The 57,671-nt window shown below is 73.0% G+C and carries 50 protein-coding genes, 1 tRNA gene and 1 pseudogene (2 of these 52 only partly in view); 28 read left to right on the forward strand and 24 right to left on the reverse strand.

Annotated elements, in window-relative coordinates:
* The 5 genes in view from T328_RS18170 to T328_RS18190 are tightly spaced (at most 29 nt apart) and all read left to right on the forward strand, a layout consistent with a single transcriptional unit that may run on beyond the window.
* Window positions 1-629, forward strand: partial view of a serine/threonine-protein kinase gene (locus T328_RS18170; RefSeq protein WP_496497124.1) — the 3' portion only. Its footprint begins 505 nt before the window's first position; 629 of the gene's 1,134 nt are visible here — the last part of the coding sequence; the start codon falls outside the window, past its left edge; it ends in the stop codon at window positions 627-629.
* Window positions 626-1,843, forward strand: coding sequence for a hypothetical protein (locus T328_RS18175; protein WP_496497125.1), 1,218 nt, complete (start codon window positions 626-628; stop codon window positions 1,841-1,843). Before T328_RS18170 ends, T328_RS18175 begins: the two co-directional genes overlap by 4 nt.
* A 29-nt stretch (window positions 1,844-1,872) precedes the next feature.
* Window positions 1,873-2,544 carry a hypothetical protein gene (locus T328_RS18180; protein WP_496497126.1) on the forward strand — a complete coding sequence of 224 codons (672 nt, stop codon included), beginning with the start codon at window positions 1,873-1,875 and terminating at the stop codon, window positions 2,542-2,544.
* The gene (locus T328_RS18185) at window positions 2,541-5,039 is read left to right on the forward strand and encodes an Hsp70 family protein (protein ID WP_496497127.1); all 2,499 of its coding nucleotides are present in this window, start codon (window positions 2,541-2,543) and stop codon (window positions 5,037-5,039) included. Before T328_RS18180 ends, T328_RS18185 begins: the two co-directional genes overlap by 4 nt.
* Entirely contained in the window at window positions 5,036-6,127 is a 1,092-nt protein-coding gene (locus T328_RS18190; RefSeq protein WP_496497128.1) for a hypothetical protein, read from the forward strand. Before T328_RS18185 ends, T328_RS18190 begins: the two co-directional genes overlap by 4 nt.
* Before the next feature lie 98 nt (window positions 6,128-6,225).
* On the opposite strand, the gene T328_RS18195 is transcribed toward T328_RS18190, so the two are convergent.
* The 3 genes from T328_RS18195 to T328_RS18205 form a co-directional block, all read right to left on the reverse strand.
* The gene (locus tag T328_RS18195) at window positions 6,226-6,696 is read right to left on the reverse strand and encodes an NUDIX domain-containing protein (RefSeq protein WP_496497129.1); all 471 of its coding nucleotides are present in this window, start codon (window positions 6,694-6,696) and stop codon (window positions 6,226-6,228) included.
* Between the two features lie 155 nt (window positions 6,697-6,851).
* Entirely contained in the window at window positions 6,852-7,694 is an 843-nt protein-coding gene (locus tag T328_RS18200; RefSeq protein ID WP_496497130.1) for a hypothetical protein, read from the reverse strand.
* Window positions 7,695-8,551: 857 nt separating this feature from the next.
* Window positions 8,552-9,073 carry a nuclear transport factor 2 family protein gene (locus T328_RS18205; protein ID WP_496497131.1) on the reverse strand — a complete coding sequence of 174 codons (522 nt, stop codon included), beginning with the start codon at window positions 9,071-9,073 and terminating at the stop codon, window positions 8,552-8,554.
* Between the two features lie 259 nt (window positions 9,074-9,332).
* Here T328_RS18205 and T328_RS18210 point away from each other — a divergent pair, with 259 nt between their 5' ends.
* Window positions 9,333-9,923 (forward strand): TetR/AcrR family transcriptional regulator, encoded by a 591-nt coding sequence (locus T328_RS18210; protein WP_496497132.1) that lies wholly within the window; start codon window positions 9,333-9,335, stop codon window positions 9,921-9,923.
* Window positions 9,924-9,967: 44 nt separating this feature from the next.
* Here T328_RS18210 and T328_RS18215 read toward each other — a convergent pair whose 3' ends face one another.
* From T328_RS18215 to T328_RS18235, 5 genes are all read right to left on the reverse strand, one after another.
* Complete coding sequence (locus T328_RS18215) at window positions 9,968-11,302, reverse strand: SWIM zinc finger family protein (protein ID WP_496497133.1); 1,335 nt, start codon at window positions 11,300-11,302, stop codon at window positions 9,968-9,970.
* Window positions 11,299-14,250 carry an SCO1167/SCO6262 family helicase gene (locus T328_RS18220; protein ID WP_496497134.1) on the reverse strand — a complete coding sequence of 984 codons (2,952 nt, stop codon included), beginning with the start codon at window positions 14,248-14,250 and terminating at the stop codon, window positions 11,299-11,301. The genes T328_RS18215 and T328_RS18220 overlap by 4 nt, the downstream gene beginning before the upstream one ends.
* 240 nt (window positions 14,251-14,490) lie before the next feature.
* The gene (locus T328_RS18225) at window positions 14,491-15,663 is read right to left on the reverse strand and encodes a cysteine--tRNA ligase (RefSeq protein ID WP_496497135.1); all 1,173 of its coding nucleotides are present in this window, start codon (window positions 15,661-15,663) and stop codon (window positions 14,491-14,493) included.
* A 77-nt stretch (window positions 15,664-15,740) separates the two neighbouring features.
* On the reverse strand, window positions 15,741-15,914 hold the full coding sequence (locus T328_RS18230) for a hypothetical protein (protein ID WP_496497136.1): 174 nt from the start codon (window positions 15,912-15,914) through the stop codon (window positions 15,741-15,743).
* Between the two features lie 401 nt (window positions 15,915-16,315).
* On the reverse strand, window positions 16,316-17,044 hold the full coding sequence (locus T328_RS18235; protein WP_496497137.1) for a PIG-L deacetylase family protein: 729 nt from the start codon (window positions 17,042-17,044) through the stop codon (window positions 16,316-16,318).
* Between the two features lie 78 nt (window positions 17,045-17,122).
* Between T328_RS18235 and T328_RS18240 the strand changes: the two genes are divergently transcribed.
* The 11 genes from T328_RS18240 (at window position 17,123) to T328_RS18290 (ending at window position 26,818) form a co-directional block, all read left to right on the forward strand.
* The gene (locus T328_RS18240) at window positions 17,123-18,346 is read left to right on the forward strand and encodes a trans-sulfuration enzyme family protein (protein WP_496497138.1); all 1,224 of its coding nucleotides are present in this window, start codon (window positions 17,123-17,125) and stop codon (window positions 18,344-18,346) included.
* A 6-nt stretch (window positions 18,347-18,352) separates the two neighbouring features.
* The gene (locus T328_RS18245; protein WP_496497287.1) at window positions 18,353-18,841 is read left to right on the forward strand and encodes a MaoC family dehydratase; all 489 of its coding nucleotides are present in this window, start codon (window positions 18,353-18,355) and stop codon (window positions 18,839-18,841) included.
* Window positions 18,842-18,890: 49 nt separating this feature from the next.
* Window positions 18,891-19,715 carry a class I SAM-dependent methyltransferase gene (locus T328_RS18250; RefSeq protein ID WP_496497139.1) on the forward strand — a complete coding sequence of 275 codons (825 nt, stop codon included), beginning with the start codon at window positions 18,891-18,893 and terminating at the stop codon, window positions 19,713-19,715.
* A 316-nt stretch (window positions 19,716-20,031) separates the two neighbouring features.
* Window positions 20,032-21,087, forward strand: coding sequence for a methyltransferase domain-containing protein (locus tag T328_RS18255; RefSeq protein ID WP_496497140.1), 1,056 nt, complete (start codon window positions 20,032-20,034; stop codon window positions 21,085-21,087).
* 148 nt (window positions 21,088-21,235) lie between these two features.
* A complete protein-coding gene (locus T328_RS18260; protein WP_496497141.1) occupies window positions 21,236-22,132 on the forward strand; it encodes a diiron oxygenase in 897 nt (298 codons plus the stop codon).
* 32 nt (window positions 22,133-22,164) lie between these two features.
* Window positions 22,165-23,019 (forward strand): class-II aminoacyl-tRNA synthetase family protein, encoded by an 855-nt coding sequence (locus T328_RS18265; protein ID WP_496497142.1) that lies wholly within the window; start codon window positions 22,165-22,167, stop codon window positions 23,017-23,019.
* On the forward strand, window positions 23,006-23,473 hold the full coding sequence (gene acpS, locus T328_RS18270; RefSeq protein WP_496497143.1) for a holo-ACP synthase: 468 nt from the start codon (window positions 23,006-23,008) through the stop codon (window positions 23,471-23,473). The genes T328_RS18265 and acpS overlap by 14 nt, the downstream gene beginning before the upstream one ends.
* An 8-nt stretch (window positions 23,474-23,481) precedes the next feature.
* The gene (locus tag T328_RS18275; RefSeq protein WP_496497144.1) at window positions 23,482-23,721 is read left to right on the forward strand and encodes an acyl carrier protein; all 240 of its coding nucleotides are present in this window, start codon (window positions 23,482-23,484) and stop codon (window positions 23,719-23,721) included.
* Window positions 23,722-23,868: 147 nt separating this feature from the next.
* Window positions 23,869-24,525, forward strand: coding sequence for a maleylpyruvate isomerase family mycothiol-dependent enzyme (locus tag T328_RS18280; RefSeq protein WP_496497288.1), 657 nt, complete (start codon window positions 23,869-23,871; stop codon window positions 24,523-24,525).
* Window positions 24,526-24,715: 190 nt separating this feature from the next.
* Window positions 24,716-24,997, forward strand: coding sequence for a metal-sensitive transcriptional regulator (locus T328_RS18285; protein WP_496497145.1), 282 nt, complete (start codon window positions 24,716-24,718; stop codon window positions 24,995-24,997).
* A gap of 372 nt (window positions 24,998-25,369) precedes the next feature.
* On the forward strand, window positions 25,370-26,818 hold the full coding sequence (locus tag T328_RS18290; protein ID WP_496497146.1) for an MFS transporter: 1,449 nt from the start codon (window positions 25,370-25,372) through the stop codon (window positions 26,816-26,818).
* Between the two features lie 330 nt (window positions 26,819-27,148).
* Here the strand turns inward: T328_RS18290 and T328_RS18295 are convergent, their stop codons facing one another.
* On the reverse strand, window positions 27,149-28,720 hold the full coding sequence (locus tag T328_RS18295; RefSeq protein ID WP_496497147.1) for a DHA2 family efflux MFS transporter permease subunit: 1,572 nt from the start codon (window positions 28,718-28,720) through the stop codon (window positions 27,149-27,151).
* A 182-nt stretch (window positions 28,721-28,902) separates the two neighbouring features.
* Here T328_RS18295 and T328_RS18300 point away from each other — a divergent pair, with 182 nt between their 5' ends.
* Together T328_RS18300 and T328_RS18305 are read left to right on the forward strand one after the other, a co-directional pair.
* Entirely contained in the window at window positions 28,903-29,190 is a 288-nt protein-coding gene (locus T328_RS18300; protein WP_496497148.1) for a heavy-metal-associated domain-containing protein, read from the forward strand.
* Window positions 29,191-29,252: 62 nt separating this feature from the next.
* On the forward strand, window positions 29,253-31,007 hold the full coding sequence (locus tag T328_RS18305) for a fatty acyl-AMP ligase (RefSeq protein ID WP_496497149.1): 1,755 nt from the start codon (window positions 29,253-29,255) through the stop codon (window positions 31,005-31,007).
* 219 nt (window positions 31,008-31,226) lie between these two features.
* Here the strand turns inward: T328_RS18305 and T328_RS18310 are convergent, their stop codons facing one another.
* The 5 genes from T328_RS18310 to T328_RS18330 are packed head-to-tail and all read right to left on the reverse strand — an operon-like array spanning window position 31,227 to window position 36,761.
* Window positions 31,227-33,623: an acyl-CoA dehydrogenase family protein gene (locus T328_RS18310; RefSeq protein ID WP_496497150.1), complete on the reverse strand. Its 2,397-nt coding sequence runs from the start codon at window positions 33,621-33,623 to the stop codon at window positions 31,227-31,229.
* Window positions 33,620-33,901 carry an acyl carrier protein gene (locus T328_RS18315; RefSeq protein ID WP_496497289.1) on the reverse strand — a complete coding sequence of 94 codons (282 nt, stop codon included), beginning with the start codon at window positions 33,899-33,901 and terminating at the stop codon, window positions 33,620-33,622. The genes T328_RS18310 and T328_RS18315 overlap by 4 nt, the downstream gene beginning before the upstream one ends.
* Window positions 33,902-33,910: 9 nt before the next feature.
* Window positions 33,911-35,641, reverse strand: coding sequence for an acyl-CoA dehydrogenase family protein (locus T328_RS18320; RefSeq protein WP_496497151.1), 1,731 nt, complete (start codon window positions 35,639-35,641; stop codon window positions 33,911-33,913).
* On the reverse strand, window positions 35,638-36,489 hold the full coding sequence (locus T328_RS18325; protein ID WP_496497152.1) for an acyl-CoA thioesterase family protein: 852 nt from the start codon (window positions 36,487-36,489) through the stop codon (window positions 35,638-35,640). Before T328_RS18325 ends, T328_RS18320 begins: the two co-directional genes overlap by 4 nt.
* Before the next feature lie 5 nt (window positions 36,490-36,494).
* Complete coding sequence (locus T328_RS18330) at window positions 36,495-36,761, reverse strand: MoaD/ThiS family protein (RefSeq protein ID WP_496497153.1); 267 nt, start codon at window positions 36,759-36,761, stop codon at window positions 36,495-36,497.
* A gap of 615 nt (window positions 36,762-37,376) precedes the next feature.
* Between T328_RS18330 and T328_RS18335 the strand changes: the two are divergent.
* The 3 genes and pseudogenes from T328_RS18335 to T328_RS18345 all read left to right on the forward strand — a co-directional run.
* Window positions 37,377-37,718: pseudogene (locus tag T328_RS18335) on the forward strand (DUF6879 family protein); the annotation flags it as partial.
* Between the two features lie 48 nt (window positions 37,719-37,766).
* A complete protein-coding gene (locus T328_RS18340) occupies window positions 37,767-38,573 on the forward strand; it encodes a helix-turn-helix domain-containing protein (RefSeq protein WP_496497154.1) in 807 nt (268 codons plus the stop codon).
* A gap of 250 nt (window positions 38,574-38,823) precedes the next feature.
* Window positions 38,824-39,021 carry a hypothetical protein gene (locus tag T328_RS18345; RefSeq protein WP_496497155.1) on the forward strand — a complete coding sequence of 66 codons (198 nt, stop codon included), beginning with the start codon at window positions 38,824-38,826 and terminating at the stop codon, window positions 39,019-39,021.
* A 543-nt stretch (window positions 39,022-39,564) separates the two neighbouring features.
* Here T328_RS18345 and T328_RS18350 read toward each other — a convergent pair.
* Window positions 39,565-39,637, reverse strand: a tRNA-Lys gene (locus T328_RS18350).
* A 134-nt stretch (window positions 39,638-39,771) separates the two neighbouring features.
* Window positions 39,772-41,850: a DEAD/DEAH box helicase gene (locus T328_RS18355; RefSeq protein WP_496497156.1), complete on the reverse strand. Its 2,079-nt coding sequence runs from the start codon at window positions 41,848-41,850 to the stop codon at window positions 39,772-39,774.
* 347 nt (window positions 41,851-42,197) lie between these two features.
* Between T328_RS18355 and T328_RS18360 the strand changes: the two genes are divergently transcribed.
* Window positions 42,198-42,773 (forward strand): hypothetical protein, encoded by a 576-nt coding sequence (locus T328_RS18360; protein WP_496497157.1) that lies wholly within the window; start codon window positions 42,198-42,200, stop codon window positions 42,771-42,773.
* 46 nt (window positions 42,774-42,819) lie between these two features.
* Here T328_RS18360 and T328_RS18365 read toward each other — a convergent pair whose 3' ends face one another.
* Window positions 42,820-43,170 (reverse strand): metallopeptidase family protein, encoded by a 351-nt coding sequence (locus T328_RS18365; protein WP_496497158.1) that lies wholly within the window; start codon window positions 43,168-43,170, stop codon window positions 42,820-42,822.
* Between the two features lie 60 nt (window positions 43,171-43,230).
* Between T328_RS18365 and T328_RS18370 the strand changes: the two genes are divergently transcribed.
* Window positions 43,231-44,859 (forward strand): metallophosphoesterase family protein, encoded by a 1,629-nt coding sequence (locus tag T328_RS18370; protein WP_496497159.1) that lies wholly within the window; start codon window positions 43,231-43,233, stop codon window positions 44,857-44,859.
* Between the two features lie 104 nt (window positions 44,860-44,963).
* Window positions 44,964-46,949 (forward strand): glycoside hydrolase family 97 protein, encoded by a 1,986-nt coding sequence (locus T328_RS18375; protein WP_496497160.1) that lies wholly within the window; start codon window positions 44,964-44,966, stop codon window positions 46,947-46,949.
* A gap of 61 nt (window positions 46,950-47,010) precedes the next feature.
* Here the strand turns inward: T328_RS18375 and T328_RS18380 are convergent, their stop codons facing one another.
* Window positions 47,011-48,018: an NAD-dependent epimerase/dehydratase family protein gene (locus T328_RS18380; protein WP_496497161.1), complete on the reverse strand. Its 1,008-nt coding sequence runs from the start codon at window positions 48,016-48,018 to the stop codon at window positions 47,011-47,013.
* 95 nt (window positions 48,019-48,113) lie between these two features.
* A complete protein-coding gene (locus T328_RS18385; protein WP_496497162.1) occupies window positions 48,114-48,872 on the reverse strand; it encodes a TetR/AcrR family transcriptional regulator C-terminal domain-containing protein in 759 nt (252 codons plus the stop codon).
* 80 nt (window positions 48,873-48,952) lie between these two features.
* On the opposite strand from T328_RS18385, the gene T328_RS18390 reads away from it, so the two are divergent.
* Window positions 48,953-50,458 (forward strand): MFS transporter, encoded by a 1,506-nt coding sequence (locus tag T328_RS18390; RefSeq protein WP_496497163.1) that lies wholly within the window; start codon window positions 48,953-48,955, stop codon window positions 50,456-50,458.
* On the opposite strand, the gene T328_RS18395 is transcribed toward T328_RS18390, so the two are convergent.
* Window positions 50,437-51,252, reverse strand: a complete 816-nt coding sequence (locus tag T328_RS18395; RefSeq protein ID WP_496497164.1) for an endo alpha-1,4 polygalactosaminidase — start codon at window positions 51,250-51,252, stop codon at window positions 50,437-50,439. The genes T328_RS18390 and T328_RS18395 overlap by 22 nt on opposite strands.
* 7 nt (window positions 51,253-51,259) lie before the next feature.
* On the reverse strand, window positions 51,260-52,138 hold the full coding sequence (locus tag T328_RS18400) for a class I SAM-dependent methyltransferase (RefSeq protein ID WP_496497165.1): 879 nt from the start codon (window positions 52,136-52,138) through the stop codon (window positions 51,260-51,262).
* A gap of 219 nt (window positions 52,139-52,357) precedes the next feature.
* On the opposite strand from T328_RS18400, the gene T328_RS18405 reads away from it, so the two are divergent.
* Entirely contained in the window at window positions 52,358-53,398 is a 1,041-nt protein-coding gene (locus tag T328_RS18405; RefSeq protein WP_496497290.1) for a LacI family DNA-binding transcriptional regulator, read from the forward strand.
* Window positions 53,399-53,429: 31 nt separating this feature from the next.
* On the opposite strand, the gene T328_RS18410 is transcribed toward T328_RS18405, so the two are convergent.
* The 3 genes from T328_RS18410 to T328_RS18420 all read right to left on the reverse strand — a co-directional run bounded on the left by T328_RS18410 (window position 53,430) and on the right by T328_RS18420 (window position 55,663).
* The gene (locus T328_RS18410; RefSeq protein WP_496497166.1) at window positions 53,430-54,170 is read right to left on the reverse strand and encodes a hypothetical protein; all 741 of its coding nucleotides are present in this window, start codon (window positions 54,168-54,170) and stop codon (window positions 53,430-53,432) included.
* Window positions 54,171-54,236: 66 nt separating this feature from the next.
* A complete protein-coding gene (locus T328_RS18415; RefSeq protein WP_496497167.1) occupies window positions 54,237-54,623 on the reverse strand; it encodes a peptidase inhibitor family I36 protein in 387 nt (128 codons plus the stop codon).
* A 125-nt stretch (window positions 54,624-54,748) separates the two neighbouring features.
* Window positions 54,749-55,663, reverse strand: coding sequence for an aromatic prenyltransferase (locus T328_RS18420; RefSeq protein ID WP_496497168.1), 915 nt, complete (start codon window positions 55,661-55,663; stop codon window positions 54,749-54,751).
* A gap of 851 nt (window positions 55,664-56,514) precedes the next feature.
* On the opposite strand from T328_RS18420, the gene T328_RS18425 reads away from it, so the two are divergent.
* Window positions 56,515-57,671, forward strand: partial view of a 4-hydroxy-3-methylbut-2-enyl diphosphate reductase gene (locus T328_RS18425; protein ID WP_496497169.1) — the 5' portion only. The gene runs 892 nt beyond the window's last position; the window shows 1,157 of its 2,049 coding nt (coding positions 1-1,157); its start codon is at window positions 56,515-56,517; the stop codon falls past the right edge of the window.

The following is a 57,671-nucleotide window of genomic DNA, read 5'->3' on the forward strand; positions in this document are numbered from 1 at the left end:
AGTCCGGGCCGTGCGTGAAGGTGAGCGACTTCGGGCTGGCGAAGGAGACGGACCCGGCGACGCGGGCGGCCAGCGCGCAGGGCACGGTCGCGTACATGCCGCCGGAGGTGCTCATCCGCGGGCGCGGCTACTCCTGCGCCGGCGACGTGTGGGCCCTGGGCACGATCGTCTACTACCTGCTCACCAACACCTTCCCGTACGGCGCCGGCGACCCGATCCGCTCCTTCTCCGCGGCGCGTTTCGAGGAGACGCTGCGGCCCCCGGGCGACTTCAACGACGACGTCGGCCCGGAGCTGGACCGGCTCGTCGCGGACATGCTGCGCGTCGACCCGGACGCCCGGCCGCCCATGCGCGAGGTCGCCGAACGCGCCCTGCCCGAGGGGCGGTCGCCGGCGGGCCCGCCCCCGCGGACGGCAGCACCCCCGCCCCCGGACGCGACCCCGGACGCGACCCCGGCCCCCGCCCCGCCCCCGGACGAACTCGTCCGCGCCGCCATCGCCCTCTCCCGCGTCCCGGGCCGGCTGGCGGACGCGGCGAACCAACTCGAAGAAGCCCTCGGCCGCCACCCCCGCCTGCGGGAGCGGCACCTGACCCGGCTCATGACCTGGCGTAGAGGAGTCGTGCAGTGAAGGAATCCCCGGCCCGCTTCGCGGACCTGGCGGGGCTGCGGCTGTACCGCAGGAACATCTTCGCCGTCACCGGACTGCCCGTGGACGCCCAGGGCCGTGCGGTACGGCGGCAGCGAGCGCGCCTCGACGCCCGGCTGGCGGTCGAGGAGACCTGGCCGGGGGACGCCGACGCGCCCGCGCCCGGCGGGTACCGCAAGGACGAGGTCCGCCTGGCCTTCGAGGAGTTCCAGGACCCGCGGAGCCGGCTCGTGGACGAGCTGATGTGGTACTGGCGGGACGCCGACCTCGGCTGCGGCTGCGGCCCCGTGACGCACCGGCGGCACGACGAGGCCGTACAGCTGCACAGCAGCGCGATCGAGGCGGAGACGGGCCGCGCCGACGTATCGGCGGCCGAACGCGACCGGCTCTGGGACGCCGCCGCCGACTGCTGGGCGAAGCTGATCAGCTCCCCCGACCTGCGCGGCCACATCGCCCACCGCATGACCGCCCTGGCCGACCCGCGGCTCGACGGCCACTCCCCCGACGACTTCCTGCCCGGCGTCCCCCGGCTGCTGCTCTCCCCGTTCACCGAACTCGCCGGCGACCGGTCCGCCCGGCCGCGGCTGGCGGACGCCTGCGACGGCTGGGTCGCGCAACCCGCCTTCGCGACCCTGCTCCGCGACGCGTTCGAGGAGCCCGTGACGGAGGCGGTCGAGCGGGTCGGCGAGGGGCTGCGGCTGGCCGGCGAGCAGCATCACGCGGACCGGCACTGGGACGCCCTGCAACTCCTCGGGGACCGGGTGCTGCCCGACTTCGAGGAGCTGGCGCCCCTCAAGCCGTTCGCCCCGGAGTCGCAGTACGAGGAGCTGGCGCACATGGTCGCCGTGGCGGTGAACAACGTCACGCTCGCCATCTACACCGACCGCGGGCACTCGCGGTTCCAGAAGAAGAAGGCGGTCGAGCTGATGGAGGCCGCCTACGAGATCGCCCCGGAGCGCGACGAGGACCTGATCCACGAGAACCTGAAGGCTCTGTACGACCAGCGCGTCGGCCCGGGCGGCGGCGCGCAGTCGGGGGCGGCGGCCCAGCAGATGAAGCCCAGCGAGTGCCTGGGGTGCGTGCTGGCGCTGCTGGCGATCGTCGGCGGGGTCGTCGCGGGGCTGACCGCGGGACCCGGCGCGGCGATCGGCATCGTCGTCGGCGGGCTCGTATTCGCCGGGATGTTCGCGTCATGAAGCCGTACGCCACCCGAGAAAGGGCTCCGATGGCACAGCACGCCCGCCGCTCGACGAGGGGGCGCGTCCGCGCCGCGCTCGGACAGTGGCGCCAGCCGCCCGAGTTCCGCGTTCCGCCGCCGCCGCTCGACCCGGCCCAGGCGGCGTGGGTCGCGGGTGTGCTGGCGGAGGTCGAGGCGGCGGAGGCGCTGGCGGACCGGGCCCTCGCGGAAGCCGCGGCCACATCCGAAACCGCCGACAGCACCGCAACCGCCGAAGCGGCCGGGACGACCGAGACCGCCGCAACCGCCGCAACCGCCGAAGCGGCCGGGACCGCCGCAGCCGGCGCCGGCTCCGGCGCCCTCGTGGGCGCGGCCACCGGCCTCTGGCGGGCGCTGCGCAAGCTCGACCAGGACGCCGGCTCGCTGTCGGCGGCCGACCTGCGGCAGGTCCGTATCCAGGTCCGCGCGAGCCGCCAGGCGCTCGCCGACGACGGGCTGGAGATCCAGGAGCACGACGGCGAGCCGTTCGACTCCGGGCTCTCCCTGGAGGTGCTGGTCTTCCAGGACGAGCCGGAGCTGACCCGCGAGGTCGTGCTGGAGACCGTGCGGCCGACGGTCTACTTCCGCGGCCGGCGCATCCAGATGGGCCAGGTCATCGTCGGCAGGCCCGTATCCCCGCAGACTCCCGGCGCAGAGACGATCAAGGAGACCCCGGCGTGAGCGAGACCATCGACTACGGCATCGACCTCGGCACCACCAACAGCGCGATCGCGGTGGCCGAGGACGGCGGCGTGCGCGTCGTGAAGAACAACGACGGCTGGGACACCACCCCCTCGGCGGTGTGGATCCCCAAGAGCGGCGTGGTCCACGTGGGCAGGCGCGCCAGGGACCGCACGCAGACCGACCCGGCCAACGCGCACGCCGAGTTCAAGCTGGAGATGGGGGTGGCGGGGGCCACGCGCCGGTTCGAACGCGCCGGACTGGCGCTGACACCCGAGCAGTTGTCCGCCGAAGTGCTGAAGTCGCTGCGGCAGGACGCCGCGCACGAACTCGGGTTCCAGCCGGAGGCCGCGGTGATCACCGTGCCCGCGGCCTTCGCCCTCAACCAGAACAACGCCACGTCCGACGCCGCCGCCCTGGCCGGGCTCAGCGAGCATTGCCCGCTGGTGCAGGAGCCGACCGCCGCGGCCATCGCGTACGGCGTGCAGGACTCCTCGGACTCCGCCCACTGGATGGTCTTCGACCTCGGCGGCGGCACGTTCGACGCCGCCGTGATGAGCAAGCGCGACGGCGAGCTGCAGCTGATCCAGCACGCGGGCGACCCGTACCTCGGCGGGAAACTCATCGACTGGGCCCTCGTCAACGACCTGCTGGCGCCCGCGGCCCGGCGGGATCTCGGGCTGCCGGACTTCACCCGGGGCAACCCCCGGTGGCGGAAGAACTTCGCCCTGCTCAAGCGGGAGGCCGAGAACGCGAAGATCGAGCTGTCCCGGGCCGACACGTTCGACATCAACGTCGACCTCTGGAACGCCGACGACGACGCCGAGCCCTTCGAGTACACCCTGACCCGGGGCGCGCTCGACGACCTCGCGCTCCCCTTCTACACCCGGGCGGTCAAGCTCTGCCGGGACGCGCTGGCCGACAGCGCGCTGCGCCCCGACCACATCGACCGGCTGCTCCTGGCCGGCGGCTCGACGCTCAGCCCCGGGCTGCGCGAACTGCTCGCCGACCCGGACACAGGGCTCGGCATCGCCGTGGACCACAGCCAGGACCCCACCACTGTGGTGGCCCGCGGCGCCGCGGCGTTCGCCCGTACCGTACGGCGACCGCGGAAGGCGGTGGCCGCGGCGCCGGGGGAGTTCGCGATCGAGCTGAACTACCCCGTCCAGACCGTCGACACCACCGAGATCCCGGTGTCCGGCACGCTGCGCAGCGGCAGCACGGTGGACTGGACCCAGTACGCCGTCGTGCTGGCCAACCCCGACGGGCAGCCGCCGTTCCGCGGACCGCGTACCGCGCTCACCCAGGACGGCACCTTCTACACCGAGGTCGCCATCACCGCCGACACCACGTCGCGCTTCACCGTGGAGCTGACCGACGCCGCCGGCACCCGGCAGCGGCTCGCCGGCGACACCCTGTCGATCACGCACGCGAAGGTCGTCCCCGGCGAGGCCGTGCTGACCGGCACCCTCGGCATCGGCCGGGCCGACGGCACGTTCGACCCGCTGCTCCGCAAGGGCGCGACCCTGCCGGCCATGGTGACGAAGATCTACCGCACCACCATCGCGCTGCACCGCTCGGAGCCGGACGCGGTGATCCGTATCCCGCTGCTGGAGGGCGAACGGGGGCGCGCCGAGCGCAACACGCGGGTGGGGCTGCTGGAGATCCGGCCGCGCGACGTCCGTATCGACCTGCCGGCGGAGAGCGAGGTGGAGGTGACGTTCGAGATCGAGGCGAGCAGCCGGGAGGCCCTGGTGACCGCCCACATCCCGCTGGTCCAGCAGCAGTTCGAGGCGACGATCAACCGCGCCGAGCTGCTCGCGCCGGAACACCCGGAGCTGGTCGACCGGCTGCAGGGTCTTGAACAGCGCGTACGCAACCTCCAGGAGCAGGCGGACGACGCGTACGCGGAGCAGGCCCGGGCGAAGCTGGAGAACCTGGCGGAGCACAAGCCGCTCGCCCAGCTGCGCCGGGAGGTGGACGCCGCGGCCGTCGACACGGGGGCGGCGGTGACCAGCGACCGCCGCATCCGCGACCTGGAGGCCCAGCTCGACGACATCGAGGACGCCATCGAGATCCCCGGTCTCGAACGCCGGCTGTGGGATCTGCTCGGCGCCTGCGAGGACATCATCCAGCAGGTCGGCGGCAACCCCTCCGACCGGCGGGAGCTGGAGAGCCTGCGGGCCCGCGCGAGCGCGCTCGGCAAGGACGCGACGCCGGCGGACCTGCGGCGGCTGGCGAAGCGGGCCGGGGAATTCCAGGTGGAGCTGCTGCGGCGCACGGACCAGTGGGTGTATCTGGTGTTCAACGCGCTGGTCGAGATGCGCGACCAGATGTATCCGCGGCAGCAGGCGGACGCCGCGATCCGCGACGGCAGGCTGGCGGTGGCCGCGGGCGACGCGGATGCCCTGGTGGGGGTGAACGAGCGGCTGCGCCGGCTGCTGCCGCCGGATGCCGCGGACGCGGCCGAGAAGAAGACGGGCGGAGTGAAGTGAGCACGCACGACGACCCCGTGCGGGTCCGCCCCGAACCGGCCCCCGTGTCGCTGCCGGGCTCCCCGCCCGGCGGGAACGCCCGCGGGAACTCCCGCGGGAACTCCGCCGTGGAGCCCGCCGCCGGGTCCGGCGCCGAGCCCGCCGTCGAGCCCGGCGCCTCCGGCGCGGCGGCGTCGCGCACGCTGCGCACGGCCCTGCTGCTCGCGCGCGTCCGCACGGCGGCGCGCGCCGGTGACCTGGACGAGGCGCTGCGGCTGCTGCGCGCGGCGGAGGCCCGGGACGCCCGGTCGGTGGACGAACACCGGGACGTACTGGACCTGTTCGCCCGCGTCCACGCCCAGCGCGGCGAACTGGACGCGGCGGCGGTGTACTGGCGCCGCGTCCGGGCCCGCCACCCGGACGACCCGGCCGCGGCAGCGGGCCTGGCGCGCATCGCGCGCCTGCGCCGCCACGGCCCGCGGGCGTCGCTGGCCCGCCACCGGACCCGTACGGCGGTGGTGGCGGCGGTGTGCGCGGTGGCGGTGGTGGCGACGGGAGCGGTGGCGCTGACCGGAGACGAGCCGTCGCGGCCGTCGCGTACGGATACGGAGACGGCGGCGGCGACGGAGCGGCAGATCGAGGAGAGCGTACGAAAGAAACTGGCGGCAGCCGAGGAAACGACCCGCACCCGAGAGGCAACACGCCGCGAAGAAGCAGCCCGGGACCTGGCGAGGACACTCCGCTCCCCGGGCGTACGGCCGCACGTACAGGGCACGTCGGTGGAGGTGGCCTTCGCGGAAGGAGTCTTCTCCGAAGGCGCAGAGCTGACCGAAGAGGGCGCCGACCGCCTTGCGGCCCTGGGCGGGAACCTCACACCGGTCAAGGCCCGCATCGCCATCCACGGCCACGCCGCCACGGTCCCCGACGCCCCGCGCCGCGGCGGCTCGGTGGTCGCGCTCTGGCGCGCGCTGATCGCGGCCCGCGAACTGAGCACGGCCAGCGGCAAGCCGCTGACGGCGTTCACCACGGCGAGCGCGGACCAGCGGGAAGCGCCGTACACGCAGGACGCGAGGAACCGCACGGTGACGGTGGTGATCACCCCGGAGTGACGCCGGGCACGGCGGGGGCCCGAGCCGCCGCGCCGTTCGTGCACGGCGGCCCCCGCAACCGGCCCCGCAAGCGCCGGCGCCGGTTGCGGGGACCGCCGCTACCCCAGGTACGGCGTGGCCCGGTGTTCGAGGAAGTGCCGCAGCCGGAGGCGCTGCGTGTGGTGCATCGGCAGCTCGTCGAGGTCAACCGGGTCGACGAACCGCAGCTCCGTCGACTCCTCCGAGATCGCCAGCGTCCCGCCGACGACGCGCGCCGTGAAGCACACGTTGAACTGCCGGCGCACCTCCCCGTCGCTGTACGCGACGATGTGCCGCGGATCGGTGTACGTACCGACCAGCCCCGTCACCTCAACATCGAGCCCCGTCTCCTCCTTCACCTCCCGCACCGCACAGCCCGGCAACGAGTCCCCCAGGTCCATGCCGCCACCGGGCAGCGCCCACAGGCCGCTGTCCCGGCGGCGCTGCAGCAGGATGCGCCCCGCGCCGTCGGTCACCACGGCGGAGGCCGCCGCGACGAGGCTGTTGGGCTCGGGCGCGGCGGGGTCGTCGTAGTACTCGGTACGCGCCATGGGCGGCTCCTCGCCTTCTCCGCGGATGCTACGCGAGGTGACCGGGCCGGGCCGGGTTCCACCTCGACCGAGACGATCCGGTCCGCCACGACCCGGATGCGGGCGCGGCCGGTGCGCCCTGCGTGACGTTGCCAGGAGGGCGCCGAGGGCCGCCGCTAGGCGAACTCCCGCAGTGCCTCGGCGATGTTGGCCCGGTTCGTCTGCAGCGCCTCCAGCCCGGCGGCATAGCGGTCACGGTGCCCTGCGATGTCGGCGGTCTGTTTCTCAGCCCGCACTGCGTGCCAGATCTCGACCGTACGGTGGCGGCGCTTGCAGGTGACGTCGGCGACGGCGGTGGCCCGTTCCTGCCGCGTGTGCCGGGTGTTGCCGTCGCTGCCCCGCCGCCAGGCGTCGTCCGTGTACGCCGCGACGGGTGAGCGGTAGCGCGTGAATCCCTGGTCTGCCATGCAGCCGGACCACTCGTCCCAGGCCGCGCGAATCCGCTTGTCGCGCTTGACCGCCTTGTCGACCACGACCGCCCGCCGGCTCGCGTAGAGCCAGTCCCGTTCGAGGTCGATCCCGCGCGTCAGCCGGCTGTTGGCCTCGGCGCTGCAGGCGGGGTGGTCCGCGTACTCGGCGGAGGTCATGCGGCGGCCCTGCGGCCGGGTGGTCGGGGATGCCGCCGGGTCCCAGCCGTAACCCCAGCGCTGGGCGTCATCGAGGTCGGCGGCGCCGTAGTCGGTACTCACCGCAGTGGCGACGACGGGGTCGCTGGGATAACGCGGGTCGAGCGGGAAGTCCGGGTGGCCGCGGTCCGCCATGCACTGCCGGACCAGCAACGCCGTCGCCCGCTGGCTTCGCCGGTAGTCCTCCGGCGTGGAGTCGTAGCGGTCGGCCGGGAGCGACCCGGGGTCCGACGCCGTGGGTACGGCGCCCGGGAGTTCGGCGCCGGAAGCGCAGATCGCCGCCAACGCCGCCACTGCCGTCACGGCCGCCGGCCGCCACCCCTGTCTCCCCATGCGGAGGGATGTTAGCGAACGGCTGTACGCGATCGTCCGGCCGCGTTGCCCGCCGTAGGCGCCCAGCTGAAGGTCACCACCAACCCGGCCGCGGGCACCGAACTGCTCACCGCCACCGGCGACCTCTTCGCCGTCGAACTCCGCGCCCACCGCTCCGCCGGCGCGAGACCGGCGAGACCATGGCCGAGAGCGAGAAGTGGATCACTCTCGACCCTGTCTCCGACACGTCTCCCCCCGGCCCAGCCGCACGCGCTTCCGGCACGAGCAGGTTCAGGGCCGCACCGTTCCTGTGGACTGAGCGGGAGTGACTCCGCTCGGCCGCACGCCCCGAACGGTCTTGGGCTCCCCCACTGCCTTAAGGGCGTGGGTGGTACCCCCAGGTCCCCGGCGTACTCGGCCCCGGGGCAGCGACACGGATCCTGTCCGTGGTCCGGTCCCGGGAGGCCGGTTCCCTCACGACCCGGCCATGTGGGCACGGCCAGAGGGCGACGGGGAAGCCCCGGGACCATCACTCCGGTGGAGCGGGGGCCCCGCACGCTGGCACCGCACCCGGCGTCCCAGATCGCACGATCAACGTAGCCCGAACGGCCCGGGCCACCGCAAGCCCACAAGCCCACCACCACACGAACGAGTCACACCACCCTCGTGCACACTCCCCGGCCAGCAGTTGGCTACCCCTACGGGTGCAGGACCGGACCGCGTGGCCGGCGCCAACGACTACGGCCGCGCCGCCGTGGCTCGCCGGCGCCGCGACGGCCACATCCCGACACGATCCGGCGGGTCTTCCTCATCCTGATCGCCGGGAGATCTTTCGATGGCGTGAAGGGCGGCGACGGTGTTGCCGGCCATGCAGGGCATTAGCACGATGGGTTCTCGGGGAAGTTCTTGCAGACGGTGACCGGGTTGTAGTAATCGTCGGCGCGCAGGAGCTTCCCGTCGGGTGTCCATTCGAGACGGAACACGTACACGTTGGGGTAGGGGCGGCCGTCGGCGGCGGTGAAGTCGCCGTCGGTCTCGACGAACGAGACCTTTCCCCCGTTCGTCACCGAGACCCGGGTGTCGACGAAGTCGATCGCGGACATGTCGGCGAACATTCCGCGAAAGTAGCCGAGTGCCTCTTCGCGGCCGGTGAAGACGAAGTCCGGCTCCTGGTTGCCGGAGAACGTCATCGGCTGGGTCAGCACGATGTCCGCGTGCTGGAACTCGGCGACCGCCGCCAGGTCCTCGCGTTCGACCGCGCTGAGGAAGGCCAGCGTCCGCTTCTCGGTCTCCCCTTCCGGCGGGCTCGCCTCGCCCTGGTCGGCGGTGAGCAGGAGTCCGCCGGTGACGGCGGCAGTGGTCGCGAGGGACAGGGCGAGGATCTTCAGGGGGGTGGGCACTGGAGCTCCTCCGCATGCTGGTGTTTTGTGGTGTTTCGTGCCATAGCGTTTCTCGGTGCGTTCGGGCCGCCACGGTCCGCCACGGTCCTGGTCAGACGTGGCTGCCCGGTTCGGCAGCCTGAGGTTTCTGATCAACGACCCGAGGCGCATAGGTCGAGGAGACGCCCCAGGTAAACAAGGTTGACGACGTCAACCTAGCGACTCGTGGTTGACGACGTCAACCCCCGCTGTCCGTCGTGCCCCGCGGTATAGTCCACATGTGCCCCCCCGTACTCGCGAACTGCTGATTGCCGCGGCGGCCGACCTCCTCGACGCGGGCGGGCCAGAGTCCGTCACCCTGCGCGAGGTCGGCCACCGCGCCGGCGTGTCCCACAACGCCCCGTACAAGCACTTCGCCAACAAGCAGGCCCTGCTCGCCGGCGTCGCCGCCGAAGAACTGACGAAGACGGGCGAGGCGTTGGCCGCCCTGCGGACGGACGACCTGCCCGAGGGTGAGGTGCTCCGCGCGGCTCTCCGGGAGTACGTCGCCTGGGCGCTGGCCTATCCGGCCCGCTTCCAGCTGGTCTTCGGCGTCTGGACCACCCCGTTCGAGGACCTGGTCGTCGCCGTGGAGTCCAGCCGGAACACGCTGCTCGCCATCGTCGAGGCCGCGCAGCTGGCCGGGCAGCTCCCGCCGGGCGACACCGAGCGGATGATGTCGCTGCTGCAGGCCGTCATCCACGGAGCCATCGACCTGACGGTGGGCGGGCACCTCGCAATCGGCGGCAAGGGGAACGCCGACGCCGACGCGCTCGTCGACGACCTCCTGGGCTACTTGCACGCCTCGGCGGCGGTCACCCGCTCCGCCTGACATCCCTCCGCTCGAACTCACAACCGCAACCGCCACAGGTTGCGTCATCCCGGAGGCGTACGATGCCGCTCTCCGGCCACCTCCCAGGCCACGCTGAGCGCATCGACGGCATCGGCGGCGGCCGGCGCGCACGGCCACCAGTCACCGTCCTCGCGTACGTACGGATACCAGCGGTCGTCCGCGCTCAGCCGGAGCTGGATGCCCGCGGCGTCGATGATCAGGCGGTTTCGCCAGGCTCGTGGCTCTGGTGTGGGCCCGTCGTCGGCGGTCATCTCCCCGAGCGCTTCGGTGACGGCGGTGCGGGCATGGGCCATGACGTTCCGGGCGGGGCTCCAGGACTGCTCGGCGACGATCAGGCCGGCGGCTCCGCCGTGGCGCCAGGCGCGGGTGAGCCGGGCCAGCGCCAGGGGGTGCAGGCCGGTGCCGGTGGCCAGGGCCTGGAAGTACTCCGGGGTGCGGTGGGTGGTGACGAGGCGGGCGGCGTCCTGGTTGCGGGTCAGCTGCAGGCACGCCGGGTCGCCGGTGAGCAGCTGTGCGGCGCGGGCGGCCGTGTCGGCGGCGAGGGTTTCCAGGCCGTCGGCGGTCAGCCCGCTGCGGGGCGGCGGATCCTCGGGGAGGGTGGGATCACGGCGGGCGATCGCGGCGAGCTGTGCGGCGAGGGCGGGTGCTTCGGCGGGTGCTCCGGCGGGTACGTCGGCGGGTGCTCCGGCGGGTACTTCGGCGGGCGCTTCGGCGGTGGCCCGGGCCCAGCGGGCGTAGGCAGCCGCCGCGGGGATGCCGGCCGGCGGGGCTTCGCGGTCTGCGCCGGCCGCCCCGGTCGCGGTGCTGCTGCGACGTCTGCGCAGTCCGGCCAGTACGCGGTCCTTGGTGCGCCCGCGCAGGTGGAACAGCGTGAAGGGGTCGGCGTCGACGGCGGCGGTGATGGCGTAGCACAGTGCCGCGGCGTGTTTGCAGGGGTAACCCCAGTCGGGGCAGGAGCAGTGCGGGTCGAACTCGTGCGGACGGGGCAGCACGGGCACGTCGGCGGCGTCCGCGGCGTCGGCGAGGGTCTCGGGCATCTCACCGTCCAGGAGCGCCGCGACGTGCGCGGCGCGGGCGGCGATCGCATCGAGCAGGGTGTCCCACGCCGCGTCGTCGAGGACGGGTACGCGGACGGCGGTGCGGTACGGGCGGGGGCGGCTGCCCTGCACGGGTGCCGTGATCGCACCGGGGGTGACGGTGATCTCGCCGACGGCCCCGGCCCGGGCATAGGTGCGGCCGCGGGCGAGCCGGCCGGCGTCCAGGGCGGAGTCCTCCAGCGCGACGACCCAGGCCCGGCCCCACCAGGTGCCGGCGAACGCGCGCTTGCCGCGGGCCGGGGCGCGGCGGGCGGGGCTCACGACGTGCTCCCGAGCGCCACGAGTTCGGCGAGTTCGGCGTCGCCGAGTTCGGTCAGCGCCGCCTCGCCGGAGCCGACCACGGCGTCGGCGAGGCTGCGCTTGGCGGCCAGCAGCCGGGCGACCTTGTCCTCCACGGTTCCCTCCGTGACCAGCCGGTGGACCTGGACGGGGCGGTCCTGGCCGATGCGGTGGGCGCGGTCGGTGGCCTGGTCCTCCACCGCCGGGTTCCACCAGCGGTCGTAGTGGATGACGTGGGTGGCGCGGGTGAGGTTCAGCCCGGTGCCCGCGGCCTTGAGGGAGAGCAGGAAGACCGGCCTGGCGCCGGACTGGAAGCGCTCCACCATCTCCTCGCGCCGGGCCACCGGTGTGCCGCCGTGCAGCAGCAGCGGCGGCAGCGGCGGCTTGCCGGCCAGCGCGCCGCGTGCGGTCAGGTGCTTCTCGATGAGCTTGGCCATGGCCACGTACTGGGTGAAGACCAGCACGGACTCGCCTTCGGCGGTGATGGTCGCCAGTAGCTCCTCCAGCAGCTCCAGTTTGCCAGAGCGGCCGGGCAGCGGGCCGGACTGGCGCAGGTACTGGGCGGGATGGTTGCAGATCTGCTTGCACGCGGTGAGCAGCTTCAGCACCAGGCCGCGCCGGGCGATGCCCTCGGACTGCTCGATCCGGGCCATGGTCTCGCGCACCACCGCCTCGTACAGCGCGGCCTGCTCGGCGGTGAGCGCGGCCACGTTGTCCGTCTCGGTCTTGGGCGGCAGCTCCGGGGCGATGCCCGGGTCCGTCTTCTTGCGCCGCAGCAGGAACGGGCGTACCAGCCGGGACAGCCGTTCGGCGGCCTCGGCCGACTCCTCCCCCTGGCCGGCTTCGACGGTGCGGCCGTAGCGGTCGCGGAAGGCGGTGAGCGAGCCGAGCAGGCCGGGCGTGGTCCAATCGAGGATCGCCCACAGCTCGGAGAGGTTGTTCTCCACCGGCGTGCCGGTCAGCGCCACCCGTGCCCCGGCGGGGATGGCGCGCAGCTCCCGGGCGGTGGCCGAGTGCGGGTTCTTCGCATGCTGCGCCTCGTCCGCGACCACCAGGCCCCAGCCGACCTCGGCGAGGGCCTCGCGGTCGCGGCGCAGCACCCCGTACGTGACGAGCACGATCTCGTCCCGGGCGACGGCGTCGAGGTGGCGTTCGCCGCCGTGGTAGCGGCGCACCGGGACTCCCGGCGCGAAGCGCTCCACCTCCCGCTGCCAGTTGCCCAGCAGCGACGCCGGGCAGGCCACCAGCGCAGGCCCGGCGGTGGCGCGTTCGGTCTGCCGGTGCAGATGGAGGGCGATGAGGGTGATGGTCTTGCCCAGGCCCATGTCGTCGGCGAGGCAGCCGCCCAGGCCGAGTTCGCACATGGAGGCCAGCCAGTCCACCCCGCGGCGCTGGTAGCCGCGCAGGGTCGCCTTCAGCCCGGACGGCTGCGGGAGCTGTTCGCGGCGCTCGGGATCGCGGATCCGGGCCACCAGCTCCGCCAGCGCCCCGGCCGGCGTGACCGCGACCCGCTCACCGTCCGCGTCCGCCTGGCCGGTGAGCGCGGCCGTCAGCGCCTCCATCCCGCGGAGCGGCTCCATCCGGCGCCGCCGGGCCCGGGCCACCAGCTTGGGATCGGCCACCACCCACTGGTCACGCAGCCTGATCAGTGGCCGCCGGGACTCGGCGAGGGCGTCCATCTCCGCCTCGGTGAGCGGCTCGCCGCCGAGCGACAGCCGCCAGCGGAAGTCCAGGAGCGTATCGGCGTCCAGCAGCCCGGGCGCGGCAGAGCCGGGCGCCGCAGGACCGAGCGCGGCGGTGGCGGTGAGCGCCTTGACCAGCTCCCGCGGCCAGTGCACGGCGACGCCGGCGGCGCGCAGGGCGTCGGTCGCCTCGCCCTCGCCCAGCAGTTGCAGCGCCTCGTCGTCGGACAGGCGCAGCACGTCAGGGGCGGCCTCGTCGAGCAGCCGCTGCAGCGGCGGCCACCCACGTGCCCCGCGGCGCAGCCCGAGCAGCACCTGGGCCTCGGCATCGGGACCCAGCTGCCGCTGGACGGCCTGCGGACCGGCCCACAGCTCGGCCGCCTCGACCACCAGCGACGGGTCGTCGGCGGTGTGCAGCTGCAGCACCGCGCGGAAGTCCTTCCGGCGGCCCGCGGGCGGTTCCACCCGCAGGCTCACCGTCACCGCCGCGGACAGCGCGGCCTCGACCTGCGCCGCCCAGTCCGCCAGGCCCGGCACCGCCAGTACCGCCTGCCGGGCGTACGGCACCGGGCCGTGCGCCAGCGCCGCCGCGGGCGTGCGCGGCAGCGTATCGGCGACGGCGTCGCAGAACTGCGGGATGAGGGCGGCCGGTTCCGCCATGCGCACCGGGGCGGGGCCGGGCGCGGGCAGGCAGTGGGCGTGCGGCGGGAAGACAGCGGCCAGCGCCTCGACCGCGGCCCGGGCCGGCGCGTCGTACGGACCGGCCTGCCAGACGTCGTGACCACCGGCGCTCAGCGCCGGATACAGCCGCCCCCGCGCCACCATGTGCAGCGCGAGCTTGGCGGCGGCGGCCCAGGCGGCGGCGGAGGGGTGAACGGCTGCCCCGCCGTCCGAGGTCTCCCCGGAGGCGTAATCCGCCGGCCCCCCGTCGTCGTGGCGCAGCAGGGCGGCGACGGCCTGAGCCGGCGCGGCCGCGTACGCGCCGACGGTTCGCCGGCGCGCCCCGCTGCCGTGCGGCAGCACCAGCTCCACCCGCACCTCCGCCACCCCGTCGGGCGGCGCTTCCGGCGGCTCCGCCGCCCCGGCGCCCGGGGGACGCCACAGCAGCAGCCGTCCGCCGCGCGCCGGATCCTCGGGGCGAAACACCACCGCCCAGCCGGCCCTCAGCAGGCCGGTCAACCAGGCGGTGGCCTCAGGAGTCGCCAGAGCGAGCGCCGACGCAGCCGGCGCACTGATCACTCGCGCCATCCGGCAGATGCCCCTCCCGTATCCCAGAGAACGGAGCCGCTCCCTCCCGCACGGCCACCGCATCACAGACTGTCACACCCCGGCAAGCCACGGCCAAAGGATCACGCCAGGGCAGGTGCACGACTGCCGCCTGCCCCTACGTCAGCTCACCGGCCCGTCCGCTCCGACACGCGGAGCATGGCCTGTCGCTGTGACACGCGCTGGCGCGCCTGGGCAATTACCCCTGCGCCGCCCCGGCGTTCATGCGGTGGCGTCGATGCCGAGCAGGTCGAGCGCTTCGGCGAGGCCGGCGGCCGCGTTCAGGTCGCTGCCGCCGACGAGCAGCGACGCGGTCAGGTCCCGGAGCGTGCGAACGGTGGCGGGGGCGTCGAGATCGTCGTCCAGCGCCGCGCGGATCCGCGCGAGGTAGGGGCGGGGATCTGCCCCGTCCGGCTGCTTCAGCGCGACCCTGATCCTGCCCAGCAACTGGCCCGCGTCCCGCAGCACGTCGTCCCCCCATTCGCCTCCGGTCCGGTAGTGGTAGGTCATCAGGGCGATCCTCACCGCCGCCGGCTCGGCCAGTTCTATGACGTCTCGTACGAAGACCAGGTTGCCGATGGACTTGGACATCTTCTCGCCGCCCAGCAGCAGGGGCGCGGTGTGCATCCACTGGCGCACGGCAGGTGCGCCGCCGAGCCCCGCGCTCTGGGCGTTCTCACACTCGTGGTGCGGAAAGACGAGGTCGGTGCCGCCGCCGTGAATGTCGATCTTCGCCCCGAGGTGGGCGAACGACATCGCGGTGCACTCGATGTGCCAGCCCGGCCTGCCGTAGCCGACCGCGGTGTCCCATGCTGCCGGGTCCGCACGGTCGGTGACCGACCGCCAGAGCAGGAAGTCGAGCGGGGTGCGCTTGCCGGCGAGTTCCGGGTTGCCGCCGCGAAGCCGCGCGAACTCGGTCATGACGCGCTCGGTGTAGCCGCCGATCCTGCCGAACTCGGGGAATCGGGCGACGTCGAAATAGATGTCACCGTCCAGTTCGTATGCGTATCCGTGGTCCCGCAGTTCCTTGACCGACCTGACCATCGCGTCGATGTGTTCGCTGGCACGTGGCTCGGCGTCGGGATCAAGAAGGTTGACGGCGCGCATCATGCGCTGGAATTCGGCCGTCTCACGTTCGGCGAGATCCAGGTAGTGGATGCCGAGTTCACGCGCCTTGCCGTAGAGCGGGTCGTCGACGTCGGTGATGTTCCGCACCATGCGGACGTCGACCTTCAGGTCCCGAAGGCGCCGCTGGAGAAGGTCGTAGGTGAGGAAGGTGAAGGCATGGCCGAGATGGGCCGAGTCGTACGGTGTGATGCCGCAGACGTACACGGAGACGTCGCCGCCGAACTCCGTGTTCACATACGTCTTGGCAGCCGTGTCGAAGAGCCGCATTGAACCCCTTCTTCCCTGACAAAGAGCGTGACGCAGGACGTGGCGGCGCAGTGCACCTCGTGGTGACGCGGCCGGCCTCAGCGCGCCTGGCAGGCGCGTCCCGCGCAGGCACGGGACCGCCGCCGGGCGGGGGGCGCGGCGCCGCCCGGCTGTTCGAGCTGGGAAGCCGCCGCACGAAGCAACGCCACGGCCACCAGGCGCACCACGGGATGGGTGGCGGCCCTGCGGACGAGGTCAGGAGTGCTGTTCATCGGATCCTCCGAGGATGGTCACGACGCTCGGGCGGCGGCACCGGTCCGTAGACCGGGACACGGAGATATATACCCCAGGGGGGTGTACAGAGTCGAGCCCCGCGGGAGGAAACGGGGTCAGAGTGCCATGACGGACGCGATGCCCCGCAACCCCTTGCACGGTTACCATGGGGGGGTATATTTGCGTCGCTGCCGGGGCTCAGAGTCGGCAGGCTCGTCGCTCTCCGCATCTCAGCCCCGGGCACCGCACCGACGCCGGACTCGCGGTGTGCCCCACCCCCGCTTCGACCTGCGAACGAGGAGCCGCCCCATGCGCGAGACCACCGTGACCCCGACCGCGGCGGCCGGCTACCGGCTCCCCCTGCCGGGCCGTGGATGAGCGCACCCGGCCGTGTCGGTGTTCATCGGGTGACCACCACCTGGAACGCCTCGGCCAGGCCGGCCCGACCCGCCTCACTCGCCTGCCGGGCCAGGCGGGCGCGCACCGTCTCCTCCAGGTCCGCCACGTGCGCAGTCTGGGAGACGTGCGCGCGCAGGCCCTGCATCTTCGCCTCGAACTGCCCGGTGACGTCCACGTAGTGATCGGGCCGGGGAGCGCCGACCATCCATATCTCCTCGACCGCCCAGGGCTCCAGCCCTTCGTCGCGAAGCAGTTCGGGGTGGGCGAAGGGGTTGCGGGCGTCGGGGTAGACGGCCCGCAGGGTCGCCTCCCCCACCGCGCGGTGGTCGGGGTGGAAGTCCGGCAGGGACGGCCAGTTGATCTCCGGGCTGTGCATCACCACCCGGCGCGGCCGCACCTCGCGCAGCACCCGGCTGAGGTCGCGGCGCAGGCCGGGAGTGACCTCCACGGCACCGTCTGTGTAGCCGAGGAAACGAACGTCGTCCACACCCACGGCCTTGGCCGCCGCGCGCTGTTCGGCACGGCGCAGCTCGGGCACCTCCGCCCGCCGCACGTCCGGGTCGGACCCGCCGGCATCGCCGTCGGTCACGACGCAGTACACCACCCGCATCCCGCCCGACGTCCAGCGCGCGACCGCGCCCGACGCCAGAAAGTCCACGTCGTCCGGGTGCGCGACCGCCACCAGCGCGCACTCCACCCGCGCGTCGTCGAGCACGGCCGGGTTGTTCATATTCCCTCCCTCGATCTTGACCGGACATTGACACGTATTTCATAATGTTTTCTACCATTTAAGGGGGGTGTCAACTCCGTGAGGCCCACGCGCATCGAGCCCTGGGACGAGCACCAGGGCGACAAGGACGAACTGCACCCCGAGACGCGATCCGTGCACATCGCCGCACCGCCGCTGCGCGGATGCCGTCCGCTGAGCGTGCCGCTCTACCAGAGCTCCACGTTCGCGTTCGACGACCCCGACGCCTTCGCCGAGGCGATGAGCCGCCCCGACGGGGCGTTCGTCTACAGCCGGCGGGGCAACCCCACCGTGCGAGCCCTGGAGGACGCCGTCGCCGACCTGGAGGGCGGACGGGCCGCCCTGGCGACGGCTTCCGGCATGGGGGCGATCAGCGCGGTGCTGCTGTCCCTGCTGAGCGCGGGGGACCACCTCATAGCGCAGCGCTGCCTGTACGGGGGCACCTACTCCCTGCTGACCGAGCTGGGCACCCGCTTCGGCATCGAGGTGACCTACGTGTCCGGGACCGACGCCGAAGAGGTGCGGGCCGCCGTCCGTCCCACCACGGCGCTGTTATACCTGGAGACGATCGCCAACCCGACCACCCGGCTGGCCGACCTGCCGGCCCTGCTGACCGCGGGGCGCGACGCCGGTCTGGTCAGCGTCGTCGACAACTCCTTCGCCTCGCCGGTGCTGTGCCGCCCGATCGACCACGGGGCGGACGTGGTCGTCCACTCCAGCACCAAGTACCTCGCCGGTCACTCCGACGTCACCGGCGGCGTCGCAGTCTTCGCCGACGAGAAGGCATACCGGGCCTGCTGGAAGAACGCGGTCGAACTCGGCGCCACCGCGGACCCCTTCGCGGCCTGGCTCACCATCCGCGGCCTGCAGACGCTCGGCCTGCGCATGCAGCGCCACTGCGACAACGCCGCCCACCTGGCTCGCAACCTGGCCGGGCACCCGGCGGTCAGCGCCGTGCACTGGCCCGGCCATCCCGGCCACCCCGACCACGACCTCGCCCGCCGCCTGCTGGCGGAGCCCGGAGGGGTGCTCGCCTTCGACCTGGCCGCCGGCCGCGCGGCCGGGCACGCCTTCCTCAAAGCCGTCCGGCTGGCCGGGCTGGCACCGTCCCTGGGCGGGGTCGAGACGCTGGTGCTGCACCCGGCCAGCACCTCCCACCGCGAGCTGGACACCGCGGCCCTGCACGCCGCCGGAATCGGGGAGGGCACCGTCCGGGTGTCGGTCGGCCTGGAGCACCCCGACGACCTGTGGCACGACTTCCAGCAGGCGCTGTCCCGGACCTGACTGACGATCCGCCGCCCCCGACCCACGGAAAGGCAGCACATGCACTACTTCGAGGACTTCAGCCGCGGTGACGTCCACGACCTCGGCGAGGTGACCGTCACCGCCGAGGAGATCACCGAGTTCGGCAGGAATTACGACCCCCAGCCGTTCCACACCGACGCCGTAGCCGCCGCCGCGTCGCCCTTCGGCGGGCTCGTGGCCAGCGGCTGGCTCACGGCCTCGCTGTTCATGCGCCGTTACGTCGAGGCGCTCCTCAACAAAAGCGCCTGCGCCGGCTCGCCCGGAGTCGACGAGGTCCGCTACCACCGGCCCGTCCGCCCCGGCGAAACGCTCACCGCCAGGCTCACTGTCGAGGCGACCAGCCCCTCCCTGGGTCACCGCGACCGGGGCATCGTCCAGCCGCGCTGCGAATTCCTCGACCACGACGGCCGCCTGGTCTTCAGCATGATCCTGCACAGCATCTTCCTGCGCCGAGATGCCGCGACCGCCTCCTGACTTCCTTCACAGCAGAACCGGAATCACTACTGACGAGGGGAACCGCACCGTGGAAGCCGTCTCCTGCACCGCTCAATGGACCGCCGCAGCCCGCGCGGTGGAAAACGACCGCGACGACCGTCTGTTCGCCGACCCCTACGCCCGCACGCTGGCGGGTGACACCGGCTTCCGCCTCCTCAAGCGGTACGCCGGCGCCGGCACGATGCCCTTTCTGGCGATACGCACCAAGTACCTCGACGAGGCGGCGCTGAGGACGATCACCAAGGAGCCCGCACGCCAGGTCGTCTTCGTCGCCGCCGGCATGGACGCCCGTGCCTGGCGGCTGTCCTGGCCGGACGGCACCGTGGTGTACGAACTCGACCGGCCCGCCCTGCTGGCGGCCAAGCGGCGGCTGCTGGCCGAACACGCACGGGAGCCCGGGTGCGTGCGCCGCCCGGTCGGGGTCGACCTGGCCCGGGACTGGGCCGGCTCGCTGATCGAGGCCGGCTTCGACCCCGCCGAGCCCACCCTGTGGGTCATGGAGGGACTGCTGTTCTTCCTTCCGGAAGACGCCGTCAGGGGCCTGCTCTCCACTCTGCACCGGCTGTCCGGCCCGGGCAGCGTCCTGGCCGGCGACATGGCGAGCCGCGCCTCGCTCACCAACCCCCTGGCCCGCCGCTTCCTCTCCACGCTGCGCGAGGACGGGGCGCCGTGGCAGTTCGGCAGCGACGAGCCGGAGGAGTTCCTGCGCTCGTGCGGGTGGCGGGTACGGGAGTTGCGCCAGCCCGGCGAGGACGGGGCCTCGTTCGGCCGCTGGCCCTACCCCGTCGCGCCCCGCGCGATGCGGAACGTTCCGCGCTCGTTCCTCTTCACCGCCGAGCCCGCCGGCGAGTGATCCGCGGGGCGCGGAGCACGGCGCCGGGTGAAGGACCCCAAATTACGGAATCGTGAATTCCGGAATTCCCGTCCCGGAATACCGACCTCCGGAAATTGCCGCGCGGGGATATACCCTACCCCCGTAATGTATGGCTACAATGACGGGCGTAGCCGCCACAGGTGCGCCGACACATCTCCTGCGGATACAGGCTGACGAGACCTTCACCGTGCCCCGGCCCCAAGCACCCCCTCCCTCGGCGCATCCGCATGACCCGGCGCGTACGACACCGTCCCGACGTCCATCCGAGAGGCAGCTGCCGAAAGGGAAGAGGACCGTGACCACGAGCGCATCGCACGACTTCCACCAACTCGTCATCGGTGACGCGGCAACCGCTGTCCGTGCCCTGACCGTGGCCCTCGGCGAACGGCTCGGCTTATACGCGGCCCTTGCCGACTCCCGCCCCGTCACCGCCGCCGAGCTGGCCGAGCGCACCGGCATCCGGGAGATGTACGCGCGCGAATGGCTGCATGCCCAGGTCAGCGGGGGTTATGTGGAAACGGACCCGTCGGGACAGCGGTTCTGGCTGCCCGCCGAGCACGTCCCGGTCCTGGCCCGCCCCGACTCCGCCGTCTTCGCCGCTCCCTTCTTCTCCGCCCTCAAGGCCCTGTACGCGACCGAGGACGGGCTGGCCGCCGCCTACCGCGAGGGCGGCGGCGTCGGCTGGGACCAGCACGACGGCTCGCTCGACGACGGCCTCGGCCGCTTCTTCCTGCCGGGATACCGGGCCAATCTGGTGCGGCACTGGATTCCGGCACTGAAGGACGTGCCCGAAAGGCTCGACACGGGCGCCCGGGTGGCGGACGTCGGCTGCGGCGTGGGCTACGCCGTCATGCTGATGGCCGACGCCTTCCCCCGCTCAAGCTTCCACGGCTTCGACTACTCCGAGGAGGCGATCAGGCAGGCCCGCCGGGTGGCGGCCGACCGCCGGCTGCCGGAGAAGCAGGTGCGGTTCTCCACCGTGGCGGGCGACGGCTTCGGCGCCGGCCCGTACGATCTGATCACCTCGTTCAACGTCGTCCACGACGTCGGCGACCCCGAGGCGATGGCCCGGCACATCCGCTCCCAGCTCGCCGACGACGGCACCTGGATGATCGTCGAGCCCAACGCCGACCCCGACGTCAACAACAACGCCCATCCCGCCGGGCGCCTGTTCATGGCCCTCTCCGCCGTGATGTGCCTGCCGGCCGCGGCAGCCGACGACGGACCGCGTCCCCTGGGCAACCACGCCGGCGAGCAGACGCTGGAAGAGATCGCCCGCCAGGCGGGCTTCTCCCGTTGGCGGCGGGCCGACGCCACGCCCGTCAGCGCGGTTTACCAAGCGCGGCCCTGACGCGCCGGGCCCGGCCCGGCGCGTCAACGCGTACGCGGCAGCCGCCACCGGCCGCCGCGCCGTCCTCACCGTTTCCACCCACCGTACGCAGCCGCCGCGTGCCCGCGTCTCCGGCTCGTACGGCCACTCCCCACCCACCGGAGGTTCCGTGAGTGCAACCGCCATCGGCCAGAACGTACCCGACCGCTTCGTGGAGCTGCTCGGGAGGTTAGGCCGCAAGTCCGTCGAGGACTACTACAACCCGTACCGGATGTTCGACTGGGCGGACAGCCTGCCCGAGGACACCTACTGGATGACCCCGGAGCTGATCTCCGCGCACAGCACCGACGTGGCGGACGAGATCGGCGAGGACGGAATGAAGCGCCTGTCCCGCTGGGAGAGCGTGAACTTCTACAGCCTCAACGTGCACGGCATCCGCGAGCTGATCATCGAGGTCGTCAGGCGCATCCACATGCCGGGCTTCGAGGTGCCCTCGGACTTCTTCCACCACTTCATCGGCGAGGAGAACGAACACATGTGGTTCTTCGCCGAGTTCTGCCGCCGCTACGGGGGGAAGCTCTACTCCACGCCGTCGCTGAAGACGGACGCGGGCGACGACCCGGAGGTGGAGAACTTCCTGGTGTTCGCCCGCATCCTGCTGTTCGAGGAGATCGTCGATCACTTCAACATGCGGATGGCGAACGACACTTCCCTGCACGAGACCATCCGGCAGGTCAATCGCATCCACCACCACGACGAGTCGCGGCACATCGCCTTCGGCCGGGAGCTGGTGAGCCTGCTGTACGACCGGTTCCGCGAGCGGCTCGACGAGGGCCGGCTGCGGGAGATCGAGGCGTACCTCAAGCGCTACATCGTCTTCAGCCTGCGCTCCCTGTGCAACCCGTACGCCTACCGCGACGCCGGGCTGGCCCAGCCCACGGCCGTACGGAACCGCATCATCGACGCCCCCGCGCGCCGGACGGCGGAGCGGACGATCATTCGCAAGCCCATGTCCTTCCTCGTGAAGACCGGCATCTTCGCCGACGCCGAGCTGCCCACGGTCTGACCCTCGTCAGCGACAACCGGAAGGAAGGCACGATGACCCCTCTCACCACGCGACAGCCCGTCCCCGTCACCAACAACGGCGTGACCGCCCTCGAACCGGCCGCGACCACGCTGCTGCACCTGCTCGACCGGGGCTTCGAGTCCTGGGGCAGGCAAGCCGGGGCCCTTCCCATGATCGCGTCACCGCTGCTGCCGGTGGCCTGCCTGGCCGACCTGGACTACTACGACAACTTCCCCCACCAAGCGGTCGTCACCGCGCCGCTGAAGCTCACCGACGCCAAGGACTCCTACGCTCCGGCCGACGGGGCATTCGCCCCCGACACCCTGGAGTCGGCCCGGATGGCGCTGCCGTCGGCCGCCTGCTACGGCGTCTACCTGCACCTGGCCGGCCAGGAGATCGCCGCGCCACGGCGCATCACCGTACTGGGCCGGTGTTTCCGCCGCGAGGACCACTACCAGGACTTGCGCCGCATGCTGGGCTTCCACATGCGCGAGATCGTGGCCATCGGCACCTCGGAGTTCGCCGCGGAGCACCTGGGTGACTTCAGCGCCCACGTCGAGGCGTTCGCGGAGCGGCTCGACCTGCCGCTGCGCAAGGAGGCGGCCACCGACCCCTTCTACGACCGGGGCGGCTCCCGCGCGCTGCTGCAGGGGCTCGCCCCGGTCAAGCACGAGTTCCTGTACGAGGACCTGGCCATCGCTTCGGTCAACGTACACCGCAACTTCTTCGGCGAACGCTGCTCCATCACCCTCGCCGGCTCCGGGCAGCCGGTATTCACCAGCTGCGTGGCCTTCGGCCTGGAACGCTGGCTGTCCGCGCTGACCCGCCGCTTCGGCGGCTGGGACGAGGCGACCGAGGCGGTGGAGCGGGCCCTTGCCGACCACTGAGACCACACCCCCGCCACCCGCCGCGCACCTGGGCGACGTGGGCGTCGACATCGTGCTCGTCCAGCGGGTGCGCACGATGCTGGCCGACCACGGCGAGCGCGTTCTCAGCCGCATGCTCACCACCGCCGAGCTGGCGGACTGCCGCCGGGAAGACCGCCTGGACCTGCTTTCGGTGGCCGGCCGGCTGGCCGCCAAGGAAGCCGCGTTCAAGGCACTGGCCCTCTCGGACTCGGCGCTTCCCTGGCTGGGGATGGAGGTCCGCAAGTCCGCCTGCGGCCGCCCCTGCCTGCACCTCAGCGGCACCGGGCGGGTGCTGGCCGCCCGGATGGGTGTCAGCTCCGTGCGGATCAGCATCAGCCACGACGGTGAGTACGCCGTCGCCGTCGCGGCGGCGGCCTTCACCGCAGAGCCCCGACCCGACAGCACCGTCGCACATCCCGCCCCCGGAAGGTGAGGTACCCCATGGACACCGCCCTGCAGCAGCTCAAGGACTGGATACTCAAGCGGCACCCCGAGCATGAGGACATCCCCGCGGACCTCGACCTGATCGAGAACCGGCTCATCGACTCGCTGTCCTTCGTCGAATTCCTGTTCCTGCTGGAGGAGGTGAGCGGCCGCACCATCGACACGGACAACATCGACGTCGACGACTTCCGATGTCTGGGCACCATCGGGGAACGCTTCCTGACCCCGGCCGGCTGACCTCGCCGTCCGGCCCTGGCAGTGCCGGGCCGGACAGGACAGCTCCGTGGGCCCGCCGCCAGGTGCCCCCGCCCGTACGCGGCGGGCCCACGGTTCCCGGACACCCCGCCGCCGACAGCGCCGACCACCCCGGAGACCTCCGTGAGCATGCCTGACGACACTCCCCCGCACGACCGCCACCTGCCCCAGCGGTTGCTGCTCATTGAGCGGGACAGTCTGATCCCGCTGCTGCGGCGGGCGCCCGACGCGTGGTTCGGCCGGCCGACCGCCTGCCCCGGCTGGACGGTACGCGACGTCCTCGCGCACGCCGCCGCGGCACTCACCCGCATCGCCGAGGACCGGGTCCACGATTTCTCCCCCGAACGCAACCAGCAGGACGTCCTCGACCGGCAGAACCGCTCGATCGCGGAGATCGTCGACGAGCTGGAGAGGGGCTACACCACGGCGGGGCCGGCCATCGCCGCCGCCGACGGGCGGCTGGACGTCATCGCCCTCGGCGAGTGGGTGCACGCCGGCGACGTACGCGCGGCGTTCGGGATCGTGCCCGCCTATGCCGTCGACGGCACCGACGAGGCACTGGCCCTGCTCGCCGTCTGCAGCCGTGAGCGGGACACCCCCCTGCTCACCGCATCCCTGCCGGACCGCCGGGTGGAGCTGGGGAGGTGGCTTCCGGACCAGCGGGAGAAGGCCCGTCTGACCGCGGACACCGAAACCCTCCTGCGGCTGTACACGGGACGCCCGGTGGGAGACCGTCCGTACGCCCTCGCCGGCGCGGACCCGGCGGATCTGGTCATCTACAAGTAGCCGCCGTATCACCCTTCACCGCCCCTTCCCTCTATACCACCCTGGGGTATAGTGGCATCGCGCATCCATAAACACACTTTCCTGGCGTGGTCCGAGGCCACGGATGCGAGGTGCGGCCCCCGTGCCGCCGCGCTTTTTCGGGGCCCACCTTCCTCCCCCGGCGTACGCGGAGTGGAAGGCGAGAGAGCAGATGGTCAGTTACAGCAACCACCGGGAAGACGTCCTCAAACGACTGCGCCGGATCGAGGGTCAGATCCGCGGCCTGCAGCGGATGGTCGAGCAGGACGTCTACTGCATCGACGTCCTCACGCAGGTCGCGGCCACTACGCGCGCGCTGCAGTCCTTCGCGCTCCGCATGCTGGACGAGCACATGGCGACCTGCGTACGGGACGCCGTGGCGGGGGGCGGCGAAGAAGCCGGGTTCAAGCTGAAGGAAGCCAACGACGCGATCGCGCGCCTGCTGCGTTCCTGAACCGGCGGTCGCCCTCGCGACCACCTGACAATGCGCCGTCATACGCGGCCCGGCATATGCCGGTGCGCTCCGGACGGGTTTATCGATGACCGTGAGAGACGGGCATTGACCGAGCGTCTATGAATGGCGCTTTGTTTTTGACCGAAAAGGCGGCCGGCGGGCACGACATCGCACGCGCGGAGCCGATCACGCCGGCCGTACGGCCCGCGCCACGCGCCGAGCCTGCACGCCCCCGCCTGCCCCGCTCTCCGCCCGGCGGCGCCTCGTTCCGGACCGACCTCACCGCCTTCGGTCCCCAAGCTGGCCCTGGATACCTCTAGGGGGTATCTTACTCTGTAAACAGCATACCCCCCAGAGGTATAGGAGACTGCCATGTCAACGCCCGAAGCGCCTCCCAACCCACGGCGCTGGACAGCGCTCACGCTCATCGCCCTGGCACAGTTCATGGTGATCATGGACACGTCCATCATTGGCGTAGCGCTCCCCGAGATGCAGGTTGATCTGGGCTTCTCTCAGGAGAACCTGTCGTGGGTGTTCAACGCGTACGTCATCGCCTTCGGCGGGCTGCTCCTCCTCGGCGGACGTCTCTCCGACCTCTTCGGCGCCAAGCGGATCTTCATCCTCGGCTGGATCGTGCTGGCCGGGGGGTCCCTCGCCGCCGGCCTCGCCAACGAGGTATGGGTCGAGCTGACGGGCCGCGCCGCGCAGGGCGTGGGCGCCGCGCTCATCGCCCCCTCCGCCCTCACGCTGCTGATGATGCTCTTCGGCGCCAACCCGAAGGAGCTGACCAAGGCCCTCGCCCTGTACGGCGCCGCGGCGCCGGCCGGCGGCACCGCCGGCGTCTTCCTCGGCGGCGTCATCACCGAGTACGCCAGCTGGCCCTGGGTCTTCTACATCAACATCCCCATCGCCGTGATCGTGCTGGCGGCCGCCCCGGCCGTCATGCCCTCGGCCCCCGCCCGCCGGGGCTCCATCGACTTCGGCGGCGCGATCACCGTCACCGCGGGCCTGGCCACCAGCGTCTTCGCCATCGTCCGGGCGCCCGAGGTCGGCTGGGACTCCGGCGAGACCTGGCTCATCCTCCTGGCCGGCGTGGTGCTGCTCGCCGCCTTCGTCGCCATCCAGGCCAAGCGCCGCGAACCCCTGATGCGCCTGGGCATCTGGCGGGCCCCCAACCTGGCCGGGGCGAACATCGCGCAGCTGCTGATGGCCTCCGCGTGGATTCCGATGTGGTTCTTCCTCAACCTGTACCTGCAGCAGGTGCTGGGGCTGGGCGCGTTCGAGTCCGGGGCGGCCCTGCTGCCCATGACGGTGGCGATCATGATCATGATGATCGCCCTGGCACCCCGCCTGATCGCCCGGTTCGGGCCCAAGCCCCTGATCGTCACCGGCCTGCTGGCCCTCGCGGGCGGCATGCTGTGGCTGTCGTTCGCCCGCGCCGACGGCACCTTCGCGGCCGACGTCCTGCCCGCCTCCCTGCTGGCCGCTGTGGGCATGTCGCTGGCGTTCATCCCCTCGCTGGGCACCGCCCTGTCCAGCGCCCGCCCGGAGGAGGGCGGCCTGGCCTCGGGCATCGTCAACACCAGCTACCAGGTCGGCTCCGCGCTCGGCCTCGCCGTCATGACGGCCGTGGCCGCCGCGCACGGCTCCCGTGAACTCGGCAACCCCGTTGCCCTCACCGACGGGTTTTCCGCCGCGTTCCTTGGCGCCGCCGGACTGGCCGTCGTGGGCGCCCTCGCCTCGCTGGTCACGCTGCGGACCCCGCCCGCGGCGGAGCCGCAGCCGGCCAAGGAGCCGAGCGCCAGCGCGGACGCCGTCTGAGCGCACGCAGAGAACAGCCATCTGACCGGGGCCCGGCCCCTGTCAGATGGCTGTTGCGCGCCGTGCGCCGCTAGGGCCTGCCGTTTGGATCTTGTCGGATGAGGGAGCGGCGTCATGTGCTGTGCATCGCAAGGCGGAGGAGGGAGTCGACGCGGAGCGTCGGCGACCGACGACAACGCCGCGAGGTGCAGTGCAGGGCGTCGCGAGCCCGGCAAAGATCCGAACGACAGGCCCTAGGACCAACCAACCCCCTACGGCCCCGGGGACCCCTGCGCCGCCCGCCCTGCGGGCGAACGACGCGTGATTGACGACAGGCCTACGGCAGCCGCCTTACGACGGGTCCTTGCGGCGGACGGCGGCGCGGGAGGGGGCGAAGACGAGAGCGACGACGATGCCGACCGCGGCGACGCCGACCGCCGTGGCCATCGAAGGGCCCATGCCGTCGACGAACGCCCGGCGGGCGGCGTCCGCGAAGGCGGCCCCGGCGTCGCCGGGCAGCTGCCCGGCGACCGTGAGCGCCGAGCCGAGCGACTCCTGTGCGGACTCGAACGCCTCGGGCGGCACGGCGGCGCTCTGCGGGTCCCCGGCGAGGTCGCTGCGGTAGCGGTCGGAGAGCAGGCTGCCGCCGACCGCTACGCCGAGTGCCGCGCCGAGCTGCAGCGAGGCGCTGTTGGTGGCCGAGCCGACGCCGAGATCCGCGTCCGGCAGCGAGCCGACGATCGCGTCGCTGGTGGCCGTGATGACGATCCCGGCGCCCGCGCCCAGCAGCACCATCGCCACCAGCACCCGGCCGTATCCGTCGTCGGCGCTCGCGGTGCCGAGTACCGCGGACGCGCCGAGCAGCAGGGCGAGGCCGGTCGCCGATGCCGTACGCAGTCCAACGCGCGGCGTCAGCGTGCCTGCCAGCGGCGAGGCGATCAGCAGGGCGAGGGCCGCCGGGCCCAGCCCCAGCCCGGTCTCCCAGGCGCTGTAGCCGAGGACGAACTGCAGGTACTGCACGACGACGAAGAGCGTGCCGATGAGCGCGAACCCGCCCGCCAGGATGAGCACGTCACCGGCCGCGAGGGCCCGCTGCCGGAAGATCCGCAACGGCAGCATCGGGGCGTCGGTGCTCCGCTGCCGGGCGACGAAGGAGACGAGGAGCAGCACGCCCGCCGTGAAGGCGGTCAGTACGGCGGCACTCGTCCAGCCGCGGTGCGGTCCCTCGATCACCGCCCACAACACGCCGGCGAGGGCCGTCACGGAGAGCAGGGCGCTCAGGACGTCCAGCCGCCGCACCTCCTGGGAGCGTGAGTTGGGCACGAGGAACGCGGCCGCGACCAGGCCGGCTATCCCGATCGGGAGGTTGATGAGGAACACCGCCCCCCACCAGAAGTTGTTCAGCAGCCAGCCGCCGACCATCGGCCCGATCACGGTCCCCACGCCGACCGCCGCCGACCAGATCCCGATCGCCTTGGTGCGCTCGGCGCCGCGGGGGAAGACGTTCCCGATGACCGCCAGCGTCGCGGGGATGATCAGCGCCTCCCCGACCCCCATCGCCGCCCGCGCCGCGATCAGCGCGTTCACCGACTGCGCGTAGGCGGCGCCGACGGAGGCCGCCGTGAACAGCGCCAGGCCGGCCATGAACATCCACTTGCGGCCCAGCCGGTCCGCGAGGCTCCCGCAGAACAGCACCAGGCTGCCGGCCATCAGCAGGTAGCTGTCGACGATCCACTGCAACTCGCTGGTGGACGCGTCCAGTTCGCTGACCAGGGTCGGCAGGGCGACGTTCAGCACGGTGGTGTCGAGACCCGTCAGCAGCAGGCTCACGCTCAGCACGGCAAGGGTGAGCCATCGCCTGCCGCCGCCTGGCGGAGCGCCGGAGTCCGACGGCGCCGTGACCGGACCAGTAAATGAGGACACGAGTTCCCTCCCGGGGCAGTGACGGGTGACAGCCCGAAGCTATACCTCAGGGGGGTATAAGTGAAGGAGTCGGAGGAGAACCTCCCGGCTTGCGGCGAATACGGTCGGGGGGTATAAGAGAAAGTCGGCCCATCGATACCCGCCAGGGGTATGATGCACATGGCCTACCCGGGAGGAATCTCATGTCCAACTGCTGTACGCCCGACGGAAGTTGCTCGACGAGCGCGGCGAGCACCACGACCGACGTGGCAGACGCGCTCACCACCGTCTACGAGGTCACCGGAATGACGTGCAGCCACTGCGAGAGCAGCGTCACCAAGGCGGTCGGCGACCTTCGAGGCATCCTGGGCGTGAACGTCGACGTCACGTCGGGCCGCGTCAGCGTCACCACCGACGGGGAGCCCGACGACACCGAGGTCTCCAAGGCGATCCACGAGGCGGGATACCAGGTCACGGGCCGGGCCGTCTGACGTCTCCCACCGTGTCGGCCGGGCCCCCTCCAGGCGGGCCCGGCACCCGGTAACATACCCTCATGGGGTATATGAAACCGGCCGTGGAACAGAACTTCGCGCAGTTACTGCACGAGCGGGCGATTCACTCGCCCGACGCCGTCGCCTACCGGTTCGTCGCTCCCGACGAGTCGGCCGACGAGATCACCTACGCCGAACTGGACACACGGGCGCGGGCGGTCGCGGCCAGGATCACCGCCGCCACCGGCGGGCGTCCCGACCCGGCGCTCCTGCTCTTCGCGCCGGGCCTGGACTACCTCGCGGGGCTGTTCGGATGCTTCTACGCAGGCGTGCCCGCGGTGCCCGCCTTCCCGCCCGACCCGACGCGCCTGGCGCGTACGATGCCCAGGCTCGCGGCCATCGTCGACGACTCGGGCGCGGACGTGGTGCTGACCACCTCGGACATCGCGCCGTTCCTGACGGACCTGCTCGGGAAGGCGCTCGCCGGCCGCACTCCCCGGCTGCTCGCGACCGACGAGATCGGGAACGGCGGCGACGGCGACGGCGTGCCGCCGCCGTCCCGGCCCGGCCCGCCGGCGCTGCTGCAGTACACCTCGGGTTCGACGTCGCTTCCGCGCGGCGTGACCCTCACCCACGCCCACCTGATGAGCAACTGTGCGGACATCGCGCGCGGGTTCGGCATACACGAGGACAGCTCGGCGGGTCTCTGGCTGCCTCCCTACCACGACATGGGCCTGATAGGCGGCATCCTCACCCCGCTGTACTCCGGCATTCCGATGACGCTGATGTCGCCGATGACGTTCCTGCGCCGCCCGCCGTCGTGGCTGCGCATGCTCACCCGCTACCGCCCGACGATCACCGGCGCCCCGAACTTCGCCTACGACCTGTGTGTACGCCGCGCAACGGACGCCGACGTCGACGGGCTCGACCTGACCAGCGTCGAACTCACCTTCACCGGCGCCGAGCCGGTCCGCCCCGAGACGATCGAGCGCTTCGTCGAGCGCTTCGGGCCGTGCGGATTCCGGACCGCGTCGTTCTACCCGTGCTACGGGCTCGCCGAAGCGACTCTGTTCGTCACCGGCAGGCCGCCGGGCGCCTGGCGCTCGGTGTCCGTCGAGCGCGACGCACTCGAAATCCACGGCACCGCCCGGCCTGCCGATCCGGCCGATCCGGCCGGGCCCGCACGGTCGCTGGTGAGCTGCGGCGTCCCCGGCCCGGACACCCGGCTGCTGATCGTCGACCCGGCCACCTGCGCACCGCTGGACGACGGCGCGCTCGGCGAGGTCTGGATCGACAACCCGAGCGTCGCCGAGGGCTACTGGCGGCGCCCGGACGAGTCCCTCGCCACGTTCGGCGCGACGACCGCGGCCGGGGACGGCCCGTACCTGCGCACCGGGGACCTCGGGTTCGTCCTGGACGGCGAGCTGTTCATCGCGGGGCGGCTGAAGGATCTGATCGTCCTCAACGGGCGCAACTACCACCCGGTCGACATCGAGCGGGCCTGCGAGGCATCCGTCGCCGGCATCCGCCGCAACTGCGGCGCCGCGTTCGCGGTCGAGGACGACGAGGGAGCCGCCGAGCGGCTGGTGCTGGTCTACGAGTCCGACCACGACGGCGAGGAGCAGCACCGGGCGGCGATCGACGGCATCCGGCGGAGCGTGTCCGGCGAGCTGAGCGTGCCGCCGCACACCGTGGTCCTGGTGCGGCCGCGCACGATTCCCAAGACGTCGAGCGGCAAGGTGCAGCGGTGGCTGGCCCGCCGGCAGTATCTCGCCGACGAGCTTGAGGAACTCGCCCGCTGGCAGACGGTCCGCTGAGGCCCGCACATGCGGCACCGAACCACCTTGCTCTATACCCCTAGGGGGTATAGATTTGGGGGAGACAGGCCGGGCGCCCGGCCTGTCTCCCCCCGGTGGCGGGCAACGGCCCCCGCCCGCCACCGTCTCCCACACGGAGAAGACGCTGAACGGACCGGGGCCGCCGACGTCCCGGCGGCACCCGGTTCCGATACGGGTGCCGCCGGAGACTTCGGGCGGCTACGGCCGCCGTGCCGCGATCAACCGGATGCCGAGCGCCGAGTCCTCCCACGCCGCCCGCACCGGTCCCAGCCCCGCCGCCCGCAGCACGTCCTCGACCTCGCCGTCCGCCCACGCCGTGCCGCCGGTGAGCGCCAGCTCCAGGTGGGCCGCCGCGGCGCCGAGCGGGCGCTTCGGAACGAGCGGGCACGGGAGCAGGAGCCAGCCGCCGGGGAGTAGCGCCGGCACGGCGTCCGCGACGGCTCGTCGCAGCTCGGCGGGGGTCAGCCCGGCCGCGGGCAGCCAGGCGAGCGCGAGCCGGTCGCCCGCCTCGAAACCCGGACCGCCGTCGCTCCGCACCCGTACCGCCCCGGCAACGGACATGTCCGCCGCCACCTGCTCCGCCGCCGCCGGCTCCGGCTCCAGTGCGACCACGGGCACGCCGGGGATCTCCCGCGCCAACGCGGCGGCGGACCGGCCGCCGTCACCGGCCGCGCAGCCGATGCCCCCACGGGCCAACAGGTCCGGCAGCCCTTCGAGCCGGCCGGGCAGGGAGTTGGTCAGCACGTCCGCCAGAGCTGCCGCCTCGCCGGCGCATCCGGCCACCAGCTCACGCCCCGCCGCCGGCGTACCGGTACGCAGCCGGGCGCCGCCGGCCAGCGCACGGCGCAGCCGGGCGGCGAACGCCGCGGCGAGCGGGCCGCCGCCGAGCACCGGGTCCAGGGCCGGGTCGGCGGCGTACCGGCCGTCGCCGTCCCTGCGTACCAACGAGGCCCCCACCAGGGTCTCCAGAAGGCCCCGGACGAGGTCCTCGGGCAGGGAGCCGGCGGCCTCCTTCACCGAGCACGGTTCCTGCAGCCGGGCGAGCAGGCCGGTCTCCTGGGCCACGGCACACGCCAGCAGGCCCCACGCGCCCGCGGCCACGTCGGCGAGCGGCCCTTCGAACAGGCCCGCGGGCCCCTGCGGCATCGTGTCGGGCGCGTGTCCCGACCGGACGGCGGTCACCAGGGCGTGGGCGCGGTCCAGCAGCGCGGCCAGCTCGCCGCGCCGGCCGGGCGCCTCGGCGCCGAGCCCGGCCGCCGACACCACCTCGCGGACCGCGCCGGCGAGTTCCCCGGCACCGTCCCGCCCGAGGGCGTCGGCGGCGTGCAGCGTCCACCAGGCGTCGGCGAGCCTCGCGACGGAGCGCTGGGCGGCCTCCTCGCGTACCCGCGCACCCTCCAGCCCGACGATCACCCGCTGTCCCAGCTGGATCTGCAGCAGCTCCTGGGAGCCCTGGCCGCCGATCATCCCCAGCACGTCCCGCATGAACCGCTCCCACGGGAACGCGCTGACGTAGCCCTCGCCGCCCTGGAGGTTCAGCACCAGCTCGCCGATGCGCAGCGCGCACTCCGCCGTGTGGTGCTTGGCGACGGTCGCCAGTTCGTCGAAGTACGGGTCGCGGCCGGCCTCGCGGGTGCTGTCCAGCGCCCGGTAGACGCTCGCCCGGGACGCTTCGAGCAGCAGCCGCATCTCGCCGACGGAGCGCTCCACGTTGGGGTGGTCGAGTACGCGCCGCCCGCTGCGCCGGCGCGTGGACAGCGACTCCACGCAGCTCTCGATCACGCTCTCCAGCACGCCCACCAGGGCGGACGCCGTGGACGTCCGGCGGCCGCGCGCGTAGGCGTTGAGCTCGCTGAGCGCGTCCGCACGCCGCACCAGCCGCCACTGCGGCAGCCGCACGTCGTGCAGGACGACCTGGGCCAGGCCCATGGTGCGCAGGCCCATGGTCTGCAGCGGCAGCACGGCGACACCCGGGTCGTCCCGCTCGACCACGAACGCGAGCACGTCGTTGGACGCCTCGTCGCGCAGGAGTATGACGCCCAGGTCGGCGAACCGGGCACCGGTGACGAAGGGCTTGGTGCCGTTCAGCACCCACTCGTCGCCGTCGAGGCGCGCGGTGGACTCGTAGTCGTAGGGGTCCCGGCTCTCGTAGGTGGCGAGCGTCGCGAAGCTCCGGCCGGCGACCAGCTCCGGAACGTAGCGTTCGATCAGCTCCCGCCGGCCGCTGGACAGGATCATCTCGGTGATCGCGACGGTGGTGTCGATCAGCGACGGAAAGCCGGGATCGCGCGAGAGGCTGGCCAGTTCCTCGACCACCGCGCCCCACGCGAACTTGCTCCTTCCGGCGCCGCCGACCTCGACCGGCAGCGAGAACCCGATCAGCCCGACGTCCCCGGCCCGCTCGATGACGCTGTTGTCGATCAGCCGGCCCTCCCGTTCGCGGACGTGCGAGCCCGGGTTGACGTCCTCCCGGATGAGCCCGCCGAACCGGCGCCGGGCCTCGCGCCGGATCCGTGCGATCTCTGCCTCCAGCGTGCGGTGCCCGGGTACGGCGGTGTTCATCGCGTCCGCCGCCTGCGCTCGTGGCGTCGTCATGCCCCGGCCTCCTCGGCGCCTGCCGCCGCCGTCTCGTTCTGCATCACGCGTACCAGGTCCTCCAGTGTCTCCTCGCCGAGGAAGCGTTCGAGGGGGATGACGGCGCCGGTGCGGTCCTCGATCTCCGCGGACAACTGGGCCGCCGTGAGCGAGTCGATGCCGACCTCGCCGAGCGGCCGGTCGGCCGCGATCTCCTGCTCGTCGATGCCGAGCAGCTCCCCGATCAGCGACAGAAGCCACGCGCCGTCGGGCTGGGTGGTGGAGCTTGCGGTGGTGATGACGTCCTCCTAGGTTCGGGCGGGCGAGGGCTTCCGGTACTGCCGCGCGAGCCGCAGCGGTACGAGGGAGAGCGCCCGGTCGTCGTCGTCCAGCTCCTCCAGGCGGCGTACCAGCCGGTCCTCGCCCGCCCGGTCGGGCCCGGCCGGGCGGCCGAGCCGCTCCACGACGCGGCGCAACGCGACCGAGACCCACGCCCGGTCGGCCGCCAGGCCGCCGAACGCGTCCCGGCGCCGGAGCCAGGTGTGCAGACAACAGGCGCCCGCGTGGACCAGGCAGTGGCGGCGCGCCGCCTCGTACGTCTCGGGCGTCCGCTGCGTGCCGAGCCTGCGGAAGGTCTCCCGCGTCTCGTTGCGGGCGGTGCGCAGCGTGCGTGCGAGCGCGGCGAGTTCGCGGTCGTCGGCCACCGCCTCGACCGCGTCGTCGAGGAGGTCGGTCACCTCGTCGGTGCCGCCGTAGGTGATCGACGGCCGCTGGTCACGCGGCGCGGGCGAGGACACCGGTTCGCCGAATCCGAACAGCAGCGACAGGGGGAACCCGGCGTGCGCCCCGCTCCCCGCGCGCCGCCGCACGCCGCTGGCGAGCTGGGCGCGGATCGTGTCGAGCTGGACCAGCTGGGTGCCCTCGAACACGGGGGTGATCGCGATGTCGCGCACCACCTTCTGGAAGGCGCCGTCCGCAACGCCCTCGCGCAGGTACGCGCGGGCGCTCAGTACCTCGCCGCAGGCGTTCACGGCGTCCACGCAGAGCGCCGGCACCGTGTACTTCGCCACGGCGGACCACAGGGCCATCCGCTGCCGGGCGACGTCGAGCGCGCGGGCGGCGGCCAGTTCGGTGCACTCGGCGACGAGCACGTCGGCGAAGGCGCGGGCCAGCAGCGAGCGCACCGGCGGCAGCGTCAGCGCGGAGGTTCCGTACAGCACCCGCGTCCGCGCATGGCGCAGCGCGATCCGCAGCGCCGTGTCGGCCGCGCCGAGGCTGGTCCCGCCGACCATCGTCCGGGTGAACTGCAGCATTCCGGACATCATTTCGACGCCGCGCCCGGGCCGCCCGAGCACGGCGCCCGGGCCGACCCGGCAGTCGTCGAGGACGAAGCCGCTCAGGTCGTGGCCGCGCAGGCCGTGGGTGGCTATCTTCGGCAGCCGCTCCACCCCCGCGCCGCCGAGGGCGGCGAAGTCGACGAGGAACAGCCCGAAGGACGGCTCGGATGCGGCCAGCACGGTGGCGAAGGACGACCGCCCGCCGTTGCCCACCATCCACTTCTTCCCGTCCAGTACGAATCCGCCCGTGGTCGGGGTGGCGCGGGTGCGGGTGGCCAGCAGGTCGCTGCCCGCCGCCTCCTCGCTGATGCCGGCAGTGCCCCAGGCGCGGTCCAGCGTCAGCTCGGCGACCCGGCGCCGCTGCTCGTCGTCGCCCCAGATCCAGACGGGCATCGCGGCGAGGAGCGTCGACCCGAGACCGACCGAGACCGCCAGGTCACGCCGGGACACCGCGCGTACCGCGCCCAGCAGCGCCTCGAACGAGGTGAGCCGGCCGCCCTCGGCGGCGGGCACGATGTGTTCGTGCAGGCCCGCCGCCCAGGCGGCCTCGTACGCCGCGGTGGGCTCCGCCTCGCGCTCGTCCGCGCGTACGCCGCCCGCGAACGACATGCCGGTGCCCGGGTCGAACGGGCAGCCGAGCGACTGCTCGAACTCCGCCCCCACGTCGAATGTGGCGAGTAACGGGCTTTCCACACCGGTCATATGCGCTCCACTATGATCGCGTGCGGCCCGCCGCCGTCGTCGTCGGCGAGCCCGAGTTCATGGACGAACGCGAGGTCGGCACCGAGGCGGTAGGCGGAGGTGCGGACCTGACACAGGTCCCACAGCTGGCCGGCCCGCAGCCACGTCGCGTCGATCCGGCGCACGCCGTCGGCCAGCGCGCGGCGCAGCTCCGGCACCGCCCGTCCGTGCCGGCGCACGTACTCCTCCCGCGCGCCGCCGGCGAAGCCGAGGGACTCGGCCCAGTACCACTGGTCGGCCACCTCGCAGTGGTGGCGGTGGACGCGGAACGCCGTCAGGTCCCCCGCGTCGGTCCCGCCCGCTGCCGCCAGCCGTTCACCGTCCCGCGCGAACGCGGCGCGCACCGCAGGCACCCGGGACCGGTACGGCGAGCGCTCGATCTCGTCGTCGTGGAACTCCGCGACCAGCCAGTCCGGCAGGCACGTCGGCGTACCGGAGAGCGCCAGGTCCCCGCTGAGCCGCAGCGGCACCGACGCGGCGCGCGTCCGCACCGCGACGCCGGCCGGGCCGGAGATCGTCGTCTCCACCTCCAGTTGCGACGAACGCGGTCCGCGCACCCGCGCCCGGACCTCGACGACCGCCTCGTCGGCGTCGGCGAACCGCAGCGGCTTCTCGTACTCCAACTGCCATGCCCACAGCACGAACCCGATGCCGTGCTCGGACACGAGCGTGCGGTGGCTGCCGACGTGGTCGCGCATCCAGCGGGTGCCGGCCTGGAAGCCGAGGCGTCCGACGGCGGTGGTCTGGAGGTGCGTGGGGGTGAAGAGACCCGCGTCGAGCACGACCTCGTAGGTGGAAGTGCGCGCCATCGGGACTAGCCCCCGGATATCGCGGTGACGATGTCCACCCGGTCGTCCTCGGCGGCACCCAGGTCCAGCTCACGCGCCGAGAGCCGCTCGCCGTTGAGGGCGATCAGATGCGTCGCGCGCACGTTCCCGTCGCGGTCCAGCAGGACCTCGCCGAGGTCGGGGTAGCGCTCGGTCAGCGCGGTAAGGCCGTCGCGGACCGTGCTGCCGACGATCTCGATGTCGTTCTCGTAGTTGGTGAATCGGAGCAGGACGCCCCTGACCTTGACGATCATCGCCCGGTCCCCTTCGTTCGCTGATGTGGTCGTGTCGCTGACGCGCTGTGTCACGCTGCCGGGGGAAGTCCGGTCGGGGCCCGTATGTGGCGGAGGGACGTGTGACCGGACTCAGGGGGAGGGGCCGGACCCCGGACACGCTCCGGGGCTCGAACCCGGGCGGGGGTTGATCCGCGCCCGAGCCCTCTGAGCCCTCCGGTCGTGCCGGTCACGCAACTGCCGTCGGGAGTACAGCAGGACGACATGTACTTCCTCCCGGGGAGGGTGTAGGTCCGGACCCGAAGTAATACCCCGGAAGGGTATGGCTGAATGTATACCCCTACCCCCTAGGGGCTTGCAACCCGTTTGCGGCACCCGCCGCCGTGCCGGGGCGGCCCGGTCCGCGACGAACTCGCCGGCAGGCGACGGCTCTACACCCTTCACCGAGTAGATCGCCTGCTCCATGCGCCGACGGGCTGCCAAGCGCGCCGGCTTCATCGACATCAGCGCCGACACCATCGGCGCCACAGCCGGGCCGGGCCGAGCCCGGCCAAGACCGTCCCCTCGGCCCGTACTCCCACGCCCTGACGCCGCTGCCCGCCCACCGCGCGCTCAGGGGCGGTCATCGGCGCCCTCATTGCCCGCGGTGTCGTGGTCCGCCGGGCGCGGATTGTCTCGGAGCCGGTCAGCGACTACATCCGGTTCGAGCACGCGCTGACCGCCGGCAACGTGGCCGCCGGGGAGGACGTCCGGTGGCTGCCGCGTCGGCGTGCCTCGGATCTGGCGCTGCCCGGGAACGACTTCTGGCTCTTCGGCGACCAGCTCGTGGTGTTCCTCTACTTCGACGGGGACGGCGAGCTGGCACCCGGCGGGGACGAGGAGGTGCGCACGGAGCCGGCGGTGGTGAAGTTGTGCGCCGCCGCGTTCGAGGCCGTGTGGGAGCGGGCCGTACCGCACGCCGAGTACCGGCTCATCTGACCCGCGTTGTCGTCGCCGTCGTCCAGTGTCCAGCAGGCCCGCCAGGCCTTGGGCCAGCGCCTGCGTGAGATCCGCAAGGATGCGGGGATCACCGCGCGGGAGCTGGCCCGGCGGGCGGGCTGGCACGAGTCGAAGTGCTCGCGTCTGGAGCACGGCAGGACGCCGCCCTCGGATGCCGACATCCGGGCGTGGACGCTGCACTGCGACGCCGTCGGGCAGGCCGACGACCTCATCGCGACCGCCCGCGGCATCGACGGCATGTACGTCGAGTGGCGCCGCATGGAGCGGGCGGGGCTGAAGCGGGCGCAGCAGTCGGTGGCGCCCCTGTTCGAGCGCACCCACCGCTTTCGCATGTACCAGTCCTGGGTCGTTCCCGGGCTGCTGCAGACCCCCGCCTGCACCACCGCCATCCTGCGCACCGTCGCCGAGCTGCGCGACATGCCGGACGACGTCGCCGACGCCGTCGCGGTGCGCATGGAGCGGCAGCGCGTGCTGCACACCGGCGTCCGTCGCTTCGCGGTGCTGGTCGAGGAGTGGGTGTTGCGCACGGTCATCGGCGATGCCGAGGTGATGGCCGGGCAGTTGGGGCACCTGATCGCCGTCGGCACACTGCCCGCGGTGAGCCTGGGCGTGATCCCGCTCGGGGCGGTTCGGGGCATCGGCTGGCCTGTGGAGTCGTTCACCATGTACGACGACGTGCAGGTCAACGTCGAACTGGTCTCGGCGCACCTGACCGTCACCCAGCCCCGGGAGATCGAGGAGTACGCGCAGTCGTTCGCGAACCTGGCGCAGATCGCCGTCTACGGCGCGCGGGCGCGGACGCTGATCACCTCCGCGATTGACGCTCTCGGGTGAACCCATGCAAGTTCGTAGAAGTTCGTTGAGGCACCTCTGACGGGGTTCCTACCTTCCTGGGCATGGCCGCCCAAGCAGACGCGCCGTCGGCGCCCGAACGTCCGTTGCTGACCCTGCGCGTGTCCCGCGACAGCGGGCGAACCTGGGGGCGCGCGAGGAAGTATTACGCCCGCGACTGTCTGCCGCCCCTCCTCAACAGCGTCATGCCACCGTGCGAGTGCCCGCGCTGCCGCGGACGGGGGGAGACCCGGTGACCGCCCCCGTGCGGCGGAGCTACCCCTCACCGCCGGTGGTCCTTCCCGTCCGCGACGGCAAGGAGGCGCAACCCTCCCTCGGCTGCGAGAGATGCGTCCAGCTCGCCGAGGGCCGCCGGGCCGCACGCAACCGCGGCGACTACTCGGCGGCCACCGACTGTTCCGTGCTCATCCGTCGGCACCCCCACCACTGAACTCCCGCCCCCTGGTCGTTTGGACACGGCGGTCAAGGGGGCGGGATCCCTCGGCCCGGTTGAATGCGCTCTGGCCCGGTCGAATGGGGGTAAATCGGAGCCGGGGAGGCGGAGGATGGGACTTGTGCCTCCAGCCGATACTCAACAGAAAGTAGAGGGATCACATCAGGGGGATTGGCGTCCACTTCACCAAGGCCACCGCCAGGGCGAAGTCAAGGAGCAGATGCAGCAGTCCCATGCGGGAAGTGTCCTCCCCGGCACGGCGGGCCGGCAAGAGTACGCCTACTCACCCCTCGGCCCGTATACCCGCGCCCTGACGCCGCTGCCCGCCTACCGCGCGCTCAGGGGCGGTCATCGGCACCCTCATTGCCCGCGGCGTCCTGGCCACCCGACGCCCGCCGCCGGTACGGCGGACGGACGGGCGCGGACAGAGGGCGGCCCCGGGAGCCTGCATCCACGCGGTTCGGCCGGGATACCGATCTCCACGGGCCCCGGCAACGGATCGGGGCCAGGTCAGACGCGTTCTGACCTGGCCCGGAAGAGTAGGCCGCGTGGGACTCGAACCCACAACCAACGGATTAAAAGTCCGGTGCTCTGCCAATTGAGCTAGCGGCCCGCCCGGCCAGCATAGCCCGGACCTGCATGTGCTCCCGAGCGGATATCCGTCGGCGGCGGGGCGTGGCGCCGTGGGCGTGGGTGGGCCCCCTCCCCGTGGTGTGGGGGGAGGGGGCCCGGTGGGGTTTCGGGTGGTCAGCCCTTGCGGTTGTTGCGGTCCTGGCGCTTCCAACGGGGCTTGTCCGTGCGGCGGTCGTCGGAGGTGCGGCGGTCGTGGCCGTACGGGCGGCCGTCGCGGCGGTCGCGGCCGGCGGGGCGGTCGCCGCCGAAGCGGGAGCGGTCGGTGTCGCGGCGCTCGTACGGGCGGCGGTCGTCGCGGTCGTACGGGCGGGCGGCGCCGCGGTCGTCGCGGCGGGGGTAGGAGCGGGTGCCGCGGTTGTACGGGCGGGTGCCGCGGTCGTCGCGGCGGGGGTTGTCGCGGCGGTCGTACGAGCGGGGCTCGCGGGTGCCGTACGTGCGGTCGTCCCGGCGGTCGTCCCGGCGGTCGTCCCGGCGGTCGTCCCGGCGGTCGGCGCGGTAGTCGCGGGTCTCCCGGCCGTCCCGGGCGTCCCGGTTGTCGCGGCGGTCCGCACGATAGTCACGGTCGCGGTCGCGGTCGCGGTCGTTGCGGCGCGCGTCGCCCGACCGGTCGAAGTCGCGGAAGCGCTGCTCCCTGCGGTCGTGCCGCGGCGCCGCGCGGTTGTACGGGCGGTCGCCGCGGTCCTGGTAGTCCTGGCGGTCCGTACCCTCGGGCCCGGGCTCCTCCGGCCGGGACTGCGGCTCCGGCTGCGTGCCCTCCGCCGCCGGCGGCGCCGGTTCCGGCGGCACGCCCGCCCGCGTGGCCAGCCGCGTCGCCTCCGCGCGCAGCTCCACCGCGTGCTTGCGGGCCCGCTCCAGCTGGGCCTCCAGCTGGAGCACGTCCCGCTCCGCCGCCGTCGCCGCCTGGGCCGCCGACTCCGCCTGCACCTCGTCGATCGACCGGGCGCCCGTGATCCGCGCCACGTCCGGGTCGAACGCGCCGCGCCCGCTGATGATGTGCCGCGAGGCGTCCACCGCCGCGTCCTCCAGCAGCCGGAAGACCGTCCGGCGCTGGTGCGGCAGGGCGAGGGAGACGACGGTGCCGGACTCGCCGGCGCGGGCCGTGCGGCCCGCACGGTGCAGGTAGTCCTTGTGGTCGCCGGCCGGGTCGACGTTCAGCACCAGGTCGATGCCGTCGACGTGGATGCCGCGCGCCGCGACGTCCGTCGCCACCAGCGCGTGCACCCGGCCGTCCTTGAAGTCCGCCAGCGTGTGCGTCCGCGCGCCCTGCGTCATGCCGCCGTGCAGCGCGGCGGCGCGTACGCCGGTCTCGCGCAGCTGGTCGGCGACGCGGTCGGCGCCCAGCTGGGTGCGTACGAAGACGATGGTGCGGCCCTTGCGCGCCGCGATGGCGGCCGTGACCGGCGCCTTGTCCCGCGGCTTCACGACGAGCACGTGGTGGCTCATCGTCGTCACGGCGCCCGCCGACGGGTCCACCTCGTGGCTGACGGGGTCGACGAGGTAGCGCTCGACGAGCGTGCCGACGCCTTTGTCCAACGTCGCGGAGAACAGCATCCGCTGCCCGCCCGGCGGCACCTGGTCGAGCAGCTCGGTGACCTCGGGCAGGAAGCCCAGGTCGGCCATCTGGTCGGCCTCGTCGAGCACGGTGATCTGCACCCGGTCCAGGGAGCACGCGCCGCGGTCGATGACGTCGCGCAGCCGGCCGGGGGTGGCGACGAGCACGTCGACGCCGCGCTCCAGCGCGCCGATCTGGCGGCCCATGGACGTACCGCCGCAGACGACCTTCATCGACAGCCGCAACACGTCGCCGTACGGCTGCAGCGCGTCGGCGACCTGCATCGCCAGCTCGCGCGTCGGGGTGAGGATCAGGCCGCGGGGGCGCTTGGGGTCGGTGTGGCCGCCGGCGAGGGTCGTAAGCAGCGGCAGGCCGAACGACAGGGTCTTGCCGGAGCCGGTACGGCCGCGGCCGAGGACGTCGCGGCCGGCGAGGGCGTCCGGGATGGTGGCGGCCTGGATCGGGAACGGGGTGGTGACGCCGTAGTCCGCGAGCTTGGCCACGACCCCGCGGGGCAGGCCGAGTTCGCCGAACGTCGGCGCGGCGGGAGCGGTGGTGTCGGCCGTGGCCTCGGGGTTCTCGGGGTTCTCGGGCGTCTCCGCCTCGTCGAGGGCAGGGTCGAGCACAGGGGTTTCAGACATGAACGAGCAAAAGCCTTCCGCAGTCGTCGGCACGTGCCACGACTCCGCGGCAATTCACACCGACCGCCTCTTGCGGTCTGCCACGGCAGGGAAGGGAACGCGCCACACACGGCGCGCTTCGGTGGGGCGCCGGGCAAATGGGATCAAACGATCTACCAGAGTACGCACCCGGTGGGCCGGCTGGCAAATCAGTTCCGCGGGCACGGCTCCGGGAGCGATGCCCGAGGGCGCGCGTGGCGGGTACGCGCCGGGTCGGTGCGCCCCGTGACGTGCCCCGTGACGCGCCCCGTGTCCTCCGCGGGCGCCGGGGAGTTGAGCCGTACGACGCGTCCTGAAAGGGGCTCCCCATGCCTGAGCCGACAGCCCGTGCCGCCCTGCGGATCTCAGCCGCCACGATGGCGGTGCTGGCGCTCGGCGGGTGCATGACCGTCTCCGGCACCGGCCGGCCCGACGCACCCGACACGGGCGCCGGCGCCGGCCGGAGCGGCACCGAGCCCGACGGCGACGTACGGGTCAACGAAGCACCGTCCGCCGCGGCCGGCGGCACCGGCACCGGCGCCGCGACCGGCACCGGTGGCGCCGCCGGGGCGCAGGGCCGCGACGCGGCGGACCCCTCCGCTACGGGCCGACCGGGCGGCGGCGCGGCCGACCCGGCGTCGCCGTCCCCCGGCACCGGCGAGAGCCCCGACGCGGGCGGCACCGGCGCCACCCCGGCCTCCCCGAAGCCGACCGCTCCCGGCCCCGGCCCACGCCCGACGACCCCGTCGCCGAGGCCGACCCCCACCGTCCCCTCACCGACCCCGACCACGATCCCCACGCCGACCCCGACCCCGACGCCCACCGACGACACCGACGGCGGCGAAGCCGGCGGAAGCGTCGGAAGCGCTGCCAGCGGCTCGTCCCCCCGGCTCCCCAGCGGCTGACCGCCGGCCCGGCCCCCGGGGCCCCGGCCCTCGCGCCCCGGACCCCTCAGCCGTACCCCAGCGCGTGCAGCCTCTCGTCGTCGATCCCGAAGTGATGTGCGATCTCATGAACTACTGTGATCTCCGTCTCCGCCACCACGTCCTCCCGCGACTCGCACATCCGCAGCGTCGGCCCGCGGTAGATCGTGATCCGGTCCGGCAGCACCCCCGCGTACCACTCGCCGCGCTCCGTCAGCGGCGTCCCTTCGTACAGCCCGAGCAGCCCGGGGTCCTCCGACGGCGGCTCGGGCTCGACGAAGACCGCGACGTTGTCCATCAGCCGGGTCAGCTCCGCCGGGATCCGGTCGAGCGCCTGCGCGACCAGCTCCTCGAACTCCTCGTTCGACATGTCAAGCACATGGCCCATTCTGCGTCAGGCCGCTGAATGCCGGCGGGTCACAGCGGGCATACGAACCGAATGGCCCGCGAAGTGCCTTTTGCGGTCTCCCCCGTCCGTGCCATGTTCGAACGGCTGCGCCGCGTTCCCGCCCGTTTCCGCCGGCTGCCCGCCCGCCTCCGGCGGGCCCGCCGGGCGCACCGGGCGCACCGGCGCAACAGGGTCCGCCGCCCCCGCGTCGAGCAGGCGCTCGTCCACCGGCCGCACCCGTTCGCCCGGGCGCTCGGCCTCGCCGCCGTGACCGTCGTCGGGGCCGGGCTCGGGCTGCTCGTCGCCGGCGGGAGCGAGACGTCCGTCGGGCCGGTGGACACCCGGATGGCGCTGACGCCCTCCGCGACCGGCGACACCCGGATCCGCGTCTCGCCCCTCGGCGCGATCGAGATGGACAGCCACGACGCGCCCCTCCGGCTCGACGTCGAGGTCGAGCGGCTCGACCCCGACCGCTCCCGCGCCCTCGTCGCGCATCCCGAGGAGTTCTCCGGGCTGGGCGACGAGGTGGCCGCCGACATCCGTCGCGGCACCCTCGACCTGGGCGTACGCACCGGCGTCGCGGCCCTCGCCGGCGCCACCGCGCTCGGCCTCGCCGTCTACCGCACGCCGCGCCGGGCGCTGGCCGCCGGCGGGCTGGCGCTCGCGCTGCTGGCCGCCTCCGGCGCCACCGCCTTCGTGACGTGGCACCCCGAGTCCGTCCTGGAGCCGAAGTACTCCGGGCTGCTGACCAGCGCGCCCAGCGTGATCGGCGACGCGCGCAGCATCGTCACGGAGTTCGACGTCTACCAGCAGGAGCTGGCCCGGCTGGTCACCAACGTCGGCAAGCTGTACGACGCCACCTCCACCCTCCCCGCGTACCGGCCGGATCCCTCCACCGTCCGCTTCCTGCACGTCTCCGACATGCACCTCAATCCCGCCGCCTGGGGCATCATCCGCTCGCTGGTCGACCAGTACGAGCTGGATGCCGTCATCGACACCGGCGACACGATGGACCACGGCTCGGCCGCCGAGAACGTCTACCTCGACCCGATCTCCACCCTCGGCGTCCCGTACGTGTGGGTGCGCGGCAACCACGACTCGCTCACCACTCAGGCCGCCGTCGCCCGGCAGAAGAACGCGCGGGTCGTGGACGACGGCGAGTCGGTGGTGGTGGCGGGCGTACGGATCGCGGGCATCGGCGATCCGCAGTTCACCCCCGACCGCTCGGTCGTCGCCGCCGGCGATCCCGCGGAGGTGGCGGCGGGCGAGCGGCTGGCCGCGGCGCTCGCCGGGCTACGGGACCGGGGCCGGCCGGCGGACGTGGCCATCGCGCACAATCCGGTGGCGCTGGAGCAGGTCGACGGCCTCGTGCCGCTGGCGCTGGCCGGCCACCGCCACCACCGCAGGCAGCACGACCTGCCCGGCGGCACCCGGCTGATGGTCGAGGGCTCAGCGGGCGGCGGGGGGCTGCGGGCGGTGGAGGAGGACGTGCCGGAGAACGTGTCGGCGTCCGTGCTCTATCTCGACCGGAAGACGCGCCGGCTGCAGGCGTGGGACGAGATCACGCTGGGCGGGCTGGGGCTGACGTCGGCGGAGGTCAGCCGCCGTCTCGTGGAGGAGAACCGGCCCGGCGGCGCCGAAGAGGCGGACCCGCCGGTCACCCCCGGCGAGGACTCTTGACAGCCTTCCCCCACATGAATTAACTCAACCAGACGCGAACCAACACAGCGCAACACGTCAGTTCATCGGTTCCCTCCTGCTCATCCGATGTGTAAGGAGCACTTGTGCCCCTCTTCGGCCCGCTGGGACGGCGGCCGGCCGGCACCACGATGACCGCGTTCACTGTCCTGGTCACCGCCTGGTTGTCGCCCGCCGCGGCGGCACCCGCCCCCGACCCCCCCGCCCCCACGGCGACCACCTCCGATGTCTGGACCGTGGCCGCACCACAGACCAAACAAGACCAACTCGCCGCCGACGTCGTCCTCGACAAGGCCACCGGCGCCCTCACCCTGACCGTCCGCCGCGGCGCGGACCCCGTACTCCCCGACTCGCCCCTCGGCCTGCGCACCCAGGACGCCGACCTGACCCGCGGGCTGGAACTCCTCAGCCGCGAGGACAGCGACGTCCAGGAGCAGTACGAGATGACCACCGGCAAACAGCGCAGCGTGGACTCCCCCATGACGGAGTCCCGCTTCGCGCTGCGCGGCGACGGCGGCGTCCGCATGGACCTCGTCGTCCGCGTCGCCCGCGACGGCGTCGCGTTCCGCTACGAACTGCCGGACTCCGCGGGCACCGTCGTCACCGGCGAGGCCACCGGCTACCGCCTCCCCGCCGACGCGCCCGCCTGGCTGCTGCCGCACACCTCCTGGTACGAGGAGGTACGCGCCGAGACCACCGCCGGCGGCGCCCCCGCCGACGACTACGGCTACCCCGCGCTCTTCGAGGTCGCCGCCGGCTCCGCCGACGAGTACGTGCTGCTCACCGAGTCCGGCATGGACTCCACGTACCCCGGCAGCAGGCTCGCGCACCCGGCCGGGAGCGGCGCGTACGACGTCGTCCTCGCCGAGGCGGGGCAATCAGGGCCTGTCTCGCCCGGCGAGCTGGCGACGCCGTGGCGTACCGCGATCATCGGCGACCTGGCGACCGTCACCGAGTCGACGCTCGTCAGCGACCTCGCCCCGGACGCGGAGATCTCCGACACCTCCTGGATCCGCCCCGGCACCGTCTCCTGGTCCTGGCTCGTCGAGCACGACAGCCCGCGGGACTTCGAGCGGCAGAAGGACTACGTCGACTACGCCGCCGCACACGGCTGGGAGTACACACTCGTCGACGAGGGCTGGAGCCGCGACTGGGTGCCGGAGCTGGTGCAGTACGCGCGCGACAAGGGCGTCGACCTCGTGCTGTGGTTCCACTGGTCGGACATCGACACGCCGCAGGAGATGGCCACCGTCTTCGGCGAGATGAACGACTGGGGCATCAAGGGCGTCAAGATCGACTTCATGAACAACGGCGCGGGCGACCCCGAGGGCGTCGGCAGGCACGCCTGGTACGAGGACGTGCTCGCCGCCACCGCCGAGCACCAGCTGCTCGTCAACTTCCACGGCGCGACGCTGCCGAAGGGCCTGCAGCGCACCTGGCCGCACCTGATGACGTACGAGGCGGTGCGCGGGCACGAGTACTACTCCTTCGACCAGCCGCTCACGCCCACGTACAACACGATGCTGCCGTTCACCCGGAACGTCGTCGGCTCCGCGGACGTCACGCCCGGGACCTTCTCCATGACCAACAGGGCGCACACCGACGCGCACGAGCTGGCGCTGCCCGTCGTGTACGAGTCCGGGCTGCAGCACCCCGCGGACAGCCCGGAGACGTACGCCGCGCTGCCCGCGGCCGAGCGCGTGCTCGACCAGCTGCCGACGGTGTGGGACGAGACCCGCTACCTCGGCGGGCGGCCCGGCGACGACGCGGTGCTGGCGCGGCGCGCGGGCGAGCGGTGGTTCGTCGGCGGCATCCACGCGGGCGCGGCCGGGGACGCCGGGGTGGACCTCGGCCGGCTCGGCGCGGACGCCGGCGAGCAGCTGCTGGTGGAGCTGGTGACGGACGGCGCGGACGGGCTGGTGCGGGAGAGCCGCACGGTCGGCGGGGACGCGGAGCTGACGGTGCCGGTGGCGGAGAACGGCGGGTTCGTGGCGCTGGTCTGCCCCGCCGAGGACGGCCGGACGACGTGCGACGAGCCGGTGCGTACGGAACCGGCGACCGGGCGCCGCTGACCACCGGCGATACGCACGTCGTGCCGCCGCTGGCCAGCGGCGGCACGACGTGCGTACGGCGTCACTCCGCCGCCGCCAGCGCCGCCAGCAGCTCGCGCTCCCGCGCCGGGCTCAGCCCCGCCCGGCGGGGCCGGTCCAGGCCCTGCTCCCGCTCCCACGCCAGGGTATCCGCCAGCAGCTCCGCCCGCGGCCGGTGCGTCAGCCCCGCCGCCTCCGCCGCGGCGCCGCTGCGGGCCGCGAAGCCCTCCCAGCCCGGTTCGTCCAGCCACATCGCCAGCGACTCCGGCCCCATGAACTGCGCCACGCCCCGCCCCCGCAGCCACGCCGAACCCGCCTCGGCCACCGGCCCGGTGTGCCCGCCGACCTGCCGGGAGAGCCGGATCCAGTCGGCCAGGGGGAGGACCGGGCCGACCGTGTCGTACGTGCCGGTGGCGCCGGACTCCGCGTTGTCGAGCAGCCAGGCGGTGAGGTCGCGTACGTCCAGGACCTGCGTCCACAGGCCGGGCCCGTGCGGCACGAGCAGGGGACCCTCGGGGTCGCGGGCGGCGCGGGCCACCCAGTAGCCGGTGCGGCCGGTGTGGTCGCCGGGACCGCCGATGAGGCCGGCGCGGGCGATGACGAGCCGGTCGCCGACCGCCTCCCGGGTGGCCTGCTCGCAGGCCGACTTGGCCTCGCCGTACAGCTCGCGGCCGACCTCTTCGTGCTCGGTGGGCGCCATCAGCGGGGCGGACTCGTCGCCGCCGGGCTTGTCGTGGGTGGCGTAGACGTTGCCGGAGGAGACGTACGTCCAGTGCCGGGCCCGGTCGGCGAGCGCGGCGAGGGCGCCGCGGACGAAGCCGGGCTGCCACGAGACCTCCACCACGGCGTCCCAGGGGCGGTCGGCGCTACGGGCGGGCAGCGCGTCGTACGCGCCGGGATCCCGGCGGTCGGCGGCCACCAGCTCCGCGCCCTCCGCCACCCCGCCGCTCTCGCCGCGCGCGAGGCACGTCACCCGGTGCCCCCGCGCAAGCGCCAGCCGCGCCACCTCCCGGCCCACCCAGGCGGTACCGCCCAGCACGAGAATGTCCATCCCGGCACCCAAGCACCGATCCCGGCCGGGCGCAGCACCGCTACGCCGACAGCAGAGAGCCGGGAGACCGGTAGACCGGTAGACCGGTAGACCGGTCACCCGCGAACGTCGAGCCGTCCCAGCCGCGCCTGAAGGCCGTCGAGGAGGAAGTCCAGGCCGGCGGCGAAGGTGCCGTTCCAGTCGTCGTCGCGGAGGTAGTCGCTGGCGGCGAGCGTCGGGTAGCGGTCGCGGTCGGCGCGTACCCGCTCCTGGGCGGCGTGGCGCTCCTCCTCGGTGACGTCCAGCGCCACCTGCGTGGAGGCGGAGCCGAGGACGTGGTTGTGAAGCGCCCAGGTGGCGGCGAGGAGGTCGCGGCCGGTGAAGCCGGCGCGTACGAGCGTGGCCTGGAGGGCCTCCATCGAGGCGAGGAAGTTCGGGCCGATACTCGGCCGGCGGCGGGCCGGGACGGCGGCGGCCCAGGGGTGGCGCAGCAGCACGGCGCGCCAGGTGCCGAGCACGGCGGCGACGTCCGCGCGCCAGTCCGCGCCGCGGGCGGCGTCACGGGCCGTGCCGGCCCGCGCCTCGCCGAAGATCGCATCGACCGCGAGGTCGATCACGTCGTCCTTGGTGTCGACGTGCCAGTAGAGGGAGGGCGCGACGACCGCGAGCCGGTCGGCGAGGCGGCGCATGGTGAGCCGGTCGATCCCCTCCTCGTCCAGCAGCGCGACGGCCGCCGTCACGATCCGCTCCCGCGTCAGCGGCGGCTCGCCCCGCGCCGACGTCCGCCGGGGGCGCAGCCAGATGCTCTCCACCTCGTCACCCTTGCCGCCCTTGCCGCGTTTCCGCTGGTCATGCGACTTTCTCTCGCTACCCACGCGGCTAAGTGTAGTACGGTGTTCAGCGTTCCCTAACGTCGTTAGGGAACGCCATACACCGTTAGAGAATGAGGGACCCCGTGACCGATGAGACGCCCGAGCGCGCCGGCGGCCGGCGCCGCTGGCGGACCCTGCTGGCCGTCAGCACGGCCCAGCTGCTCGTCGTGCTGGACAGCACGATCGTGAACATCGCCCTGCCGTCCGCGCAGCAGGCACTCGGCATGACCGACGCGAACCGCCAGTGGGCGATCACCGCGTACGCGCTCGCCTTCGGCGGCCTGCTGCTGATCGGCGGCCGGGTCAGCGGACTCCTCGGCCACCGGCGCGCGTTCGCCGTCGGCCTCGTCGGCTTCGCCGCCGCCTCCGCCCTCGGCGGGGCGGCGACCGGCCCGGGGATGCTGTTCGCCGGCCGCGCGCTGCAGGGCGTCTTCGCCGCGCTCCTCGCGCCCGCCGGGCTGGCGCTGCTGACGACCACGTACACCGGGGCGCGCGAACGCGGGCGCGCCTTCGGGGTGTTCGCCGCGGTCGGCGCGGCGGGCGCCGCCGTCGGGCTGATCGCGGGCGGGCTGCTGACGCAGTACGTGGGCTGGCGCTGGTGCCTGTACGTCAACGTGCCCGTCGCGCTCCTCGCCGCCCTCGGCACCGCGTACGTCCCGCACGTCCGCCCCGTCCGCGCCGCCGGCCGCCTCGACGTGCCCGGCGCGCTGCTCAGCACCGCCGGCTTCGCCGCCGTCGTCTACGCCTTCAACGAGGCCGAGCCGCACGGCTGGGGCGCGCCGAAGGTGCTCGCGCTGCTCGGCGGCGGGGCGGTGCTGCTGGCGGCGTTCGTCGCCGTCGAACTGCGGGCACCGCAGCCGCTGCTGCCGATGCGGGTGCTGCTGCACCGGGCGCGGGGCGGGGCGTTCGCGGCGATCACGCTGATGTTCGTCGCGATGTTCGGCTTCTACCTCTTTATGAGTTACTACACGCAGACGGTGCTCGGGTACTCACCGGTGGAGTCCGGGCTGACGCTCATCGTCAACGCCGCCGCCGCGCTCGTCGGCTCCGTGCTCATCGCCGGCCGGCTGCACGGGCGCGTCGCGCCGGCGGCGCTGATCGTGCCGGGACTGGTCGCCGCGGCGGCCGGGATGCTGATCCTGACCCGGCTGACGGCGGACAGCCCGGCCGTGCTGGGGGCGTACCTCGTACCCGCGCTGGTGCTCACAGGCCTCGGCCTCGGCTGCGTCATGCCGCCGACGGCGGCGCTGGCCACCGCGCAGATGCGCCCGCACGAGATCGGCGCCGCCTCGGCCGCGTACAACGCCTCCCAGCAGCTGGGCGCCGCGCTGGGCACGGCGCTGCTCAACACCGTCGCCGCGAGCGCCGCCGCCGCTCACCTCACGTCGGCGGCCGGCACGACGCCGACGGCGGCCACGGTGCACGGATACACGACGGCGCTGACGGTGGGGGCGGCGGTGCTGCTGGGCGCGGCGTGCGTGACGTCGCTGCTGGCGACGCCGCGGCCGGCGCGGGAGCCGGAGCGGGAGCCGGAGCGCGCCGCCGAGGCGCCGAAGGCGGCCGGCGCTCAGCAGGTCTCGCGGACGTAGTCCGCCGCCCGGCGGAGGGAGACCGCGCGGTCGCGGCGGACGATGCTCAGGTGGTCGGACCACTCGTCGCAGGCCGCCGCGAGGCCGCCGGGCGTGTACTCGACGACCAGCACCCGGTCGTCGAACGCCGCGGCGTAGGCGGCGCACTCGTCGTACTCGCCGCACTCCTCCGCGACCGCGAAGTCCATCCCGGTACGGGCCCGGTCGGGCGCCAGCTCCGCGGTGTTCTTCTGGGCGACGGCCAGACCGCGGTCGTGGGCGCGCTCGGTGAGGAGGGCGGCGTAGGACCGGGCGTGGGCGGCGTCGAGGAGGCGGGGGAAGCGGGTGTACGTGTCCAGGTTGTCGGGCTCGACGGCCTGGTAGCCGCGGTCGGCGCAGCCGTCGATCCAGCGGCCCACCTTCGCCGCGATGCGCTCGCGCTTGCCGGCGGTGCGCAGGTCGAGCACCGCCTCGCCCCAGTTCTCGTCGTAGACGACCTCGCCGTCCGCGTCGCGCAGCAGCAGGTCCGGGTCCCACTCGTCCTCGGCGCCGGGCTGGACCTGGAAGGCGTTGACGTAGCAGACGCTGTACGCCCCGGGGGCGGGGGCGTCGCCGCGGTCGCGGACGACGACCTCGACGCCGGGCGGCGGGTCGTACGCGCCGCCGATCTGGTAGTCGAGCCCGGCGCGCGGCGGCGGTGGCTCGGGCGCCCGGTCCGTCCCGTCCTCCCGCCACGGCGCGAGGAGCAGGACCGCGGCCACGGCGACGGCCCCGGCGAGGAGCGCCAGGGCCCGGCGTGCTCGTTCGCGGTTCACCCCCTCACTATCGCCTCCGGAGGAACGCGCTCGTCGAGGCCACCCCCACCAGCTCGAACGCGGTGTCCCCGGCGAGGTGCTCGTCCGCCGCCTCCTTCACCCCCGGCCACGTGCGGTCCCCGTAGTCGTCCACGACCACCACACCGCCCGGCGCGGCGATCTCCTCGACCCACTCCAGGTCCGCGCGTACCCCCTCCGCGGAGTGGTCGCCGTCCACGATCACCGTGCCGTACGAGCGGTCGGACACGGCGCGGCGGATGTCGGCGTCGCCGGAGAAGCCGCGGTGCAGCCGGACCCGTTCCGACGGCACGCCGGCCAGCTCCAGGTTGGTCCGTACCACGGTCTCGCTGACCGGCGTGCCCGAGGGGTCCGCGGTGTTGGCGGTGCCGGGCTGGAGCTGCACGTCGGCCAGCGGGTCCACGATCGTCAGCGAACACCGCCGCCCGGCGCGCGCGAACTGCCGGGTGAGCGCGGAGGAGAACAGGCCGAAGAGGGTGCCGATCTCCAGCACGTCGTCGTTCGGCGGGTCGAGGAGCGGCGGAATGGTGAGCTTGCCGAGGATGTTCGGCGTGCCGCCCGCGATCCGGCCGACGCCGCGCAGCTCCACCTCGACCAGGGTGCGGAACGCGGCCACGACGTACGGGCGGGCGTCCCGCTCTCCCGTCGCGGCCTCGACCTGCTCGACCAGGGTGTCGACCGACCCCTTGGTCGGCATCCGCGCCTTGCGCCCGTCCTCTCCGCCGCCGAACAGCAGCTCCAGCGTGTAGCGGGCGACGCGGGCCTCCCGGAGTTCCTTCTCCATCGCGTCGACCCGCGCGCGGAGCTTGTCGTCGGCGGTGCCGGACTTGCGGACCGCGCGCTCAAGGCGGCGTCCCAGGCGTTCCATGGGGCGGATACTCGACATGCTCTGAACCTCATCAGATATGCGGTGCCCCGGGCGAGGGCGAAACCGCGCCGCAGGGCTCCGACACGAAGTGTTCATCTCCCGCTCATACGATTCCCGCTCATACGGTCCGACGGCGCGTCCCGTCCGACCGCCCGGTGTCCGTACGCCCCCGGGAACGAACCTAGAATCGGCCGCATGCGCGGTGGGCAGAGGGACGGCATGGCGCGGCAGCGACCGGGTGACACCGGGGCGCCGACGATGCGTGACGTCGCCACCCGCGCCGGGGTCAGCACCATGACCGTCTCGCGTGTCCTGAAGGACGACACCCGCGTCAGCGACGCCACCCGGCGGCGCGTCCTGGCCGCCGTCGACGACCTCGGCTACCGGCTCAACGCGACCGCGCGCAGCCTGCGCCTCGGCGGCAGCGGCATGATCGGGCTGATCGTCACCAACCTCGCCAACCCCTTCTACTCGCGGCTCGCGCTCGGCGTGCAGGAAGTCGCCTCGCAGCACGGGCTGAGCATGCTGCTCAGCAACACCGGCGAGCAGCTGGACCGGGAGCGGGGGCTGGTGGAGGACCTGGCGTCGCGGCAGGTCGCGGGCATGATCGTGGTGCCGGCGGGCGGCAGCCAGAGCCACCTCACACCGGCGGCGCTGCGCGACATGCCGGTGGTGCTGGCATCCCGGCCGCCGTCGGGGATGGAAGCGGACCACGTACTCGTCGACGACTTCGGCGGCGCCCGCGACGCCACGGCCGAGCTGATCGCCCGCGGCCACCGCAGGATCGGCTTCCTCGGCAACCCGCCGGCCATCCACACCGGCGCCGAGCGCTACCGCGGCTACCGCGCCGCCCACGAGGCGGCCGGGCTGACCCCGGACGACCGGCTGGTGCGCCGCGGGCTGACGGACGTGGCGACGGCGGAGCGGGCGGCCCGGGGCCTGCTGGCGCCGGACGCACCAGAAGCCCGCGAGGCCCCGGACGCCCCCACCGCGCTCTTCTGCACCAACAACCGCCTCACCCAGGGCGCGATCCGCGCCGTCCGCGCCCTCGACCTGCCGGTCGCGCTCGCCGGGTTCGACGACTTCGACCTGGCCGACATCCTCGGAATGCCGCTGACCATCGTGTCGTACGACGCCGACGAGATGGGCCGGCAGGCCGCGCGGCTGCTCGTCGACCGGATCGGCGGCGGCCCCGCCACCACCCGGCCCCCGCGGCGGACGGTCCTGCCCACGCACGTCATCCGCTACGGGCCGGAGTGAGCCGGAGACGCGGCCCGGCCCGGCGGCGCCGTCAGACCTCCACGTCGTACGAGATGACGACCTCGGCGTTCCCCGTGACCCGCAGCGGCACCCGCACCGCCGGGTTCAGGCTGCCGTTGACCGCCAGCAGGCTCGCCCGCAGGTCGGCCGGCGGCGGCTGCGTGCAGTAGTCGAAGCCCTCGTCGAGCACCGCGCGCACACCGGGCGCCTCGCACGCGTAGTTCAGCAGCCGGTCGTGGGTGGTGTGCTGGATGTGCAGCTCGACGGACTCCGTGTCGTACAGGGCCCGCAGGAACTCCTGGACGTTGCCCTCCCGGAGCAGCAGCCCCGTGTCCAGCTCGACGGTCATCGCGGGCAGCGCGAGCGAGGCGCGCAGGAAGCCCTCGTGCGCGTCGAGATAGAGCGCCGCGCCGTGGGCGACGATCGCCTCGCCCAGGTCGTACAGGTCGGCGCGCAGCCGCGGCGTCATGCGGACGACGATCGCGGGCCGGCCGGCGAGGCCCATGAAGACCACGCCGTCGTCCTCGGCGAAGACCCGGTGCTGCACGATCATGCCCACCGGGCCGGTGCCGGGCTCGTGGCGCCCGCGGACGTGCTCCGCGAGCCGGTCGGTGAAGCTGGTCACCGTGATCCGCGGCAGCCGGCGCTCGCCGAGCAGCAGCCCGGCCCGGTCGACCGGCCCGGGCCTCCGGGGGTCGAGCACGTTCACCGAGATGCTCCCGGCGCCGCTGCCCTGAGTCCTCCGCGTACGGTTACGCCGCCAGAACGCCATGCGCCGACGCTAGCGCGCCCGCGCCGGGACGGGTCCCGGCGCGGGCGAACCGATGTGTGGACTCCGTCAGCAGGACATGCCGTTGGGCTCGTCGACCTCGACCGAGCTGAAGAAGTCCCGGAAGGTCGAGAAGAAGTTGCCCTTGCCGCCGGGGCTGGTCACGGCCATGCAGCCGGTGTAATCGGCGTCCGACCAGAGGTTGATCCCGTAACCCGTGCGGTTCCAGTCCGACTTGGCGCGGTCGTCCATGCCGAGGGCGGCCAGGCTCGGGGTGTCGTCCTGGATCGCGACCATGTCCCCGGTGCCGTCCAGGCCGGAGAACAGGCAGTAGTGGTCGGCCGGACAGCGGTCGTAGCCGTCGGCCACCGCCTGGGCGGACGCGCCCGGCGCGGACAGCAGGGCGGCGGCGGCCGCGGCGGTGGTGACGACGGCCGCGTACAGCTTCTTGGTCATCTCTCTCCTCGGTGGGGGCAGAGCCCGAACATGGCGGCGAAAAGCCGAACACCCCGCCGCCCACGGGTATCCCGGGGCGGCGGGGGGACAGCGGGAGCGGACGGCGCCCGCTCGTGCGGATCGTCTCAGTCCAGGGCCTCGAACGCCTTGACCAGCGTCCGCTGAAGGTCCGTGATCTGGTAGTACGACCCGAGCTTGTAGTACTCCTCCTTGGACGTCAACGTGACGCCGTAGACGAGGGTGCGGTTCTCACCTGCGTACGCGTACGGGGCGGAGGTCGCGTACCGCGAGAGCTGCGAGACCTCCGGCTCCGACTTCGTCGGGGCCAGCGTCGGGTCGACGCTGATGACGGCGTACGTGATGCGGTCGACGATGTCGTTGTCGTAGCCCAGCGTCGGGTACACCGCGAACGAGCCGCTGGCGAAGTCCAGCCCCATCTCGGTCGGCTCCACCAGCCCCGTCTCGCGGGCCAGGGACTTGACGTGCTCCGGCTGGAGGTAGTCGGTGTCCAGCTCGCTGAAGTACAGGTTGACCTGCCGCTTCGGGTAGTCCACCGAGACCATCTGGACCTTGTCCAGGCCGTAGCGGGCGAAGAGTTCGGCGTTCGCCCGCGCGCTCTCCGGCATCGACGGCACGTCGAGCAGGGCGGTCAGCGGCTGCGGCTCGTTGGTCGGGAAGGAGGCGTAGGTCTTCTTGAAGCCGGTGGTGACCATGCCGTCGATGGCGTACATGCCGATCTCGAAGCCGTCGGTCAGCTCGGCGAGGAGATTGTCGACGGGGTGGTTCGTCTTCTCGGTGAGACCGCGCCGCAGCGCGGTCGTGAACGGGTCGCCGAGGTCCGTGGGCACCGAGATACTGAAGTCGAGTTCCGTCGCGCGACGGCCACCCGCCATGGAGAAAACGACGACGGCGTCCGCGAGCGCGTCCTGGTACGCGGTCAGGACCGGCCAGATCTTGTCGCGGGCGACGGGCACATTCAGCAACCCGGCCGCTTCCTCCATAGCGGAATAGACACGTTCGACGTCGTTAGCCCCGGACATGGAATCCTCCGCTTGTCATCACGAGCGAGTATGTGGGGGCCAGGTCAGAATCATCGGCGCCGTCGAGGTGCGTGTCATGAGCGCCATAGAGGAGCGTCACCGACCGTGGCCGCTACCTGCTGCTCCACTCGCCCGAGTATTGGTGAGCGGACTTGCCCGGGACTGTACGGCCGCTTGGCGCCGGCTTGGCGGCAGGCGTGAGCGGCGACGCCCACCGGGGACCTAGATCAACTGGCCGGTGCGGTGCCTGGCATTATGTACCGGCCGCGACCCTCCGCGGGAGACCCAAGTCGGCGCCAATTCAATCCTCAGTGCCGCACAAGTCCTCTGCCCGATGCTGATCGGGTGCCGGGCGCACGCCGATGCGCCACCGCTGTCGCACGGGTTCGTCCGGGAGTTTCGTTCCGGTAGGGGGAAGGGGCGATACGTGAGGGTTGCTGCGGCGGACCCGCCGGATTCCACACGGCACTCCGCGCGAGGTGCGGTCCGTACCGCCGGATCACGCACATTCCCCGGCACCGCGGGCTTACCCGACCGGCCACCGCCGCCCCGGCCGGAAACCCGCCTCCTCAGCCCCGGTTCGTGACCTCGCGAACCGCGCCCAGCGGCCCGCCCCTCGACATCGCCGGTGTTCACCGGCCCGCACCCGTGAAGCCCACGTCCGCGAGCCCCACGTCCGGGCGCCCGCGTCCGTCGGAGTGCGGATGCGGGGACCGTAACCGATTCGAAGATCGTCGATGTGTTGATCGACGAGCCATGCGCGTAGCCCGAACGGACGGGACCGTCCCGCAACCGATCCGATCCGCGTCGGCCGCGAAGATGTTCCGTACTAAGGATACTGAGAGGCGAACATGCCAACTCCCCGAGGCAGAGTCCTGCTGGCCGCACCCCGCGGCTTCTGCGCCGGAGTCGACAGGGCAGTCGAGATCGTGGAGCGCGCGCTGGAGATCCACGGCGCGCCGGTGTACGTGCGCAAGCAGATCGTGCACAACGAGCATGTGGTGCGTGACCTGGAGGAACGCGGCGCGGTCTTCGTCGACTCCGAGACGGAGGTGCCGGAGGGTGCGGTGTGCATCTTCTCGGCGCACGGGGTCTCGCCCCAGGTGCGCAGCAACGCGGCCGACCGGCAGTTGAACGTGATCGACGCGACCTGCCCGCTGGTGTCGAAGGTGCACCAGGAGGCCCGGCGCTACGCCCGCGACGAGCGCACCCTGCTGCTCGTCGGGCACGCGGACCACGAGGAGATCGAGGGCACGTACGGCGAGGCGCCGGACCGCACGATCATCGTGGAGGACGCGGACGAGGCGCGCCGGGTGGAGCTGCCGGAGGGCACGCGGGCGGCGTTCCTGACGCAGACGACGCTGTCGGTCGACGACACCTCGGAGATCGTCTCCATTCTGCAGGAGCGTTTCCCCGGGATCGTGGGCGCGGGCAGCGAGGACATCTGCTACGCCAGCCAGAACCGGCAGAACGCGATCAAGGCGATCGCGGCGGAGAGCGATTTCGTCCTGGTCGTCGGCTCGGCCAACTCCAGCAACAGCGTGCGGATGGTGGAGGTCGCCGAGGCTCTCGGGACGCCCGGCAAGCTGCTCCCGTCCGTCGAGCAGCTCGACCCGGGCTGGCTGGAGGGCGTGGAGACGGTGGGCGTCAGCTCCGGTGCGAGTGCGCCGGAGGTGCTGGTGGAGCAGGTCGTCGCACGACTCGCGGAACTGGGCTACGGGAAGGTCGATTCGGTCGTGACTGCGGAGGAGAACGTGGTGTTCCGCCCGCCGGCGGGGCTGGAGCGCTCGAAGAGCGAGGGTGCGGGCGCGGAGGGTGCGGGCGCGGAGGGTGCGGGCGCGGGGGCCGCGGCTTCCGGCGGGGACCTGGGCGAGGCGACGAAGCACCTCCTCACCCGGGTCACGGCCCGTATCGAGGACCTGCTGACGGCGGAGCGCAAGGAGTGGGGCGACGTCGACTCCCGTATGACGCAGCCGATAGACGCGGTCGCGCAGCTGGTCGCCGCCGG

The sequence above is a fragment of the Streptomyces sp. CNX435 genome (assembly GCF_059570575.1).

Excerpts from the sequence above, each read along its gene's own strand:
- T328_RS18370 (WP_496497159.1), top strand. The coding sequence starts at position 43,231 with ATGGCCCGCGAAGTGCCTTTTGCGGTCTCCCCCGTCCGTGCCATGTTC.
- T328_RS18220 (WP_496497134.1), bottom strand. The coding sequence starts at position 14,250 with ATGGCGCGAGTGATCAGTGCGCCGGCTGCGTCGGCGCTCGCTCTGGCG.
- T328_RS18230 (WP_496497136.1), bottom strand. The coding sequence starts at position 15,914 with ATGAACAGCACTCCTGACCTCGTCCGCAGGGCCGCCACCCATCCCGTG.
- T328_RS18310 (WP_496497150.1), bottom strand. The coding sequence starts at position 33,623 with ATGACGACGCCACGAGCGCAGGCGGCGGACGCGATGAACACCGCCGTA.
- T328_RS18325 (WP_496497152.1), bottom strand. The coding sequence starts at position 36,489 with ATGGCGCGCACTTCCACCTACGAGGTCGTGCTCGACGCGGGTCTCTTC.
- T328_RS18235 (WP_496497137.1), bottom strand. The coding sequence starts at position 17,044 with ATGAACAACCCGGCCGTGCTCGACGACGCGCGGGTGGAGTGCGCGCTG.
- T328_RS18305 (WP_496497149.1), top strand. The coding sequence starts at position 29,253 with ATGGGGTATATGAAACCGGCCGTGGAACAGAACTTCGCGCAGTTACTG.
- T328_RS18195 (WP_496497129.1), bottom strand. The coding sequence starts at position 6,696 with ATGGCGCGTACCGAGTACTACGACGACCCCGCCGCGCCCGAGCCCAAC.
- T328_RS18330 (WP_496497153.1), bottom strand. The coding sequence starts at position 36,761 with ATGATCGTCAAGGTCAGGGGCGTCCTGCTCCGATTCACCAACTACGAG.
- T328_RS18285 (WP_496497145.1), top strand. The coding sequence starts at position 24,716 with ATGGTCAGTTACAGCAACCACCGGGAAGACGTCCTCAAACGACTGCGC.
- T328_RS18420 (WP_496497168.1), bottom strand. The coding sequence starts at position 55,663 with ATGTCCGGGGCTAACGACGTCGAACGTGTCTATTCCGCTATGGAGGAA.
- T328_RS18290 (WP_496497146.1), top strand. The coding sequence starts at position 25,370 with ATGTCAACGCCCGAAGCGCCTCCCAACCCACGGCGCTGGACAGCGCTC.
- T328_RS18300 (WP_496497148.1), top strand. The coding sequence starts at position 28,903 with ATGTCCAACTGCTGTACGCCCGACGGAAGTTGCTCGACGAGCGCGGCG.
- T328_RS18320 (WP_496497151.1), bottom strand. The coding sequence starts at position 35,641 with ATGACCGGTGTGGAAAGCCCGTTACTCGCCACATTCGACGTGGGGGCG.
- T328_RS18400 (WP_496497165.1), bottom strand. The coding sequence starts at position 52,138 with ATGGAACGCCTGGGACGCCGCCTTGAGCGCGCGGTCCGCAAGTCCGGC.
- T328_RS18405 (WP_496497290.1), top strand. The coding sequence starts at position 52,358 with ATGGCGCGGCAGCGACCGGGTGACACCGGGGCGCCGACGATGCGTGAC.
- T328_RS18275 (WP_496497144.1), top strand. The coding sequence starts at position 23,482 with ATGGACACCGCCCTGCAGCAGCTCAAGGACTGGATACTCAAGCGGCAC.
- T328_RS18360 (WP_496497157.1), top strand. The coding sequence starts at position 42,198 with ATGCCTGAGCCGACAGCCCGTGCCGCCCTGCGGATCTCAGCCGCCACG.
- T328_RS18410 (WP_496497166.1), bottom strand. The coding sequence starts at position 54,170 with ATGGCGTTCTGGCGGCGTAACCGTACGCGGAGGACTCAGGGCAGCGGC.
- T328_RS18355 (WP_496497156.1), bottom strand. The coding sequence starts at position 41,850 with ATGTCTGAAACCCCTGTGCTCGACCCTGCCCTCGACGAGGCGGAGACG.
- T328_RS18380 (WP_496497161.1), bottom strand. The coding sequence starts at position 48,018 with ATGGACATTCTCGTGCTGGGCGGTACCGCCTGGGTGGGCCGGGAGGTG.
- T328_RS18200 (WP_496497130.1), bottom strand. The coding sequence starts at position 7,694 with ATGGGGAGACAGGGGTGGCGGCCGGCGGCCGTGACGGCAGTGGCGGCG.
- T328_RS18280 (WP_496497288.1), top strand. The coding sequence starts at position 23,869 with ATGCCTGACGACACTCCCCCGCACGACCGCCACCTGCCCCAGCGGTTG.
- T328_RS18415 (WP_496497167.1), bottom strand. The coding sequence starts at position 54,623 with ATGACCAAGAAGCTGTACGCGGCCGTCGTCACCACCGCCGCGGCCGCC.
- T328_RS18265 (WP_496497142.1), top strand. The coding sequence starts at position 22,165 with ATGACCCCTCTCACCACGCGACAGCCCGTCCCCGTCACCAACAACGGC.
- T328_RS18180 (WP_496497126.1), top strand. The coding sequence starts at position 1,873 with ATGGCACAGCACGCCCGCCGCTCGACGAGGGGGCGCGTCCGCGCCGCG.
- T328_RS18225 (WP_496497135.1), bottom strand. The coding sequence starts at position 15,663 with ATGCGGCTCTTCGACACGGCTGCCAAGACGTATGTGAACACGGAGTTC.